Source organism: Actinoallomurus vinaceus (assembly GCF_039542055.1).
Classification (GTDB): Bacteria; Actinomycetota; Actinomycetes; order Streptosporangiales; family Streptosporangiaceae; genus Actinoallomurus; species Actinoallomurus vinaceus.
In genome coordinates, this window is the sequence record NZ_BAABHK010000010.1 from 344,125 (window position 1) to 391,563 (window position 47,439).

The following is a 47,439-nucleotide window of genomic DNA, read 5'->3' on the forward strand; positions in this document are numbered from 1 at the left end:
GCATAGAGACGCTCATGAACCTCAGCAGCTTCGCGGTCATCGGACGGCCTAGGCCCCTCCCATACCGCAACATCGTAACTCATACCTGAGTGCTTTCTTTTCGATCTCGTGAGGCGCAAGCCATGCGCCGACTACACTTACCTCTTACCATACCTTAGCGCCGCCATACAGCATGAACCGCACGTCTCCGCCGATCTGGTCGCCTTCTCGCAGTCCCCACGACTCCATCTGATTAGTTCGGAGAGTCACCGTGCCCTCGCTCATCTCGCGGTAGACGATTCGCTGTTGAGGGCTCATCTTGGCCGTAGGGCCGTTTTTCACCTCGAAATAAGTGGGGGCGCCCAAGCCCTCGCCTTGCCTGGTTGCGACGATATCGATGTAAGAAACAGTCCCGTCGCCGGCCTCGGTCTTAACATGTGTTCCCATGATCGTGTAGCCCCGGTCAGTCAACTCCTGATGAGCACGAGCCTCACCCGAATTCCCCTTAGCGGTGCTGCAGGCATCGTTATGGACAAGGACGGGCGTGCTGCCAGCTTCTACGTAGTAGGTGTGGAGGCCGTCAATGGTGAGGTTGTAGGTGACCATCGTGGCCGTGTAGGTGTGCAGGGCTGTGATGTGGGCTTGTTTGCCGTCGCTGGTTTGGACGTGATCGCCGGGGTGTAGATCGTCGGCGCGAGTCCAGGCATGAGTGGTTGCGTCCCAGTACAGGTGGTGACTGGTGCCGACGATCGTTGCTGGACCGACAGGGGTGGCGATGGTGACGTCGGTGTAGTCGCGGTCGGTGCGGGTGACATGGATCGCGGTGACGGTATGCGCCTGGTCACGTGTGCCGGGGGCGACGTCAGGAACGGCGTTGGCGATCTTTTCACCGACTTTGATCTTTTCGATCGCCTTGTGCTCGCCGTTGGCGAGGAGGACCTGAGTTCGTCCGTTGAAGCTGTCACAGGATGACGGCCGGTCCCCCGAGTTACCGGCATCTGCTTCTTCTGACGATCGCGGAGAAACGTCACCTGGCGCTGAGGATTCTGGTGCCGGGTCCTCTGCCACTGGGCTTTCTGGTGCCGGGTCCTCTGGCGCTTCGCCCCCTTCGCCCCCGTTTCCTTCGCGTGTTCCGAAGATGAAGCCGCCGGAGTGCTGGATTGCGAACTGGAATCCGCCGGTGAAGGGTCCGCTGCAGGTGATGCCTGCCTGTTTGCAGACGGCGTTAGCGAAGTTCACCGTCTCCATCATGATGGCGCCGCCGCAGTTGCTGACTGATACGTCCTGTGTGCAGGCCCATATCTGGCCGAGGATGTTGCTGTACTGGCGTTTTTGTTCGGCGATGCGGATGGCGCGTTCGATGTCGTCCCAGCTGGGGGCGTGGACGACGTGGGGTCCAATATTCACATGGGGACGGGGGTCCGGGGTCCCGCAGCCTTTACAGCCGGAGGGGCCGCTGATTACGTGGGTCCCGTTGTGGACGTTCCCGCTTGGGTCGGTCCAGTGGCAACCCGGCCCATCGCTGACGGTGCACCCGTTTTTGCCGGTCGGGTCGGACTTCGTGATGGGGTTCGAGCCGGCGTAGGAGTATCCGTTTTGTTGTTGCGGGTCGGTCGCCTGGAAGAGGGGGTCCAGGGAGGCGAAGGTTCCTGTGGCGGGGTCGTACCAGCGGGCTCCGACGTCGGTGAGACCGATGGTGGTGTCTTGTGGCTTCCCCAGGAAGCCGTGGTTGTCCGGCCAGGTGGCGGGGGTTTGGCCGCGGGGTGCGCCGTAGGGGGTTTGCTGGCGCCAGGTGGGGTTGGTGAGGGCGGCGTCGAGGGTGAGGGTGGCGGTGCCTTGTTGGTCGCCGATTTCGAAGGCGTAGGCGGTTCCGCTGCCGGTCCGGAGGGCTTCGCCACCGCCGGGCAGAGGGTAGAAGCGGGTTCCGGTGATCGCGCCGGTGTTTGTGTCAAGGGCGATCTGCTCGTTGGGCAGGTACAGGGTGGTGGTGCCGGGGTCTTTTTGCAGGAGCAGGTTGCCTTGGGCGTCGTAGATGTAGCTGGTGCCGCCGGAGCTGGTGGTGACGGCGGTGAGTTTTCCGTTGTCGTCCCAGGTGAGGGCCTGTTGGTCGTGGTCGGGTGTGGTGCGCTGGGTGGTGTTGCCGGCCTTGTCGTAGCTGAAGGCCGAGGTGCTGTTGCCGGATACGCCGCCGGTGGAGGTGCTGGTGGCGGTGAGGGTGTCGGGCTGGTCGGCGTTGTTGCCGTCGTAGGTGTAGCTGGTGACGGTGTCGGGAGCGCCGGACAGTCCATGTTCGGTCTGGGTCTTGCGCTTTCCGAGGGGGTTGAACGTCCAGCTGGCCCAGTAGGCGCCGCCGATTCCGGATCCGACGGTGGAGCCGTTGTTGCTGCTGGGGTCGGCGGCGCAGGCGTCGTTGCCGGTCCAGGCTTGTTTGAGCCGGTCGAGGGTGTCGTAGGTGTAGCACTGGGTCTCGGCGTTGGTGCCCTGCCGGTTCTCGGTCTGGGTGAGAGGGTTGCCGGCCGGGTCGTAGGTGTAGGAGGTGTCGTCGATCGGGGTGGAGGAGACGGCGCCGTTGGTGACTTGGGAGTCGGTCAACGCGCCGGTGTGCAAGTCGAAGGTGTTCTTAATGAAGGCGTGGGCGGCCTGGTTGCTGCCGATCTCTTCCTGATCGATCTGGCCGAAAGGGGTGGGGGTCAGGTTGAAGGTGTAGGAGGCCAGGCCGCCGAGGCTGACGGGGAAGTCCATGGCGCCGGCGTAGCCATGAGTGACGGTCTCTCCCGGCAGCGATCCCCCTCCGGGAGAGGCGGGATAAATGTCCGCGTCGGGAAGACCGATTCCGGTGGTGTACTGGTGGGTGAAGGTGTAGGAGGTGCCGAGGGTGCCTTCGCTGTCCGGAAGCTTGATCGTTTCGCCGGTTGATTCCCCGTAGACGTTGAATCCGCCATCTTGTTCGATGTAGGCGTTGCCACCGGCGTAGGAGGTCGCGGTGGTCAGATGCCCGATCGGCCTCGCCATTCCGGAGATCGCGTTGTTGCTGTTGTCATAGACCCAGGAGGCGAGCTGGTTCGACGAGTTCTGCCCGGACATAGGAGCGGCGTATTCGCCGGTCTTGCGGTTGAGCGGGTCGTAGGTGAAGGAGAGGGTCTTGCCGCGAGCGTCGGTGGTCTCGGCCAGGTTGCCGACGGCGTCGTACTTCATGGTGGCGGTGCCGGCATCCGGGTCTTTCTTGGCGGTCACCTGGCCGAGCAGGTTGTAGGTGGTGTTCCAGTCCTGACCGGTGGAGACGTCCTTCACGTCGGTCTGCGCACCGACGGCGTTGAACTTGTATTGGGTGGCTTGGCTGGTGCCACCTGTGATGGAGACGCTGGTGATCGGCGCCGTGCCCTGGGTGGCGATCGTCACGTCCGGGGACTGGGTGTAGGAGTCCAGTTCGGTGGTGCGATCCAGGGCGTCGGTGACCGTGGCTTTGGCCGTCGCACCGGTGTACGGCTGGCCAGTGGCGTTCAGCGGGACCGTGATCGTCTTATCGCCCTGATAGGCGGTGGCGGTCTGGGATTTGACGTGCGAGTCGTCGTAGGAGGTATCCAGGACCGGTCGGCCGGCGCCGTCGAAGGCGATGACGTCCTGGTTGTGAACCAGGGAATCGGCGACCTTGACCAGGCTGGTGCCGGGAGTGGAGTCGGGGTCCCACCAGGCGGTGTTCTTCTTCCACGCCCATCCGCGGGTGTCATAGAAGGTTTCGGTGACGAGCCGGCCGCCTTCGGGCGTGGGGGTCTGGGTCTGGCGGGGCCGCAGAAGCGCGTCGTACAAGGTGGTGGAGGCGACGTAGTTCTGCTTGTTGTTCATGGTCTGAGTGGTGACCACGGTTGGCGCTGTGGCTGAGACCTGATAGGTGAACGTCGCGTTGGCCGGCAGCGTGGTGGCCCGGCTATACCCCCATACCGCCGTGGTGCGGCCAAGACCGTCGTAATGCGTGGTGGTGGTGACGCCGTTGGCGTCGGTGGCGGCGGTCATCAGGCCACGCAACGGATCGAGGGTCTGGGTGGCGGCCTGGCCAAGGGCGTTGGTGGTCTTGATGCCGGTGGTGACCCCGTTGCTGCTCATCGTGTAATCGACGTGGGTCTTGTGGCCGAGCGGATCGTAGGTGTCGACCGGTCGGCCGTAGGAGTCATAGACGACGGCGGTCTTGACCTGGTAGGTGAACGCGCCGCCGGTGTAGCCGCTGGCGGTCTGAACCTCGGAGGGCTCGCCCTTGGTCGGTGCGGGCTGGGGCCAGGTCGGCGAGGACGGTTGCGGCCACGTTGATGCCAGCGATGCGTTGTCGTAGAAGGTCCGCGTGTCGGACACCACCTCGTCGGGCCGGCTCACTGAACTAGCAGCAGTGAGCGCGTTCGTCTGGCCCGAGGTGGGTACGGTCGCGCCATCGGGGTTGTTACCGCCGCATGGATCGGCGTCGGTCTCGATCTCCGCGGGGAGGCCGGCCAGGTTCTTGCTGGTGTTCGCGGGTGCGTAGGTGGTGACCGTGCAGCGCTGCTGGCTGGGGTCGGACAGGTCACCGTGAGCGAAGCTCACCAGCGCGAGCCCGAAGGTGGACGAAGAGGCGTCGGTGTCGTAACTGGTGTCGGTTTCGCTCTTACGCCACGTCGTCGACCCGCTGCTCGTGATCGCCTCACGCGTCCAGGACTCCACGCGGCCGGTGGCATTCGCGGTGAGCGCCTGCATGCCGGTACGGCTGCGGGAGGCGATGGACGGGGATACCCAATACGAGTCGATCGTTGAGCCGGTGACCGGTCCACCGGCGTAGTTGTAGTTGGTGGTCTCCAGCGTCTGCCCGGCGAGCTGGTCGAGATCCTCGTGGCTGCCGCCTTGGGAATCAGTCAGGGCGACAGCAGTGGTGTTATTGTTCTTCGACATTCCCCGGTAATAAGTCGTCTCCGTTTCCGTCGGTGCGTCAGTTCCTTGACCGGTGAACGTCTGCACGCGCCCGAATCCGCGCCACTGCCCGTAGGTGCGGTATTTGGCTTTGACGACTTCGTTGTCATCGAAATGCCATGCCCCTCCATCAAGATACTTGTAGGAGGTGGACATGATCGGGTTGCCGCCTGTGGGGTCAGCGTCAGTGACCGAGGCGACTTCCCACTTGTTGAACCAGTCCTCGATCTGCTTGGTGTAACCGGCTGGGGTCCAATACACCGGATAACACGAGGAGGTATTCGACGACGGTGTGATGCTGACCGGCCAGGAGCACGGATTGACCTGCTCGTAATCAACGCTGATCACCTCACCGGTCTCGGTCGTGATCGCGTTGATTCGGTTACGGGTCAGAATCGGCAGTCCGTCATGGGTGGCGACCCGGTTCTGCAGCGGCTTCGCGGCGAACGACGTCACGGGCAGTGCAACCGCCGAGCCGCCTGCTGTGGTGTCGGAACCGGTGTGGGCGATCGAGGACAGCCACAGGGTGGGTGCAGTGCCGTCCCCGGTCGCTGGCAGGGCCTCGGTCAACTCCCACGAGTCCACCGGCGCGTACCCTGAACCGGCCCACTGCTGAGTCTTGATCCACATCAGCCGGACAGTGGACCAGAACGTCGGCCCCTTGTACTGGCAAGAAGATTTGGCGGTGCAGTTCAGGTCGTAGGGGACGTCGGGCCAGTTCTTGGCGTTGGTGGAGTTCAGCGGGTCGCAGGTGCCGGACAGGCAACGGTCGCCGGTGGTGAAGGTGACCTGGTCGGGGGCGTGGCCGCTGTTGACGGTGTAGGCGTTGCCGTCGGTGAATCCGTAGTCGATGTGGTCAAGGTGGGAGTCGCGGACGTAGGCGACGGCGCTGGAGGTGTTGCCGTTTTGCGCGTAGGCGTTGGTGTCCTGCTTGTAGTAGTACGCCATCGCGTTGTCGTGCGTGTCTTTGACGTAGTCCAGGTTCCAGCGGTATGCCATCGTGCACACCGAGGAGGAGAAGCCCGCGGAGTCGTAGCACGGGTCGCCGGAGTGCGCGGAAAAGACCGGTTCGCTGTCGACGGAGTTGGTGGGGAGGTTCCCTGACGTCCAGCCGGGCAGGTGGTTGCGGCCGAACATGTAGACGGTGCCGGACCGGTCGGTGACCTGCCAGTAGTCGGTGTTGTAGGTGCCGCTTCCGTTACCGGAGTTGGTGACGTGGGTGACCACGTCGCCGTTGGCGTTGGCGGGCGTGTAGGTCTTCTTGCTCGAGTCCCATACCAGTGCCGTCGACGTGCCGTTCAGCGACAGGGTCAGAATCTCGCCGTCATAGCACTCATCCAGGGTCGAGCTTGGGGACGCCGATCCTTCAGGTGAGTTCGAACACCGCGTGAACGACTGCTCAACGAACGAACGGGGCGTGCTCCAGCCGTCACCGGCCCAGTTTGCCTGAGCCTGGTCAGCGGCCGTCTGCCCATCGACTCTGCCCGAGTCATAGGACAACCCGATTTCCGGCACGAGCGAGGAGGCAGCCGGTGGCGCACTGATCGGGTAGGTGTAGGTGAACGACCCGCTCGACCCACCGGCCGACCATGTCCCCGACGCTTTCAGGTCGGTGGCGCTGTAGGTTCCCGCCGAACCACCCCCGTCGCCGTCGGAGCCGGAGGTGGCAGCGAGCACCATCGGCCCAGAGGTGGTCACCGGCAGCGCGGCGGAGACGTTTTGCGTCCGGTCGTCGTTGGTCTCGCCTGCCAGTGGGGTCTGGGTGCGGCAGCCGGACGTCTGCGGGTTGGTCAACGCGCAGGCCGGCAGGGAGACGAGACGCAGCCGGGATCCGAAGTTTCCGCCGTAGGCGCGGGCGAACCCGCGGTAGTCGACTCCGACCCGTACTTGATTGCTCGCTTGTGTGAATCCGCCGCTGGCGGTCGCGGTGAACACCATCCCGGTCACGCCGACCTTGGTCGCCGCTTGATGGTCGGCGACGCGGACCGACAGCCGCGATGGACCGCTATAGGTGCCGTGGGTCGGCGGGACCGCCTGTGCTGAGACCGGTGTGCCGGACAAGCGGGTCGTATGTCCGGCGGTGAGGGTGGCCGAGCTGGAGTGAGCGCTCGGCCAGGCGACCTTGCCCGGCCGGTACCGGTGCGCGGCAGCGTCCTGCGGTTTAACCGGTTTGCGAGGCTTGACAGTACGCACCCCGTGAACGGCTTGGTACTTGACCACGGCAGGAGCGTCGTCACCGCCGCTCATCGCCAGGTAGAGCACCGGGACCAGGTCGGCCAGCAGCGCGAATGCGATCAGCCCGACGACCAAGTGCGAGCGGCGTATCCGCCCGACCCAGCCCTGACGTATCCAGCCACCGCGCATGCGCCCACCTTCATGACAGTGAGGCCACCGGTCGCGGTGACCTCACATCAACGGCGTCTCCGCCGCCAGCGCACGCTGCAGCACGGCGAGCCTTAGTCAAGGCGCGTCGAACGCAGAGGGATGGAGCGAAGATCGATCGGCCGAACTGTGCCATAGATCATCAAGGCTCCGATAGATGCCACATCCGGCCATCAACCCCCACAAGCACAACTACGTGCACAAACAAGGCTCTTTACGCATTCTTGACCAAAGGGCATGTGTCTTGACGCGGGCTTGGCGTGCGATGCTCCACCGCGGCCCGGTTGATCATGACCGGCTGTGCTCCTGTGGCCAGTGAAGGGACCCCACCGCGTGCGTATCAGGTCAGCTCGAAGCAGGCGACCGGGCCCCCGGCCTCGCATGCTCCTGCCGGTCATGGCGTTCAACTCGATCGCCTCGCGGCATCGCCGTCTCTTTGTCGCCTTGGTCGTCACCGTGGCGTTGGCGGTCATCCCGAGTGCGATCACTCATCCCGCCGTCGCCGGCCGGTCCGGTGCGCGGCAGACAGCGAGCGCGGGCAGGGCGGTGACACCGGACGAGCAGGCCCGGCGCGCCTCGGTACGGGCGAAGGCGACCGGGAAACCGGTGCCGGTGGAGGCGTTGACGACGGCGACGTCGACGACGACGGCATCGCCGCGGGGAACGTTCGTGCTTACACAGACGCTGCAGCCCACTCGGGTCAAGCAGGGCGGGCGCTGGGTCGGCCTGGACGCCACGCTGCACCGAAACGGTGACGGGACAGTGTCTCCGAACGCGACCACCAGCAGGCTGGTTATCTCAGGCGGCGGTTCCGGGCCGCTGGCCACCATGAGTGACGGCGGTGTCCGCCTGTCCTTGAGCTGGCCGACCGCTCTCCCGAAGCCGACGCTGCACGGGGCTGTCGCCAGCTATGCCGGTGTGTTGCCTGGAGTGGATCTGGTGGTGACCGCCACACCGCAGGGCGGCTTCAGCCATATCCTGGTCGTCAAGACCAAGGCCGCCGCCGCCAACCCCGCACTCTCACATCTGGCCCTGCGTGCGCACGGCGATGGGCTGAGCGTGTCGGCGGATTCGCGCGGTGCCCTCACCGCGTCCACCGGCGCGCGCGGCATGCCGATATTCGCCGCCAAGCCGGCGATCATGTGGGACTCGGCGACGAACGCGCCCGCAACCAAGACCCCAACCGCCCCGGCACCGGACCTTCCGGAAGCCGCTGGTGTTCCCGAGCCTGGCGAAGCCGCGCACACCATGGCGGTCAAGACGACCGTTCAGCCGATCGCTCGCACCACGCCCAAGACGGCGACGCGGTCGGCGCAGCGAATGAGCGGCACCGACACGACCATCAGCCTGACGCCGGATGCCGGACTGCTTACCGCAGCATCGACGAAGTTCCCGCTCTACATCGACCCGACTTGGAACCCGCTGCCTGCGGGCGGGTCCCGCCAGGCGTGGGCGTCGGTGTCCAACGCACTGGACGACACCGAATACGACAACTCCTACGACCCCAACGCCAACGTGCTGCAGGTCGGATACGTCGACGGTTTCAAAGCCCGCTCGTTCATCCGCTTCAGTGTCTCCTCAAAGCTCAAGGACGCCACGATCTACTCCTCAGATGTGAAGTTCACCGTCGACAACGACGGGGACGAGTTCTGCCATGCCTCCACTGAAACCGATCTGTGGTGGACCGACGGGATCTCCAAATCCATCTCCTGGAGTAACCAGCCGTCATGGAAGAGCAAGATCGATAGCGCGTCAGCAGACAACTGCCCTAACCATAGCATTCGTTTCGATGCCACTTCCTTTATGCAGGCGCACGGCACCTCAGGAATCGGCAGCGTCACGTTCGGTCTGCGCGCCCCGGACGAGACCACCGCATCGCAATGGGAGGAGTTCTACAGCGGCAAGGACGAGGCGACCATGTCCACCGAGTACGACCACGCGCCTGGCCTAGGGCGCATCCCCTCCACCTCACCGGGCGGCCTCTGTCAGACCGGCAAACCCTCGGCGATGACGATCGGTAATGACGACATTAACTTCTCCGTCGTCCCCAACGACCCCGATGGCCAAAACCTCGGCACCGAATTCGTCATCAAGAACTATGGCGGATCGGTGGTCTATGACTCCGGCAACCCCGACACCATGGACGGCACCTATTCCAATACCCCGGTGACCGTTCCGATCTACCGCGATACCATCCAGAAAAAGTGGCACAGCGACGGCGCCACGAAGGCTTATGCCTATTCCTGGTATGTCGTGACCAGCGACGGGAAACTCCACAGCCCCGGCAGCGGGCCCGGCACCAGCGCCAACCCGTGTAACTTCACCTACGACCCGACAGCACCGGCTTCACCCGGCGTGATGGCACCCACCGGCACCCTCACCCTCGGCCAGCAGGCCACCGTGACCGTGGCGCCCTGTAAAGATGCCCTCGCCGACCCGCCGGCGGCCTGCACCGGCACTGCACCGACCCGGTACGTCTACCAGGTCAACGAAACCACTCCCCAATCGGTGACCGCCACCGGCAGCACACAGACCTTGACAATCACGCTGCACCACGTTGGCCCGAACGTGATCACCGTCTCCGGGTTGTCCTCTGGCGGGAATCCCAGCCTCGTCGTCGGCTCGGCAACCTTCTGGGTCGATCCCCCTTCCACGCCCTATGTTGACGGCGATATCGACGGCGATAAAGCTCCCGACTTCTTCACCAACAGCACCGGTGACGCAGGCCTGTGGCTAGCCACCAGCAACGGTCAAGGCACCCTAAACACCCCAACCAACATCGGCGCGCTAGGCACCGGCCTCAGCGGCGCCGGCTCTCCCACCGATTGGAACGGCGCGCAGATTCTGCATGGCGACTTCACCGGCAACCACGTTCAAGATCTCGTCGCCTACTACCCCTCGGGCGCCAGCGCCGGAAACGCCATGCTGTTGTTCGGCACCGGCGACACCACACCGCTAAGCCCGTATGTCGACGGTCAGCAGGAGATTGCGGCACCGCATCTTGCCGATACCAGTATTAATAGTGACGGCGACAACCCCACACAGCTCGTAGCCGCCGGTAACGCAAGCCTTCAGAACAATCCCGCTCCCGACATGATCGCCATCGCCGGGAACAGTACGGACGGCTACGAACTCGACGTGGATACCAGTACCAATGGCGTGTTCGGAGACTACAGATTTGCCGCGCCTCTGGCTGGCAAGAAGCAAACCCCTGATGGCAGCGGATGGGACAATTACACGCTCGCCACCGCCCAGCCCAACGGCCAGACCGTCCTATTCGCCCTCAACAAGGGCACCGGGGTGCTGTATGAATCCACCAACCCTAATCAGGACCCCGCAGCACCGATCGGCAGCCCGGCCTCTACCTGGACCACGCTCAGCGTCCCGTGGACGCCCACCAGCGTCCCGCAACTGACGTCCGCCGACGTCAACCCTTCTGGACAACTCGAGCTTTGGACCCAGACCGGCTCGGGCTCCTCAGCCACGGCTGCCGCCTACACCCTCTCCAGCACAAGCCTCACTGAAGAGGCCAGCACGGGACTATTCGGCTCCACCCACCAATGGCCGCTCACCGACGGCAATAACGCCACCTCCGCAGTCGATATCAGCGGCGGGACCCCGGCCCAACTCTCGGCGACCGGCACCTCGTGGGATACCGACCCGTTCCTCAAGCGGCCCATCATCGGCCTCGACGGTTCCAGCGGCTACCTGCGCCTGCCCGACGGACTGATCCAAGCCTCCACGACACTCGCCGTGACGCTGTCCTTCCAAGCACAGCCCCACACAACCGGAATCTTGTTCTCTACCGGACACGACGTACCCTCCGCGCTGAACACCGGCACGATGCCGGTCATGTACATCGGCACCGACGAACGGCTGTACGCCCAGTTCTGGAACGGTTACGTCCGCCCAATGATCTCCCCCGAGCGCGTCGACGACGGCCAATGGCACACCGTCACCCTCACCGCCGACGGAAATGCCCAAAGCCTCTTCCTCGACGACAATCTGCGCATCGGCATGGCCGGTAGCCCCACCGTCAATAACGAGGACCCCGAAAACTTCGTCGGCGCAGGTGTCTTCCCCGCCAACAACTCGTCCAAGACCTGGGTCAACGCACCAGGCACCACCACGAAGGACCGCGCCAGCTACTTCACGGGGGAGATCGCGAACGTCTTGTACTACACCAAGTATCTCAAACCTCACGACATGCCATACAACAAGCCGAAAGCCATAACCGGCACGATCACCTCGCAGCTATCCAGCGGTCTATGCATCGACAATAAAAATAGCGGCACCACCGACGGCAACGCTATTCAGATCTACACCTGCAACGGTAGTGGCGCTCAACAGTGGACCATCACTCCCGACACCGATGATGAGCTCAACAGCACCATCGTCGATGGGAAATGCCTCGCCGCCTCAGGTACATCGACCAGCAACGGAACACCGATCATCCTCTGGAAGTGCATCCCGACAGATCCTGCCCAGAAATGGCACATCGAGTCTGACGGGCAACTATGGAATCCAAACTCAGGGAAGTGTCTCGCCATTCCTGGATCATCTACGACACCTGGGACACAGCTTGTCCTGTGGACCTGCGACTACGGCGATGAGCAGAACTGGCATACCCCCTGAGTAATAAGCCGAGGAACTGTCGACCCTGCCCGGGAGTCATCGACTCCCGGGCAGTCGCTATCACCTCAACGCTGCCTGCAAACGCCGCACCTCGGCTTGGTTCTGGTGCCTAGACGGACTCCTGTAGCTGTTACCTCAACCGTTCAGTCGTTCGTGGTCGATTCCGGCCAGGAGGTGCTGGATGTCGGCGGTGGAGTTCACGTGCGCGTCGAAGGTGGCGGTCGCGTGGAGCTCGTTTCCGTGGGATTGTGCGCGGTACCACGATGACCATGCCGTGCTGGTGGCCCGGCAGGTGATCGTCACCTTCTGGTATTTCTCCGCCGAGCCCGTCCCGACGCATGTCGGCGTCGCTGGCCCGCCAGCGCCGAAGCTGACGTTCATCGTGATGTCAGAGCGCTTGGTGCTTGAGAAAGGGTCCTTGTCCGCGGTCGGCGTGACCGTGCCGCGCACCATACATCCCGACTGCCCGCAGGCACTGAATTGGATCTTTCCGTCCTGGAGCGGTGTGATCCCCGGATCGAATGCGCCCTGGAGTTCTTGGACGTCGCCGCGCAAGCGGGCAAAGACCGATCTCGTATCGCCGGGTTGCAGTGGTGTCACGCCGAGGGAGAACCGGTCGTCGCCCGCAGTTCCTTTGATCCGCAGGAGTCGGCGGGGCTTGTTCCGGGCGATGTCGTAGGTGATGCTGCCGCTCGTCAACTCGATGGCCGGTCTCCCGCCGACCGAGACGGTCCTCGCATGCGGGTCGTTCCCCACCTGTTCGAGCGTCTTCGCCAGATAGGGCGCTGACAGGTACGCCACCCGCATACCGATGACACCGTCCATGGCCTTGGCCCACCTACCGCCCACCCGCCCGGCGGAATCGGCGGGCAGGCCGTGCGCAGCCCAGAAGGCCGCGTCCGTCTTCAGGTAGACGGTCCCGGCGACCTCGACCTGACGTACCGGCGAACCACCGGTCGCGAAAGAGCCGTAGGCGCTACCGGCCCTGGTCACACCGAAGATCGCCGGCTTCGCGCCGTAGGTGCCTGAGTAGGAGACCCCGGCCGCCTGATCGAGATCCTGACCGGCCTCGACCGCCGCCTGCTCAACACTCACCTTCGGCGCGGCCTCGGACCGGCGTACGACGACCCCGGCGACGACCAGTCCGCCGATTAGCACCAGGCCACCGCCTACGGTGGCGAACATCCGCCCTTTGCGCCTTTGCGGACCCGAAGGAGCCATGAGACCGTCTGGCGTACCGTGCCCCGGCGACAGCGAAGCCCCATCCGACGACGGTCGTCCAGTGCCGGCCTTCCGGTCCCGCGACGGCCCGCCTCCGGGAGGCGCCCACGGCTCCGCGGATGGCCCTGTGTTCTTCTCCGCTTTCTCGCTCACAGCTCTCCGGTCCTCGTCACCCATGCCATCGGATCCCCAGGCGGCATCCACCCGGATGCCGCCACCACCTCGCCGCCCCACAGGCAGCACGAACGACTCCGAACTCCAGCGATGCGACAAAACCAGCGAGGAAACCCCTGCGCAAAGGCAGCAATCGACGCATCGATGCCTTCGTCCACCGCCGCCCGGTCATAAGACGATCAACACCTGATCTCAGTTGTCATCCACGACAAGGGAACAAGCGATACGACCTCGGCCTCGGGACAAGCCAGCTTGCGGGGCGCGGCGTCATGACAGGACATACGGCAGTCGTCGTCAACAGCGCGATTCCGGGCCAGCGCGACCGAGGCCGAACGCCGGTCCGGGCTCAGCCGCCGGAGCCGATGCAGCAGCGCGTTGGTCGACGACCGCATCTGCGAGTAACCAAAGATCAAGCGACGTTCCCCACACCACGGTTGCTCGGTGGTTGCTCGGATGCCGCGAAACAGGCCGTCACGTGGCGACACGATCCGGCAGCGGAACCGGTGGAGTCGCGGACGAACCGGCATGGACTGACAGTGAGAGCACCGATCTGACACGAGAGCAGCGGACTCTTAATCCGCGGGTTCGGGGTTCAAGTCCCTGACGGCGCACCGGCAGTGATCGGCGGCGATGCCCACCACGGGCATCGCCGCCGATCTTGTATGGGGCTGTACTGAGGCACCTATGGGACCCGAATCCCGGCGACCTGTTCAGGTCATTTCAGACGTCCGTTCCCTCGGTGAATACGGACAGACCAAGCCTCGCGTCGAACGTTTCGTATTCGACGCATCCCAGGGTGTTCAGTCGAATCGACCGGCTCCTTCCGCATCCCCACCCGGTTCCAGGGCGACGCACTGGCGACGATGGAGGCCAAGTACGGTGACGGCACCAACGCCGGCCCGTACACCTGGAGCTCGTACCAGCAGTTCGGTAACTCCTTCGCCCCGAAGTACGGCGACAACCTCATCACCCTCACCCCCGAGTTCTTCAACGCGATCCACGACGGCGCTCGCGTGACGCTCACCTTCCGCTTCTGGAGCGGCGCCGCCGTGACGTACCACGTGACCAAGTCGGGAAACTCGGTGACCGGCACCGCCTCGTGAACGAAGGGCATCCCCGTGGGGATGCCCTCTTTGGTGAGACGGGCGTCTCTCGGCCGTGTCGAGCGCTGGCCATACATCGTATGGTACGATTCCATACGATGTATGGCTGGCCTCTGGACACACAGATCGACGACGAGAAGGGGGCCGACCGTGGCCGAGACACCGGCCGGCGTCGAAACGCCGACCGATGCCGAATCGCTGCTCAGCGCTGAGCTGACGGCCGTACGAGGCGAGCTCGCGCGCGTCGACGCCAAGTGCGCGACCCTGACCACGCTCACGATGGCGGGCCTCGCGTTCATCGCGACCAAGGTCGGTCATGGCCCTGGCCTGGCCCGCATCCTGCTGAGCGTGGCCGGATTGATGCTCGCAGCCGCCACCCTCACGCTGCTCACCGTCATCTGTCCGCACATCGGCTACATCCGGCTGTACGCCCGGCTCAGCCCGGCGGGCGTCCGGGAGGTGCTCGCCGATCGGACCGCCGCCGTGAAGCACCACGAGAACAGCCTGATCAGCTTGTCCCAGATCGTCAGCCGCAAATACCTGGGGCTGCTCATCGCGGTCACGGAGACCGGCGCCGCAGTCGCCCTGATGGCGGTGGCCACCCTCCTCACCGGGGTGCTGTTCTGACCGAAGCCGGCGGCCGGCCCGCCGGCTTCAGCCGGGCACCTCTTCGGTCCTGGCGCAGGCCCGTGCGATGTGGCTCTCCACGCCGGCGATCGCGGCGTCGAGCGCACAGCCGAACATAGCGTCCACCACGGCCTCCGGCGGCCCGGGTGCCTCTTCCGCGTCAGGGCCGGCGGGCGCCGGGGGCAGGGTGGTCCATCGCTGTAGTGCTCCGGTCAGTTCGCTGACCAGCAACCCGGTGAACACTGCGGACACGACGGCACCCACCTGCGCGATCTGCAAGACCGGAACTTCGGCGGCGGCCAGGATGTCGGTCAGTCCCCGCCAGAACGGGTCGTCCGGCTGGATGTAGTCGGGACGCGCGAAGGAGTACCTCATCAGCTTGGGATGGTGGTGCGCCAACGCGCGGAAGTCCAGCGCCAGTTGACGCAGCCGGCCCTGCCAGGGGAGGTCCTCCTGCTCCGGCGTGCGGAACTGCGACCCGACATGCTCGGCGACGCCGCGCAGCAGGGCGTCCTTGTTCTTCACGTGGTGGTACAGCGACATCGGGTTCGCGTCCAGCACGGCGGCGAGCTTGCGCATGGTGAGCGCCTCGACTCCGTCGGCGTCGATGAGCCGGAGCGCCGCGGCGTAGATGCCCTCCTTGGTGAGAGGCACATCCCTCTTCCTCGTCCCCCGGGGAGCCTTTCTTGGACTTTCCATACATTGTATGGTAGCACTGAAGTCGTTCCATACAGCGTATGGAAGCTGGGGCGCCATCACCCCGGCGGCCTTCCTCCCGTCCGTCGGCACAGCGGAGGCGGACCGAACGCATCAGGACTCGCCATCGAGGAGTGACCCATGACCGACATTCGCCCCATACGGAGCCCACGCGGCGCGCCGGTCGTCGGCAACACGCTGCAGATCCCCGCGGACGGCCCCGTCCAGTACTTCGCCGAGGTGGCCCGCCGGTACCCGGAGGGCATCTTCAGCATGGACATCGCCGGCCGGGAGCAGGTCTTCGTCTACGACCCGGACCTGGTCGCCGAGGTCTGTGACGAGACCCGCTTCGGCAAGTTCATCCGCCCGCCGCTGTCCCAGATCCGGGACTTCACCGGTGCCGGGCTGTTCACCGCCAACGACGACGAGCCGGTGTGGGGCGAGGCGCACCGGATCCTGATGCCGGCGTTCAGCCAGCGGGCCATGAAGTCGTACTTCTCGCAGATGCTGGAGATCGCCCAGGAGCTGGGGGGCAAATGGCAGCGCGCCGATGGACGGCCCGTCACGGTGGCCGACGACTTCACCCGGCTGACGCTGGACACGATCTCCCTGTCGGGGTTCGGCTACCGGTTCAACTCCTTCCGCAGCGAGGAACTGCACCCGTTCCTGACGGCGATGCAGAACGCGCTGACCGAGGCGATGCGGCGCTCGCAGGAGGTGTCGCTGGTCACCCGGCTGCGGCACACCGACGACAGGGCCTACCGGGAGAGCATCGCGACGATGCGGGACCTGGTCGACGGCGTGATCAAGGAGCGCCGCCAGGGGGCCACCAGCGGTGAGCGGGACCTGCTCAGCCTGATGGTGGAGGCCTCCGACCCGGTCACCGGCAACCGGCTGGACGACGGCAATATCCGCGACCAGACGCTGACGTTCCTCATCGCCGGTCACGAGACCACCAGCGGCCTGTTGTCGTTCGCCCTGTACTCGCTGCTGCGCAACCCGCACGTGCTCGCCCAGGCGTACGCCGAGGTGGACCGGATGCTGCCGGGAGACAGCGTCCCGGACTACGAGACGATCACGAAGCTGGACGTCATCCCGCGCATCCTGGATGAGACACTGCGCCTGTGGTCGCCCATCCCGCTGATCAGCAAGGTGCCGCTCGAGGACACCGTCATCGGCGGCCGCTACCCGGTGAAGAAGGGACAGAAGGTCAACCTGCTGTTCCGGCGGCTGCACGTCCACCCCAATGCATGGGAACGGCCGGACGAGTTCGACATCGACCGCTGGCTGCCGGAGAACAAGGCCGGGCATCACCCGTACGCCTACTTCCCGTTCGGCACCGGTGCCCGCGCCTGTATCGGCCGGCAGTTCGCGCTCACCGAGGCCCGCCTGGCCCTCGCGCTACTCCTGCAGAAGTTCACGTTCGCCGACCACACCGACTATCGGATGGACGTCAAGGAGGCCCTGACGTTCAAGCCGAAGGACTTCACCGTCCGGGTCCGCCCGCGCCGGGAACACGAGCGCCACGTCGTCCCGGACACCCCGGCCGAGCTGATCGACGGCGAGCGGCAGGAGGCCGCGGTCAGCGGCGTCGGGGTGGGGCTCACCGTCGCGTACGGTTCCAATTTGGGCAGCTCCGAGGACCTGGCGCACACGATCGCCGACCGCGCGGGCCGCTCCGGCTTCCACACCACGCTGACGACCTTGAACGACCTGGCTGGCGCCCTGCCCACCGAGGGCCTGCTCATCGCCGTCACCGCCAGCTACAACGGCAGGGCCCCGGACAACGCGCAGCGCTTCGATGACCTGATCGCCGCCGGGCTGCCCGAGGACTCGCTGTCCGGCGTGCGGTTCGCGGTCCTGGGGGTGGGCAACACCCAGTGGGCGGCGACCTACCAGGCCTTCCCCCGCCGGGTCGAGGAGGGGCTGCGGGCCGCCGGGGCCACTCCTTTGATCGACCGCGGCGAGGTCGACGCGTCGGGCGACTTCGACGGCATGGCCTCCGCCTGGATGAGCACCCTGTGGGCGACCCTGGCCGAGGAGTACGCGGCCGACACCACGGACGACGGCGCCCCGCGCTACCAGGTCCGGCTCCTCACCGAGGCGGACGTGCGTCCCGCGATCGTCTCCGAGCAGGCCTGCCCGCTGACCGTGGTGGCCAACGAGGAGCTCGTCGGCGACCCGACCGGACTGTGGGACTTCCGGATCGAGCCGCCGCGCCCGTCCGCGAGGTCCATCACCGTCGAACTGCCCGACGGCGTCGGCTACACCACCGGCAACCACCTGGCCGTCTTCGCCAAGAACGACCCAGCGCTCGTGGCCCGCGCTCTCGACCGGCTCGGCGTCGACCGCGACCAGGTGCTCCGCGTGGACCAGCCGGGCGCGGGCGGCAGGACGCACCTGCCGGTGGGCGTGCCCGTCACCGCCGGACTGTTGCTGACCGAGTTCCTGGAACTGCAGGACGTGGCCACCCGGTCCCAGATGGGCATCCTGGCGGAGCACACCGCATGCCCACGGACCCGATCGCGGCTGGAGGCGTATACGGCCGACGCCGGGGAGGCCGAGCAGCGATACCGGACGGAGATCCTCGGCAAGCGGGTCTCGGTGCTCACCCTGCTGGAGCGCTTCCCCGCCGTCGAGCTGCCACTGGCGGTCTTCCTGGAGATGATGGGGCCCATCCGCCCGCGCTTCTACTCCATCTCCTCCTCCTCGCTGGCCCATCCTCGCCAGGTGCGGCTGACCGTCGGCGTCGTCGAAGGGCCCGCGCTGTCCGGCGACGGTCGATACCGCGGGCTGTGCTCGCGGTACCTGGGGCGGCTCGAGCCCGGAGACGTGTTCTACGGCTACGTGCGCGTCCCCTCTCCGGCCTTCGCCCTGCCCGCCGACCCCGCCACGCCGCTCATCCTCATCGGTCCCGGCACGGGCATCGCGCCGCTGCGCGGTTTCCTGGAGGAGCGCGCCTGGCAGCAGGCGAACGGCACACAGGTCGGGCCGTCCCAGGTCTTCGTCGGCTGCCGCCACCCGGAGCACGACTGGTTCTACCGGGCGGAGATGCGGGAGTGGGAACAGGCCGGGATCGCCCAGGTGCACACCGCCTTCTCCGCGGTCCTCGACCACCCGGCCCGTTTCGTCCAGGACGCCATCACCGCCGCCTCCGACACCGTGTGGCAGGCCATCGAGGACGGCGCGTTCATCTACGTCTGCGGGGACGGCCGCCACATGGCGCCGGCCGTCCGCGAAGCCCTCGCCGCCATCTACCGCGGCCACACCGGCAGCGACGACGAGGCCGCCCGGCAGTGGCTCGCCCGACTCGAGTCGGCCGGCCGCTACCAGCAGGACGTCTTCGCCTGACAGACGTTCATCGGCCGTACGGCGCGCATCGGCCGCCGTACGGCCCCGGCCCCGGTCACGCACTCCGGGGACTGCCTGGCGCCCATCGCCTCGAACCGCCAAGGATCACTACTCACAGAAAGCAGATCACCGTGGACACCATGCTCGCCGGACGTTTCCACCTCGCCGCGAAGAAATTCGTCGTGGAGGAGGTCCCGATCCCAGTGCCCGGCCCGGGCGAGGTGCTCATCGAGGTGAGGGCCGCCGGCGTATGCCTGTCGGACCTCCACCTCATCGACGGCACCCTCTCCCCGCTGTTCGCGACCTCTGACGCGGTGACCATCGGCCACGAGGTCTCCGGCGTGATCCACACGCTCGGCCCCGGCCTCAGGCGGGGCCTGACCACGGGCGCCCGCGTCGCCCTGGAAGCCGGGCAGAGCTGTGAACAGTGCGCCGACTGCGCGCGCCGCCGCCCCTGCGCCCAGGTCCGTACCCGCGGCATCGACTACGACGGCGGCTGGGCCCAGTACGCCATCGCCCGCGAGGACACCGTCGTCCCCATCCCCGACGACCTTCCCTTCGACCAAGCGTCGATCATCCCCGACGCGGTCTCCACCCCCTACGCCGCCATCGTGTCCACCGCGGGAGTGCGGCCCGCCCAGTCCGTGGGCGTCTGGGGCGTGGGCGGAGTGGGCGCGCACAGTGTACGCGTCGCACGCCTGGCCGGCGCCGCCCCGATCATCGCCGTCGATCCGCTGCCCGGCGCACGGGAGCGGGCCGTGGCCTTCGGTGCGGACCTCGCTCTGGACCCGGCCGCCGACGACTTCGCCGAGCAGGTCCTCGCGGCCACGGCCGGGCGGGGCCTGGACTACGCGTTCGACTGCGCCGGTGCACCCGTCGTGCGCGAGCAGGCCGCCGCGGTGCTGGGGCAGCAGGGCGCCCTGGTCCTGGTGGGCATCACTCCCCACCCGCTCACCGTCAGCGAAGGCCTGCAGTTCAACTACCTGAAGAAGCGGGTTTTCGGCCACTATGGTTCGCTGCCCGAGCACATCTACGAACTCGTGCGGCTGGCCTCCAACGGCCGCCTCGATCTGGCTCCCTCCATCACCGGCCACATCCCACTGGCCGACGCCACCGACGCGATCCACCGGCTAGAGAACAAGACGGGCAACCCGATCCGTCTCATCCTCGTTCCCTGATGGCTCCTCGAAGGGTCTTTTCAGCCGCTCGGGCAGGACGTCGACTTCCACGTCTGCCGCGATCGAATGGAGCACGTGACATGCCAGCCCGGGTTTTCGTCATCAGCCGTCACCTCGGTATGGCACGGACGGTGACCCTGTGGATGCAACAGGCGGGCGGCACCGTCGCGGTGGTCGGCCGGGAAAAGCAGACCCTCGCGGCGGCCTATGACGATCCCGACACCACTGTCGACCAGGTCGACGACATCACCGCGAACGAGGGTATCCGTGCTTTGAGGCAACGTATCCGGCAAGTGGACCACATCGTGTACGTGCTCTGACGAAAGGTCGTCAGCCGCTCAGGTGGGCCGTCACACGTCGGCACCTACGCGCTGTGTTGTTCGGCGAGGAGGCGGGCGAGTTCGACTCGGGAGGCGATGCCCAGCTTGCGGAAGACCTGCCTGAGGTGGAACTTCACGGTGTCCCGTGCGATGAACATCCGGGCGGCGATCTCGGGGTTGGTCAATGCCTGGGCGGCGAGGATGGCCACGTCGCGTTCGGTGTCGGTGAGGCTCTCCCATCCAGAGGCCGGGCGTTCGGCCTGGGTCCAGTGGCGGCGTCGTACGCCGATTCCGCGCAGGCGAGCGCGGACGCGCGCCGCATCACGTAGCGCACCGACCTCCTGGTAGGTCTCATGCGCCTGGCCGAGACGGTTGACCGCCGCCTCTCGGTCCGAACCACCGGAAGCACGGGCGTGCAGGACGCCGAGGTCCTCGGCGGCCGAGGCACGGCTCCAGGCGCTTACGTGATCGGCGGCGGCGTGGGCCAGCGCCGCGGCGTTCTCATGGAAGAGACCGTGCGCGTGCGCGGCGGACGCGGCCAGGGTGGGGAAGCCGGGATTGTCACGGGCGAGGCGTTCGGCTGTCGCGGTGACGGCCTCGGCGCCGGTGTGGTCGCCGATGGCGAGCGCGGTCCTGGTCAGCCACGCCGCGGCATCGGCTTCGACCATGAGCAGGCAGCACCGTTCGGCCGGATCGGTGTACGGGGTGCGGAGGATGTCGATCGCCCGTTCGGGACCGCCCTGTGCCTCGGCGACCAGTGCCGGACCCCAACCGGCCCACCACCAGGCCGACATGGCGTCGAGGCCCGGCACGTCATGCGATCGGCAGCGGTCGGCATATGCCGCCGCGGTCTCCAGGTCGCCTCGGCGTAGGGCCACGGTCGCGAGCACGGTCGTGGCGATCGGGTCGTACAGGTGAGCGCCCAGTTCCTCGGCCGTGGCCAGGGCGGCCCGAGCCTCGGTGGCGGCGTCGTCGAGGTGGCCTTCGATGAGCCGTAGCCGGGCGCGCAGCAGCGTCGGGACGGCGGCATGGGCGGTGGCCCCCAGCGCCGTGATCTGGCCGGCGACGATCTCGACTGCGCTCCTTGCCTCGGTGAGGCGCCGCATGTCCATGAGCGTGCAGGCGTGCAGGGCCTGCGGGCTGAAGTACCGGACCGGTTCATCGCCGGCAAGGCGTGCGGCCTCGCTGCTGTGGTCCAGGCCGTCGGCGGCTCGTCCCTCGCTCCACGCGATGTCGGTGAGCATCATGTGCGCCGCGATCACCGCGTGCTCGCTGTGGCTCCGGGGGTCGGCCAGAACGGTCTCGGCACGGTGCCGCGCCCGCCGGTGGGCGCGGGTTCCCAGGGGTCCTTGGAACAGCACATGATCGATGAGGACACTGAGTTGATCGGGAAGGTCGCCTTGGTCGAGCGCCTGTTCGGCCTCGGCCACCGCCTCGGCCACCCGGCCTGACATGAGCAGTGCGTACGCCAGTTCGTAGCGCAGCCACCCGGCGTTGCCCGGTGAGGTGGCCGCGTGCAGTGCGTCACGAGCCAGCTCAACCGCCTGCTGCAGCCGCCCGGCGGCCGTCAGCGCGCGGACGGCGGCCAGCGCCCGGTCGGATCGGGCGTCGTCGCCGGGAGCGGTGAGTTCCAGCGCTCGTACGGCCAGGTCGGCCGCTGTCTCCGGAGAGGTCGGCAGCACTTCTCGCACGGCCCGGTCAAGGCCCGCCAACGCGATCGCGTCCCCTGTGGCGGCGCTGTCCATCAGGTGCCCGGCGGCGACGACGGCCGACCCACCGCGTTCGAAAAGCATCCGGCCGGCCTGGCCGTGCAGGCCCTTGCGCACCGACGGCGCCATGGTCGCCCTGACCGCCTGCCACAGCAGGTCATGCCGGAAACTCAGCCCGTCCGGATCGATCACCACGACGCCGGCCGCCTCCGCCTCCTCCAGCGCCGGCAGCAGCCGGGCGGGCGGCTCCCCGAGCATGTCCGCGACATCGTTCACCTCGAAAGAGCTGCCCAAGATCGCCGCCACCTGCAGCAGGTGGCGGGTAGCGGGCGACAGGCCGCGCAACCGACCATGAACGATCTTTCGGATTCGCCCCGGCAGCCGGGATGTGACCGGCCGCGCCTGACCCTCGACGACCTCGATGGCGCGCTCGTCGCGCAGCCCGTCGAGCAACTCGACCAGCAGGAACGGGTTGCCGCCCGCCCCGTCGACCAGGGTCAGCAGTTCCGGGCTCGGCGGCGCGCCGAGGACGTCGGTGACGATCTCGGCCACCGCCCCCTGCTCGAGCGCTCCCAGCACAGTCCGCGTGGCACCATCACGTTCCAGGACCTCGTACAAGCTCTCGACCTGATGGTCGTCCTGTCCGGTGGTACGCGACAGGATCCACACCATCGGGTAGGAGGCCAGTTCCGGGATCAGCGCGCGGAGGGCCAAGAGGGTGGTGGGGTCCGCCCAGTGAAGGTCGTCGAGCGTGAGCAGGAAGGAGCAACGCCCGGCGCGCTCCTCCAGCCGGGCCTGCAACCCCTCCACCAGCCGCAGCCGCAGATCCACGCCGTCGGCGGGCCTGTTGGACCCCAGGAGCGTCTGCGGGGTCTCCCCCAGCGCCGACATCAGCGGCGCCAACGGCACCACCCGACGCCATTCCTCCGCCGCACCGCGGGCGATCATGAACCCCATCGCCGCCGCGGCCTCGACCGCCTCCTCGATAAGGCGACTCTTGCCTATCCCGTGCCCGCCCTCGACCAGCAGCACCCCGCCACGGCCGTCACACGTCGCCTGCAACAGGCGCGCGACAGCCTGCCAATCACGGTCCCGGCCACGCCAGCCACGCCGTGAACACCTCCCGAAGTCGACGCCGGCCGCACCACCCGAAGGTGCGGACATGCCCAGCGTGCGGCCCCTCGACGTCCTCTCGGACACGGTTCATAACATACCTTCCACCTCCCGGGCCGAATGGAGGCTCTGTTCACCACCCCGGCTCCGGCTGCACGCTGAGACAGGCCACCTTCCATCCGGAGGAGCGAGGAAGTACCCGGATGGGTGATATGCGCCGCCGATTCATCGCGAATTATGGAGTTGTCGCCGCCAGGAGCTCGCGGTGACGGTGACCGACCGGACCGGACTGAAGGGGTACAGTCTGCGTGCGGGAAGGTTCGGCCGCTGACCGGCCGTCGTCACCGCTCCGAGCCCGCGGCACGGCGGTCCGACCGGGTCTCAGCGCAGTCATGGGGAAGCTGAGCCCCGGTCGGACCCGGCACAGTCCCGGCCGGCACCCCGGCTCGCCGGATTGCGTCCACGGACGTGGTATACGAGCTATCGCTGGCGAGAGGCATCGCGCCGCGAAGTAAAACGCCACCACGTAGATCTCTTTGAAGTCGACCAGACACGAAGGGAGTGATTACGCGATGGCCGTGGGCGACAGTGCGGGCCCCGCGAGCTGGTCTGCCGAGCCGATCGGGCTGTGAGCCGGGTCTGCTGCGGTCGATGGCCGAGGTCATGACCGAACGCTGATTTGAGTCCGAACCGCACTCCGCAGCAACAGGTCCCGAACGGGGCGGCGTGGGCCCGTGGTTGCTCGCTGGTTGCTCGGATGCCACGAAACAGCCCGGCACGCGGCGGCAGGATCCGACATCGGAACCGGTGAAGTCGCGGACGAACCGGCATAGGCTGGCAGTGAGAGCACTGATCTGACACGAGAGCAGCGGACTCTTAATTCGCGGGTTCGGGGTTCAAGTCCCTGACGGCGCACCCGTCCTGACCTGGGCGTTCTCGGTTCTACCGAGAACGCCCAGTGTCCGTTTTGGGGTAGTGGTTGCTCCACGGTTGCTCGGATGCCACGATCTTGCCAAAATGCAGCCCCGGCTGACGCCCTACAGCCCCATACGAAGCTGGCCGCAGCCGCGGTTAAACGCCCCAGTGGCCAGCGATCTATCCCGGCGAACACCTCTAGGGTGCCAAAATTGCGTCTACGGCCTCTGAACTGCAGTTTTCTGGGTCAGCCGGTGATCTTCATGCCGCCCGGTCGTACTCGTGGATCAGTCCGCCGAGGACCTTGCGACGTCGTATCCGGCCCGGCGCCAGGTCTGTGACCGGGGCTGTGATGCCGTCGCCGCCGTCCGGTGGCCGCAGGTTCCTGCCCTGATGCGGGCGATGCCGGTTATAGTGCGCGACGTACTGCTCCAGGACCGCCCGCAAGTGCCGCGGCCCGGTGATCAGCATCCGGTCGGTGACCTCGGACCGGACGGTACGCACCCAGCGTTCGGCACAGGCGTTCGACTGCGGGCTGCGCGACGGCCATGCCGAGATGCCGGATGCCCCCAGCGCGTTCACCACGGCCGTGATGACACGCCGCCGCTCAGCCGCCCGCTCGTTCACCGCATCAGTCTGCCCGAGGGGGCAGCCAAGATAAGCCGGAAAACGGGCTGGTCAGCCGATGGCGGTGGGCAGGGCGCCGAGTTTCTGCTCCCAGCCTGCGCGGTGGCCTTGGAGGCGGGCGGGTGGCAGGCCGCGGTGGGTGAGGACGACCAGGGTGTCGTCGCCGTCGGGGGTGAGTACGACCTCGACGGTCGAGCCGCCGGGCGGCAGCGCGTTGTCGCTGGGGACGCCCCAGGTGAACACGGCGCGGTGCGGCGGGTCGAGGGTGATGTAGGCGCCGCGGACGAGGCTTTGGCCCATGTCGAGGGAGAACACGCCGCCGGGCTGCGGGTCGAGTTCGGCCCGGTCGCCGAGCCAGGCGGTGATGAGCTGGGGGTCGGTGAAGTAGGGGAACACGACCTCGGGCGGCGCCTTGATGTGCTCGGTGGCGACGATGATGTCGTCGCGGATCTCGGCGGTCACGGCTGCCCTTCCTTCGGCGGTCGCGGGTGGGCCGTCTCGACGGCCTTCTTCAGGCGGCCGAGAGCGTCGGGCCAGAACTCGGCGAGCAGTTCGCGCACGGGTTCGAGCGCCTGGTGGCGCAGCCCGTAGAGGCGGCGGGTGCCCTCGCGGCGTTCGGTGAGCAGGCCGGCCTGTTTGAGCACGCCGATGTGCTGGCTGACCGCCTGCTGGGTGAGGGTGAAGGACGCCGCGATGCGGCCTGCGGGCAGCTCGGTGTGCTGGACCAGGCGCAGGATCTGCCTGCGATGCGGATCGGCGAGCGCCCGCAGCACCGCGTCGGGGGCCGCGGGCACTGCGGGCGTCGTGAGCGCGGTGGGCGTCGCCTGCTTCCGTTCGGACATCGGGTCAGGATTTCACGTGCCGAACGGGGTGCCGGTGCCGGTCTCGGCGAGGGTCTGGATGCTGGCCATGAAGTGCGTCCAGGCGTCGACGCAGGCGTCCCAGCAGCCCAGTCGCGGGGTCAGGCCGGCGTGCCGGAAGCGCAGCTCGGTGCCGCCGCCGGCGGGGGCGATGTCGAACTCCATCGTGGTGCCGAGCCATTCGTGGGTGTGGCCGGTGGGCGCGGCGCCGTCGGGCGCGATGGCCTCCCAGACCACGCGGTCGGGGTCGGCCGCCAGGACGCGCATCGCGTTGGCGCCGTGCTTGCCGAAGCGGGTGATGAGCGTGCCCCCGACCGCGCCGTCGCCCTCGGTCGGGGCCCACCAGCGGCCGACGCCGGCGGCGGAGGTGAACAGCGCCGCCACATCGGCGGGCGAGATGGGCAGGTTCAATACCGCGGTGAAGTCCTCGGTCCGCGTGCTGGTGGTGTCGGTCATGACGATCCCTTCGCCAATACACAAGTGACTACTTGTACAACCTGATGCTTGTAAATTAGGTGGGATGCCGCCGCTTGTCAACGGCCGGGGAGACGGGCGCCAGCCGTCGCCGGGCCTCGACCTCCCCGCTGCACCCCGCCGCTGCATTCCAGTGCTGCGTCTTGTGATGCGCGGCGGGCGGCGTCATCCTCGTCAAGATCGCTATGAAGCAGAAGGTTGCCTCGTCGCGGCCACTGCAGGGCTCACGGCGACGAACCATCCCAACCGCCGCCGCGCGCCCTCTGGTACCGCTCCGAGCGCTGCACCCTGACCGGACTTGCGAGAACGCTGTCGGTGGCCGTACGCGGGTCGCGGGTTGGTCGGTCAGGCGCGCGCGGCGACCGTGTACTCGAACGCGGTGATCACACCGCTCTGGGCGGCCGCGATGAGGGTGCTGCCGTGCGCCCCCTCCACTGTGGAGAAGGCGCGGAGGGTCGCGGCCTGGTCGTCCGGGTCGTCCAGGTCGTCCGGGTCGTCCAGGTCGTCGAAAGGCCGCACTTCGGTGATCAGGGTGTGCGTCTCCATGTCCCAGAACTTCAGCCCGCCGTTGGAGGCGGCGTCCAGCAGCAGCGGCCGTCCGCCGGCCGATGCGGCTTGGACGAGGGTGGGATTGTCCCGGTAATCGTCCATCAGGCCCAGGCTCCGCCGTCCGGCCAGATCCCACAGGTGTCGCCACCCGCCGGCGACGACCGCCACGGGACCTGAGCGGGTGGTGACCAACGCGGCCGACTCGGCTGCATTGTCGCCGGTTCCGAATGCGGCGATCCGGGCGCCGTCCAGCAGTCCCCACAGGCTCAGCAGGCCGCTGCGGTCGCAGGCCATGACCACCGGGCGGCCGTCGAGCCGGACGATCTCCACCGAATGCACGTCCCGCACGGCGAACGTGGCGACCTGGCGGCGGGTGGTGAGGTCCCAGACGCGGCCGATGTCATCGGCCCCGCCGACGGCGGCCAGAATGTGGCCGTCGACGGTCGTGCAGGCGAGCGAGAGCGCCTTGTGCCGCTGGCAGCTCAGCGGCGGCAGTTGCCCTCCGTCGATCCCCCATACCCCCACCCTCCCGGTGTGGTCGGCGGCGGCCACACCGGGCCTGCCGGCGAAGGAGACGCAGCGGACGAGGTCGGGTGAGAACTCCTCGCTTCTGACGAGCGTGGTCAGCGGTGTTCGGGCAGCGATGTCCAGCACATGCAGCCCGCCTTGCATGGCGATGGCGGCCAGGGGACGGCCGTCGACGACGGCGCAGTCGACGCTGTCCGTATAGTCGTTCTGTGCGGTGAGGACTCGCCGGTCGCCGAAGCGGACGACCAGCTCCGGCGACCGTTCCGGCGCTCGGCGCCCGCCGGAGGGGCGGCGAGGCGGCGGGGCGGGCTGGGTCACCGGCGGCCAGGCAGGCGAGGACGGCAGGCCGGTCAGGTCGACGACCTTGACCTCGCGCTCGCGGCTCCCGAGCCCGTACGAGACAACGGTGATCAGCCGGTCTGCGATCCACCGGCACACCATCCGGTCGGTCCGCTTGCCGGTCTTGTGCAGCTCAGTCTTCGCCACGTAGCTGAGCGTGCCCAGATCCCAGGTCCACAGGTGTCGGTCACCGGCCGCGATGGCGACGGGGCGTCCATCGATGACGGTGCGGCTGAGGGCGTCGACGTCCCAGCCGGTCGGCGTGGCCAGGAACACCGGCGTCTCCGGGTCGCCGAGATCCCAGACCACGAGCCTCCCTCCCTCGGCCGCTGCCAGCACCAGGGACCGGCCGTCGGCCTCGGCGCACATCATCGCCGAAAAGATGTCGGGTCCCTCCGCGCCCGTCGACAGCTCGTGGAGCGGAGACCGCGTCTCCAGATCGGAGATGACGAGCGTGCCGCGCTCGGCGGCGAGCACGACGGGACGACCGTCCAGGACGTCCATGGCCGTGCTGTAGGCGGAGGAGATGGCGATCTCATCGCCCGCACGCTCGATCTCGGCATTGTCCTGCAGGTCGAAGACACGCAGGAAGCCCTCGTTGTGGATGGCGGCGGCCACGACCGGGCGGTCCCCGATATGGGCGCATTGGACCCACAAGACCTGGTAAGGGCCGGAGGTCTCGATGGTGTGCAGCGGCGCGTAGTCCAACAGGTCCCAGACGCGCAGCGTGCCGTCGGCGCCGCCGGTGACCGCACAGGGACGCCCGCCCAAGGTGGTGCAGGACACCGACATGACCCAGGGATCGCTCTCAACCAGGCCGGGGCCGTGTCCGTCGAGGGTGCCCAGTTTGGTCCGGGTGGTGAGGTTCCACACGGCGGTCTGGTTCTCCTCGGCGGCCAGCACGGCCAGCATCATGCCGTCGTGAACCACGCAGTCCATCGCGCCACCGCCGACCGCCAACGTCTGCGGCTGGGGTGCGGGCACCACCGACTCGGGCGTAGGCACCACCGACTCGGGCGTAGGCACCACCGACTCGGGCGTAGGCACCACCGACTCGGGTGCGGGTCGGCCCGACGAGACCGGGGCAGGGGTCGGGGCGGGGTGGGCGGGCGCCGCGGTTCCGGGGCCGGGCGGGCGGTGGCGGCCTGTGCCGAACCGGCGGCCGAACCAGCCGGTCGATGCCTTGCGGGTGGGCGTGCGGGTGGACGCAGGCAGCCCTCCCTGGAGGAGCGTGGCCGCCAGCGCCGGCGGCAGCCACGTCCCGCCGCTGAACCCCTCGCCGATCCCGCCACCGGTGTCCAGCTCCGCGAGCAGGTCGGCGACGCCGGGCCGCCGCGCCGGGTCCTTGGCGAAGGCACCGGTGAGCACGCGGCGCAGCCCCTCATCCAGGCCGGTGAGATCGGGCTCCTCGTGCACGATCCGGTACATCACCGCCTGCACGGGCCCCTGGCCGAAGGCGCCCGTCCCCGTCGCGACATGCACCAGCACCGCCGCCAGCGAGAACACGTCGCTGGCCGGCCCGACCCGTTCACCGCGCAACTGCTCGGGTGACATGTACGCAGGCGTCCCCATCACCGCACCGGCGCTGGTGAGGACACTGCTGTCGGTGGCGGCGGCGATGCCGAAGTCGATGACCCGCGGGCCGTCGGCGGCCAGCAGCACATTGCCCGGCTTGAGGTCGCGATGCACGATCCCGGCCCGATGCACCGCCTCCAGAGCCTCCAGCACGGCCGCACCGAGGGCCTGAACCGAGCCTGACGGCCATGGACCGTGCACGGCGATCGCCTCGGCGAGCGAGGGACCGGGAACAAAGAGGGTGGCCAGCCAGGGACGGGGTCCCTCGGTGTCGGCCGCCACCACCGGAGCGGTGAACGCCCCACTCACCCGCTGGGCGGCGGCGACCTCACGGGCGAACCGCCGACGGAACTCCTGGTCGAAGGCCAGCTCGTCGCGGATCACCTTGATCGCGACATCGCGCCCGCCACGCGAACACCCTAGGAAGACCTGCCCCATGCCGCCGGCGCCGAGCCGCCGCACGATCCGGTAAGGGCCGATCTGTCGCGGCGGCTCCGGGAAAGTCATCTCGGCCCTTCATCGTCGAGTAGGCCCATAATTGTTGTGAAAAGCACCCTTCGCCGCCACCGGCCGGGGCCGGGGTCCGCTGAGATCAGGGAGCCGTGGATTGGTGCCACGGCAACTTCGAGCTCGCGTTGTCCCGCCAGTACTCGCCCCGGGCACCGTTGGGTTGCTGCGCTATCACGTCGAAGTTTCCGGGGCCGTTCCAGCCATGGCTCTGGATCATGCTGATGTTCTGGTAAGTCGTTCCGTTACCGAACTCGACCGTGTTGTCGCGAAGGTTGCCAGGGCTCCACGGGTACCCCGAGGCATCATTGTTGCGATACCAGATGCCGACGCCGCCGCCGACATATGGCGCAGCCACCTCGAAGTTACCGCGCTTACCGAAGGTGCTCTGGACCAAGGCGGGAGTGCCTATGCGCACAAAACCCGACTTGGTGAGCATCGTCGGCCCGTGCCAACCGTGGCCGTCCCGGTAGAAATGCGCCAGGTCGGCGCCGATCACTCGTCCATTACGGGTCGTCGCGACAACGTCGAGGTTGCCACCGAAGTTACCGCTCTGGATGAGAGCAACCCCGCTGAAGTCCTGCTTTCCGGAAGGCTGGATGAAGGTCGGCGCACTCCAGGGATTCCCGGCGGCGTGGTTGTTCCTCCACCAGTGCATGAGCCCATGCCCGAATGAGGCCGCGACGACTTCGAAGTTGCCGGACGCGCTTTGGATAAGTGCACCATTACCGTACATGCTCGTTGCACCCGGCAGGGTCACGCCGACATGCCAGCCGTTCTTGTCGCGGTAGAAGTGCCGCAGCTCCGTATGCGGAGCCCTACCGACCGGCGCGATGCCTTCGAGGTTGCCGTTCTGGCGGTTCTGGATGATCGAGATCGGCCGCTGAACACCGGTCAGGCTCTTCAGGACGTGTTCCGGGCCGCGCCAGGGGTTGCCTGGAGCGTCGTTGTCGCGCCACCAGTGCAACAGGCCGACGCCCGTGTTGTCCGCGGTGACGTACTCGAAGTTACCGCGCTTGCCGAAAGTGCTTTGGATAAGTGAGCCGCTCGACGTTGCCGGGAGTGGTCGCGGTGCCGCATTCGCCGTGGCAGGCGTTACGGCCAGCGCGGTCAGGATCAGACCGAGCACCGCTAGTGCGGATTGCCACCCTCTCTTGTGCATGCATGTCCTCTCAGCGGGGCCTGCGAAGGCGTTCTGCCTGCGCCAGATACTCCTCCTTTCCGCCAACCGACGCATGTCCCCTATTTGCTCTACAACGCCCGAAGGTGTTTCAATCCTCACTTTGGAGCGAGCGACCGCGCCCCGAGGGACTGGGGCGAGCTGCAGCCGGAGCAAAATCCGGCATAACGCCTGAATGTCGCCGACGGGCGCGGGCCCTTGTTCTGCGGTATGCCCCAGGCGGAAAAGTTGAGTTCTGGCTCAAGTCCGGTGATCGGTCGTGGGTCTTCTTCCCCGGCGTTGCCACCGCTCGGCCTCCTTGGTGCGGCCGGCTTGCGCGAGTGGGTTGTCGGTGCCGCGCGGCAGGATGTGGGCATGACTGAGGCTCTGGGGCTTCCCACCGCGCTGGGTGATGAGGCGGCTTACCGGCAGGCGGTCGCCGAGGCGGTCGCCGCCGCGGCGGCCTACTACGGCGATGGCTCGACCGCGTTGGACGATGATGCCTACGACCGGCTCGTGCGGCGTATCGCGGCGTACGAAGAGGCGCACCCGGACCAGGTGGCGCCTGACTCACCGACCGGAAAGGTCGCCGGCGGGGCGGTCACCGGCGATGTGCCGCACACGGTCCCGATGCTGAGCCTGGACAACGTCTTCTCCCCCGAGGAGCTCACCGCGTGGGCCGCCGGGCTGGAGCGGCGGCTCGGCCGGCCCGTACAGGCCTGGAGCGTGGAGCCGAAGCTCGACGGCCTGGCGGTCGCCGCTCGTTACCGGGAGGGACGGCTGGTCCAGCTCGTCACCCGCGGTGACGGCGTCGCGGGCGAAGATGTCTCGCACGCGATCGGCACGATCGTCGGTCTGCCGGACCGGCTGGCCGAGCCGGTGAGCGTGGAGGTGCGCGGTGAGGTGATGATGACCGCCGCTCAGTTCGAGGCCGCGAACCTCGTCCGCGTCGAGCATGAGGGGACGCCCTTCTCCAACCCGCGCAGTGGCGCGGCCGGCACACTGCGGGCCAAGGACCGGCCGTACACGGTCGAGCTGACCTTCTTCGGCTACGGTGCGCTCGGCCTGCAACGCGACGGCGACCTCGCCCGGCGGCTGGAGGAGTCCGCGCACAGCGAGGTGATGGAGTTCGTCGCCGGACTGGGCGTACGGACCAGCACCGCGACCGGCGCCGGCACGACCACCGCCACCGGTCTGGAGGACGTGCAGCGGCGCGTGGAGAAGATCGCCGGCCTGCGGGCCGGACTGGGTCTGGGCATCGACGGCATCGTCATCAAGGCCGACACCGCCGCCGACCAGACCGAGGCCGGGTTCAGCTCGCGCGCGCCGCGCTGGGCGATCGCCTACAAGCTCCCGGCCGTCGAGAAGATCACCCGGCTGGTCGAGGTCGAATGGAACGTGGGACGCACCGGTGTCATCGCGCCGCGGGCGGTCCTGGAGCCCGTCCAGATCGACGGCACCACCGTCACGTACGCGACGCTGCACAACGCCGCGGACATCGCCCGCCGGGGCCTGCTGCTCGGCGACCACGTGACGGTGTACAAGGCCGGTGATGTGATCCCGCGCGTCGAGGCACCCGTCGTGCATCTGCGCACCGGCGCGGAGACCCCCATCGCGATCCCGGAGACCTGCCCGCGCTGCGGCGGTGACATCGACACCTCCCAGCAGCGGTGGCGGTGCCGCCAGGGGCGGCTGTGCCACGCCCTCGCGTCGATCTCCTACGCGGTGTCCCGTGACGCCCTGGACATCGAGACCCTCGGCCACACCCGTATCGAGGCGATGCTGCAGGTCGGACTCATCGCCGACTTCGCCGACCTGTTCACCCTCACCCATGAGGCCGTTCTGGGCCTGGAGCGGATGGGCCAGACCAGCACGACGAACCTGCTGGCGGCGATCGAGGCCGCCAAGGCCAAGCCGTTGAACAAGGTGTTCTGCGCCCTCGGCGTCCAGGGCACCGGACGCAGCATGTCCCGCCGGATCGCCCGTCACTTCGCCACGATGGACGCGATCCGCGCCGCCGACATCGACGCGCTGCAGCAGGTCGAGGGCATCGGGCCCGAGCGTGCCGCCCTCATCGTCGCCGAACTGCGCAGTCTGGCCCCCGTCATCGACAAGCTCGTCGCCGCCGGGGTGTCGATGACCGAACCCGGCGCCACCACCGGCGCGGGCACTGATGGACCGGCGCCCTCGGCCGACGCGGACCTGCCGCTGGCCGGCATGACCGTGGTCGTCACCGGCTCGATGACCGGCCCGCTGGCCGCACTGTCCCGCAACGAGATGAACGAATTGATCGAACGCGCCGGCGGCAAGGCGTCCTCAAGCGTCTCCGCCAGGACATCCCTGCTGGTCGCCGGCGACAAGGCCGGCTCGAAGAAGGACAAGGCCGCCACGCTGGGCGTCACGGTCGCCACACCGGAAGAGTTCGCCGAAAGGGTCAAGGCACTTCTGTGAAGCGTCCCAGGCAGGGAGTGGCAGCGATCCACCCACACCGCCGTTGATCACGACTCAATACGCGGCCTAGGCGATAGGCGCGGTCCAGAAGTCAGGGTCTTCAGTAAGAGTGGTCGTGCGGCTGCGCTCGGAGCGGTTACCGGAGGACGCTCCAGCCATCGGCATCAAGGGCATGCCCTCCTCCGCGGCCGCCGCTTCGCTCGCCTGGATGACGCCCGCTTCCTCGGCCGCCCCGATCACACCGGCCTCGGAGACACCAATGATCCCGCCGACTCCGGTCGCGAAAGGGCTGAGGGCTGGAATGCCGTTACTCGGTCCGGACAGCATCGCGCTGGTGAGGGCCGGATTGCCCGTGAGGCCACTAAGGATATGCGCGGGATCCAGCAAACCGGCCAGGTTCGTGCCATTGCCCGCAGTGGTGCTGTGTGCCGAGGTGGCGGACTTGGTCGAGGTGCCGTGCTTGGCCGGTGAGCTCGCCCCTTTTTTGGCGACCGGCATCATCTTGAGTACGGCCGCGCCGATCTCGAGGGCCGCAGCGGCAGAGGCGGTCCCGGTGATCACCAGGTCCGCAGCCGCCTCGGGATCGCGCGACCCCGGCACAGGAGTGGGATACACCTTTCCCTGGAAGGGCTTCAGCGCCGCACCGTACGTGACGAGAGTGTCGCCGATGGTGCTGAGTGCACTCTGAATACTGCTGCTGGACACCGTCAGATCGGTCATGGTGCTCTTGGCGTTGCTCGCCGCAGCCCCACTCCACGTCTTGTCACCCGCGAACAACTGCTGGTGGGCGGTGTCGATGGTGGAGCCCAGGGTTCCGTACAGGCTTGATATTTCTTTGATGGCGCTACCACACCCGATGATCGCGTCCGAGTTGATCGCCGCGAACAGCGACTCCGCTACTTCCGCGATTGGCACGAGCGAACCCCCCTTGGAATCGTTCGTCTCACAGGTTGGGGATAATCGACTTCAGATGCGATATCATGGCGTAATTCTCAGCCTCGGTCGCATGGTACCGTTTCCCGCTCTCGGAAATATTGTCGACGGCGGCCTGAACGCTTTGGGTGTGATTCTCATGCGCCGCAGCCGCAACGCCAAGCGCCATTCCAATAGCGGCCGCGAGCTCTATTCCAGTGGGCCACATGCCGACGAGAGCCTCGGAAATTCCGAGACCTGCCAGCTGATTCGAAGTGTCGGCAAGCGGTTCGAGGCCGTTTGACACGGTGCTCGCCGCGCCGTCGAAGACCGACCGATCCGGAAACTGTAGTTTTTCGCCTTCACTCATCGCGTCATCCTCGGGTGATCATCAGCTCCCGCTGGGACTGCGCCTGTGTTCCAGGGGCCATCGTAGTCTCTAATAGACAGTCTCGTCTATAAGACGGTGGCCGACATGGGCCTTCGCGTGGTGCTCCTCGCCACACTCGGGCAGTCCCCCTGCGGCTCGCGCCCTCGAGTCACCTGCAGGAAATGGGAACGGTCAAGGCGATCTTGCCCTGCCGTGGTCCTTGTGCGGCGGATGCGTGCGCTCGGGCCGCCTGTGCCATGGAGAACACCTCCTGCAGCGGAAGGCGGAAGCGTCCTTCTTCGAAGAGCGCGGCTTCGCCGAACGGCAAGTGCGTGACCGTGGCCTGAACGAAGCACTGCTCGGTTCGCACGCAGCGGGAGCAGCGCTCGCTGAACAGCGCCGGGCGCACGCCGAGGCATTCGCGCAGCTGGTGGAACGCGCACGACATGACGGCGCCGTCCGCCAACAGGGGCGGCCGACGGGGTCGAGGTGGCACGTTTCCGGCGGGAGGCCGAGATCGCCGCGACCTTGAACCACCCGGGGATCACCACGGTGTTCGACATCGACGAGCACACCGACGGGGGCCTGCGCGTCCTGTTCCTGGTGATGGAACTGATGCGGGGGCGTGACCTGGCCTCGGTACTGCGCGAGCATCCGGACGGGTTGCCCATCGCGCAGGTCGTGGACTGGGCGGTGCAGATCCTCGATGCCCTTTCGGTCGCCCACCGGCACGGGGTGGTGCACCGCGACATCAAGCCGGCCAACCTCTTCCTGACCGACGACGGGCGGGTGAAGGTCTGTGACTTCGGGATCGCCCGCCTCGCCGACGCCACCAAGATCACCGCTACCGGGTCGTCGGCGGGCACTCCGCTCTACATGGCACCCGAGCAGATCGAGGGCCACACCGTCGACGAACGCACCGACCTGTACGCCTTCGGCTGCGTGCTCTACCAGCTGTTGACCGGGACCACCTGGATGGACACCGGCTCAAGCGTCGGCGCCATCCTCTACCAGCACCTCAACCGAACCCCGGCATCCCCGCAATCCGTACGGCCTGACATCGACGACCACTTGAGCACCCTGACACTGAACCTGCTGGCCAAACAACCAGACGGCCGGCCCAAGGACGCATCCACCGCCGCCGAACGGCTGCGCCAGTTCCCTAACGAGCCTCATCAGGTACGGGGGAACCGGCGTCCTCCAGTAGAGGTGATCGACACCCCGGGCACGCCTACGGCAGACCGGACACCGTCCCTGCGTGTACGGCCGGTTGCGCCGCGACCAGCGCGGACCGCCCCTGCGCCGACGATGACGTCCCCGCCCGCTCCGGGCCGGATCCGGCGCCGCACCGTTCTCTTCGGTGGTCTCGGGGCGGCCGCCCTCGCCGGCTCTCACCGGCCACACCGACTGGGTCAGTTCGGTGGCGTTCAGCCGGGACGGCAAGACGCTCGCCACCGGCAGTAAGGACAGCACCGCCCGGTTGTGGGATGTGGCCACCGGCCGTACCACCGCCGCCCTCACCGGCCACACCGACTGGGTCACTTCAGTGGCGTTCAGCCCGGACGGCAAAACCCTCGCCACCGGCAGCTGGGACAACACCGCCCGGCTGTGGAAGATCAGAAGTCGATGAGCTCGACGGTTACCGTCGCGATGTCACCTGCGTCGAGGGCTTCGGCTGTGCGGACAGCGCGTTTGATGGGCAGTACGTAGCTCCCACGCTTGCTGTCCGGGAAGATCGAGGTCTTCCAGGTGCTCCCGCCGACCGTGACCCGCACCCGCAGCGAACCGAAGCCGCGACGGGCTCCGCCGGTCAGGTCACGGATCTCCTCGGAAGCCTCGGTAGGCAGGCTCACGAAGGTCCAACTGTCGGCGCGCCGGGCGTCCCATATCCACAACTCGGCTTCAAAATCGACCACCACGAGTTCATCATGACGCTGGGGTCCGACAGTCCCTGCGCACAGCCTGTGGTGCGCGCTGGTGTGAGGTCCGCAAGCAAGGCCGTTGCAGCGCCGGGTCGGGGAGGCACCCCAGTGCTCGCGTCGCGGGGGAAGACTAAACTGAAGACCTCAAAAAGATCAGAGTGCCAGTCCTGGTGATGCACGGTGACGACGATCAGATCGTCCGCTACGCCGCCGCGAACGGTCGAACTGGTACAGAACGGACGCTGAAGACGTACGAGGGCTTCCCACACGGCATGCCGACCACTCAGGCCGACACGATCAACGCTGGCCTGTTGGCCTTCGTCCGGTCCTGATCAATCGTCGGGGCCTGCACCGTCAGATCAGCGGCCTGTTCCGACACCTCGGCGCCGGTCCCCGCACCGCCAACCGCTGATTCCGGCGTCAGGCGTCACCCTCGAAAATGGTCAAGACGTCGCTCGGCGGCTCGCACTCCAGGCGATCTAACGTCGCCGCACCGCGGCCACGTACAGCAGGGGAGGGAGAGCGCAGTGAGGAAGGTGCTGATCACCGGATCGGGTACGGGCTTCGGACACGAAGCGGCGATGCGTCTCGCGGAGAAGGGATTCGAGGTCATCGCATCAGTCGAGATCTGGGCCCAGGTACAAACGCTCAAGCGCCAGGCGGCTGAGCGAGGAGTGAACCTGCAGGTGGAAAAGCTCGACGTCACCGACGACGGGGACCGGAAGAAAGCCCTCGCATGGGACGTCGAGATCCTGGTGAACAACGCCGGCGTGGGCGAGGGCGGCTCGACCCTCGACATCCCGGCTCAGAACATCCGTAGGCAGTTCGAGGTCAACGTCATCGGCCCGCTCCTGCTGACGCAAGGCATCGCCAAGCAGATGGTCAAGCGGGGCACGGGACGCATTGTGTGGGTCTCATCCCGGGAAGGCCTCAACGTCAACCCCTTCACCGGCATCTACTCCGCCTCCAAGCACGCCATCGAGGCCATCGCCGAGACCATGGCCTACGAGCTGCAGGAATTCGGCATCGAGGTCGCCACCGTCAACCCCGGGCCGTTCCTGACCGGTTTCAACGACCGGATGTTCCAGACCTGGCAGAGCTGGGAGGACGACGCGTCCGACAGACTGTTCGACTACTCGAAACTCGCTTTTCCTCGAGCACAGTTCGATCCCGAGCCGGTGTACGCCACGCTGACCGCGGTCGCCGCGGGAGAGGTCGACGCCTACCGCAACCTCGAACCGAAGTCGATGATCGAGGAGACCAAGAGCCTCCAGCAGATTCCGTGGGATCGAAAGGTCACAGACGATCTCAAGGCTCGACCCAGGCAGATCCAGGCCTCGTACGACATGGAACCTGAGACCCCGGTCTCCGAGTGAGTCGAGCCCGACCAGCACCACGATCAGGCACAAGCCGACCAGACCCCGCGTGCGCGGGGAGCAACGCGGGAATCTGTTTCAGCGCCCGTAGCGCTCGCAACGCAGGTATGTGACCGGGGGCGTCTTGGCGCCATCGTCGAGGCAGACCCGCACGATCGCGGGTCCGCCGGGAGCGTACGTCGTCACGGTGAAGCTGAATTTTGCACTGGTGCCGCAAACGTTGTCGTCGCTGTAGCCGCGCGCCAGTTCCTCGCCGTTAGCGGCAAGAGCGAAAGCACTTGTCCCTCGGCAATAATTCTGGTCAACCGACTTGTGCTCACCCGCCACGACGACCGATCGGTTGTACCAGGTAATCGTGCCCCTCGTGTAGGTGTTCCCGACGGTTACGTCGAACGTGCTGACCGGGTAGTCAGCGGCGCCGGCCGCAGGAGCGGCCAAGAGCGTGCCTGCGGACAGTATGACGGTGCCGAGGGCAGTGGCGAGCTGGATGCGCAAGTCGTCTCCGGAGTTGAGGCCCGTACGGCTGTCGGCAGCGGACGCTTCAGTATCCATGCGTACATTAATCACGTCCATGAAAGAGGGAAAATGACGCCACAAGCCGGGCGGCCGTGTCCTTGTCCCGGACCCGGACCTCCGCGTGGCGGTCCAGCAGGTCCCGCAGGTCAGCTCGGCCCGGACCTGGCGCGGCTGTTTACGTGGCTGAAGCCGGCGCTGCTCCGACGTCATGACACCCACGTCGCTTGGGATGCCGTAGCATCGACCATGATCATCTCGGCCGACCGGGCGGTGTGTCGCCTGGGAATCGGCGGCGTCCCGGACGGTCGCGGCTACGCGGCGCTCACCAGGGCGATCGAGTGTGACGCCACGCTTGCCGCGGCGTGGGTCAACCGCGCCATCCTCGCCTTCGGGAACGGCGAAGTCGACGCTGCCATCTCCGATCTGACCGAGGCGCTGAACCTGGGTGATGACCCCGTGATCCGATACAACCGGGCAGTGGCCCACCAGCACGGCCGGCGCTGGCAGCAGGCCATCGACGACTTCACCCAGGCTCTCCTCCTGGACCCCGGCGGCGCCGAGGAGATCCTCATCCGCCGCGCCGCCTGCCACCGCGAACCGGGCCAGACCGAAGAGGCCCGGCGTGACCTGGACGAGCACACCAGCCTGCGCACCGCATAGGAGGGGTTCGATCCAGCGCCCCAGAGCCGGCGCCGACATATGCTCGGCTACAGAGCGTCAGCATCTTCCAACCAGGTGAGATCGCCTGACGACATGGGGCGCATGCGGCCGACGTGGGCCGGGTTCGTGCGCGGACGTGCCGGCTCGGGACGAGCGGGCCGGCGAATGCGAAGGGGGTGCCCGTGCCCGACTTTCCGAGAATGATCGCGCCGGTCGATCACATCGAGCCGGTGCCACGCCGGATCCGTGCCATGCTGGGCGGCCGTGTCGTGCTGGACACGACCCGCGCGGTGTACCTGTGGGAGTGGCCCTACTACCCCCAGTACTACATCCCGATCGGCGACGTCGACCCGTCCGTGCTCGTCGACGAGCAGCGTCCGCACAAGCTGAGCCGCGGCACCGCCCGCAGTCTGGGCCTGCAGGTCGACGACATCAGCCGCCCGGCCGCCGGTCGGGTCTACACCGACGACTCCTTGGAGGGCCTGTCGGGGATGGTCCGCTTCGAATGGGACAAGCTGGACGCCTGGTTCGAGGAGGACGAGGAGGTCTTCGTCCACCCGCGTAACCCCTACGTCCGGGTGGACGCGCTGCGCTCGACCCGGCCGGTACGGGTCGAACTCGACGGGACGGTCCTGGCGGAGTCCACCGCACCGGTGATGGTGTTCGAGACGGGCCTGCCGACCCGCTACTACCTCAACCGCACCGAGATCGACTTCGAGTACCTGCGGCCGACGAACACGGTGACCGCCTGCCCGTACAAGGGCAGGACAACCGGCTACTGGTCGGTCGAGGTGGGCGGGACCACCCATCCGGATCTGGCCTGGTCCTATGATTTCCCGACCCGTAGCCTGCTGCCGATCGCCGGGCTGGTCGGCTTCTACAACGAGAAGGTCGATATCCATCTCGACGGCCGGCTGCTCGAGCGGCCGGTCACGCACTTCTTCCCGTCCTCGGACCGGACGGAAGCCCGTCTCACCAGGTGAGGCAGCCCCGGGCGGCGGCCACGTCCGGACCGTGGTAGACGTCAGGGCTCGAGGTCTGTCACTCCCTTGCCGCTCGATATATCGAACGGCACAGATACCTGGTCGTGCACGATCAGCCAATTGCCGTCGATCTTCCGGAAGCAGAACGTGGCCCGGACCCACATACCGCTCGTCGCCGTCCCGTTCTTCAGCGTGCCGCTGAGCCGGCCGAAGCAGTGCCCGAATGCCACATCATCACCCACCGTGAGCGTCAGGTCGCGAACCTCATAGGTCACAGCCTGGAAGAACGTGAACGCGTTCGTCCAGTTCTTCAATTTCGCCGCTATTCCTTCATGCTGCAGCGGTGGTTCGACGTCGAAGGACACGACGTCCGTTGCGTAGAGCTGCTTCAGGCCCTCGAGATCATTGGCTCGGATTCCTTCGACTATCTTGTCGACGTGCTGCCTGAGCGTGGCTTCGTCTACCTCACGTTGCGTAGGCACCGCCAACCATCCCTTCCATTCGGTGTGGAGTCTTGGCTTCTCACTAGTACGACGACACAGCACCCCGGAATGTCAGGCCCGGGACGGGCGTGCGGGGGTTCAGCCGGCGGTGACCGGGGAAGCGGCGCGCAGCGGCGCGAGCGCGGTGCTCCAGGCGACGACCTGGTCCAGCAGCGTGTCCAGGGCGGTGAGGTTGTGGTCGCCCGGCTTGAAGATGGTGAAATTCTCGAACTCGGTCAGCAGGGACAGCGTGACCTGCGGGGCCACATCGGCCATCTGCAGCGCCCCGCAGACCAGCCGCAGCTGCTCGACCGCGCGGGCGCCGCCCACGCTGCCGTAGGAGACGAACCCGACCGCCTTGTTGTTCCACTCCGCGTACAGGTAGTCGATGGCGTTCTTGAGCGCCCCGGGGAGGGAGTGGTTGTACTCGGCAGTGACCATCACGAACCCGTCGAACGAGGCGATGGTGTCCGCCCAGGCCCTGGTGTGCTCGTGCTGATACCGGCCCGGTGACATCGCCGCCGGCGCCGGCTCGTCCAGGTGTGGCAACGGGTGGTCGAGCAGGTCGATCACCTCGAACTCGGCGTCCGTGCGGTGCGCCGCCCTCTCGTAGACCCACTGGGCGACCTGTTCGCCCTTGCGGCCGGGGCGGGTGCTGCCGAGGATGATTCCGATCTTGATCATCGTTCTCCTGTTCTGATGCTGATGCCGGTGCGCTGAACCTGCCGCTGCCGGGCCTTGCCCGGAGCGCGGCGGCACAGCTGTGGGGGCGGTGAAACCGCTCTGCGGGACCCTCCGACCACTACGACGACACGACCCGGCGGAATGTCAGGCGGCGCGGCAACCTGACAATTCGGTGTGCTATCTCGTCGTACCGGTGAGGGCAGATCCGACCCAGGGAGCCTCCGGAACCATGACCGACCACTCGGGGCCAGGACACGACCGGTCCGACGCGAGCCTGAGCGCGATCATCAGCGAGCGGCGTCAGCTGATCAATCTCGCCTACCGTCTCCTCGGCTCTCTGGCCGAGGCCGAGGACGCCGTCCAGGAGACCTACGCCCGCTGGTATGCGATGTCCCGGCAGCAGCAGGACGCCATCGAGTCGCCCGGCGCCTGGCTGACCAGAGTCGCGAGCCGTATCTGCCTGGACCTGCTCGGCTCGGCACGGGCCCGGCGCGAGCGCTACGTGGGCGAATGGATCCCCGAGCCGCTGCCCGACCGAACCGAGTGGATCAGCGGACGACCGGGCACCGCCACCGTTGACCCGGCCGACCGGGTCACCCTGGACGAGTCGGTCAGCATGGCCTTCCTCGTCGCACTCGAATCGATGACCCCGGCCCAACGCGTCGCACTCATCCTGCACGACGTCTTCCGCTACTCCTTCGCCGAAATCGCCGAGATCACCGGCCGCACCCCGGCGGCATGCCGCGAGCTGGCCTCCTCCGCCCGCCGTCGCATCCGCGCCGCGCAGGCTCCCGCGACGCCGGCATCCCGGCAGGCCCGGGTCGTCAGGGACTTCAAGCAGGCCTGGGAGGCCAAGGACATCGACGCCCTCATCGGCCTCCTCGACCCCGACGCCACGGCGATCGCCGACGGCGGCGGCATCGCCGGCGCCGCGCTTCGCCCGATCGAAGGCGCCGAGCAGATCGTCCGCTACCTGGCCAAACTCGAGAGCAAGCTCCGCAACCTGACGATCCTGGAGCGTACGGTCAACGGCCAGCCCGGCCTGATCGCTCAGCAGGACGGCGTCACTGTATCGGTGTACGCGTTCGAGGTCGCAGGCGACCGGATCAAGCGCATCTGGACCGTACGCAACCCTGACAAGCTCCGCCCGTGGACGACAGGCTGACTCGTACTGCTCACCCTCAATGGCCAAGTGCCGACGCGAGCTGCCCAACCGGGATGGTCAACGCCCGAGGTATTCCGGCCACCGCTGCCGGTTCTCACGGGTCACCGACCTGGTTCAGTCCGCTTCCCTGGGTTCCCAGATAACGGCGTACAGGCGGACCTCGGCCGGGCGGCCGGAGGCGTCTCGCGTGACGGCGGTGGTCCGGCAGAGCACATAGCGGCGGGTGTCCGTGATGAGGCAGAAGAGAGTGCCGGGCCGGTCCAAGGCCGGTGTGACCGGTTCGCTGTAGTTCTGCTGGGCTCCGCACTCCGACCGTGTGCCATGACTGCCGGGCGGGAGGACGGTGATGTCGTCGCTACCGATGCTGTCGAGCGAACGGTCCTGGGAGGTGAACTCAAGGTCGTACGGATTTCCTTTCGACGCCTCGGTGATCGGCCATGACGGATCGTCGAAGTCGATGACCTGATTCGCGCGCAGCGTCACGGGACCCTCGTGGAGGACAGGGCGCAGGCGGCCCTTGTAGTCGGTATCCCGTGAGTCGGCGGCCGATGCCTTCCGGATGGCTCGCGGGGCCGGGTGCGCCGTGGTCGGGCTGGCCGGCAGCAGGGCGGCGGCGACACCGGCCGCCCCGGCGAGCCCGATCACGACGGCGACCGCGACCCCCAGCCGCCGCCTGCCGCGAACACGGTCGAGGGCGGCCACCCACGCCGAGCCGGGGGCGGAACCAGAGGCGGGCGCCGCCGACGAGTCTGAGGCGGAACCGGGGTCAAGCGCCGTCAACGGGCCGGGGACGGAGCCAGGGGCAGGTGCCGCCGACGAGTCGGGGACGGCCCCGGAGGATGAAGCGGTATCGGGATCGGCGGCGGACATCGGCGGCTCTGCGATCGCCCCCTGATGCGCTCCGGCCGGCTTCGCGATTTCGTCCTTCAACGCAGCATGCACAGCGTGCCAGCGTGTCTCCCACTCGCGGGTGTCCCCGCCGCACGCGGCCACGAAGGCGAGGGTGACCCCCAGTGACGGCAGCACGTCTCCGGAGGCCGCTCGGGAGAGTGCGGTGGCGGAGAAGTGGGCCTCGGCGGCCAGCCGACGGTAGCTGGGAGTCCCCGCCTTGTGCCGGAGAGCGCGTAGATCGTGGGCGAAAGAGGCCAGCGGTCCCTGCATCGGGTCCAGCGGCCGCTCGGGCCTTCCCATGGGGGAGATAACCCTCCAAACCGACACGAACGATGATGCCGTGCGTCCCGGGTTGATTATTCACCGGAGGCGTTACTGGTCATCAACCCTAGGGTCACCTTCTCCGGAGCCGCAAGGTGTCACCGTGCGATCGACACGGCGGTGATGCGAAGTCTCCGGCGGCTCCGGTCCCCCTCCGGACGTCTTGGGCCGCCCTTCACACCCGAGGAGTCATCCCGTGGTGCCCGAGCGGCTCGCCCGCAGCCATCCCCTACCGGTCGTGGGTGGCCGAACCTCTGGCCTGCCCCTCCCCCGGCCCGCTCCGTACGGGCGGGCCGGCGCGGGCCGGCGTACGGTCCGAAAGCCGCGGACACCGACCCTCCCGAAACGACCCCTCGCGGGAACGAGGCGGTCGTCGTCAAGGGGTTGTCGGGACCGCGCACGCGTGTTATCTCTTAATCCGACGTGTTGGTGAGTGTGCCCTGACACGTCGTTCATGGTCCGTCGCTGACATTGCCGCGACGGCGCTGGAGCGGTCGCCGCTGTCCTTGCGCGGCGAGCTGCTGATGTCCGGGTGTTCGCTGTTCAGCGCGCCCGTCTGCACTCCGTACGGCCCCGGTAGGGGCATCCAGCGTCGGTACAAGGAGTTCCTGGCATGTGGCGTCGATTGATTCGCGCCTGGCGGTGGATTCTGCTCGCCGTGTTCACGGTGGCAGCCGCAGGCGCACTGTCGATGACGTTGGCCGGGACGGCTTCCGCGGAGAGCGGCTCCTCGCAGCCTCCGCCTTCGCCGTCCTCGTCTTCGTCCCAATCCTCAACCCCCCTCCACAACACCGCAGACCACGCGTGTCGCGACCGCCGACACAGCACGAGACCGCGCGGCTGCGCCGACTGCAAGAGGAGGCCGCCCGAGCGAAGGCTCGCGCCGAGCGCCTGAGACGGTTCTCCGATGGCCTCGCCAAGGTGCGGCGTCACGTTGGCACGTGGCACGACGAGCACGCCGATCTGCGGCGGCGTCACGACGCTCTCCAGCGATTGATCGCGGAGGGCAAGAACGCCAAGGCGCGCAAGCACTTCACCGAACTGCGCCGCGACGTCGACACCGCGCTGCTGCGCCGTGAGCTGATCGCGCAGACCCGCGGTCAGCGACTGCCCGCCGATCTGCGGCAGGCGATCGAAGAGGAACTGCTGCGCGGCAAGGACAAGCTGCCGCGTTCCACGGCCAACGCCGCGGGTCGCGCCGTCACAATCGGCGATCTGGTCACCGACGTCCTCGACGGCGTCTCCGCTCCCGAACGGGATCGGTCGGCCGTCAAGGGCTTCATGACCGACCCGGCGAATGATCCGATCGCCCGGGACATCGCCCGGCTGAGCGGGCTGCGGCCGGATCACGTGCTCGGCAAGGACGCGTCCCTCCGCAAGACCACGGACGCGATCGACAAGCGGCACAACACCGCCAAGACCGCCGCCGCCGCGAAGGCGGCCGAGGCGTGGGACCTGTACTACCAGCTCCACCCGGAGGTGGCGCCCTACGCCCAGGGAAACCCGAAGAACTGGGACGGGGTGATCAGTGTCACCGAGCCGGAGACGGTCGGCCCACCTCCGGCGTTCAACAAGACCGATCGGACCTCGTCCAGGGCCCGTGACGACGTCGGCCACACCGGCAACGTGTCCAAGGCGAACGCTGCTCTCGGCGGATACCACCGCTCGACGGAGGTCGGGCCACGGATCCGCTACCGGGTGACGCTGACCAACGGAGATGTCTACGAGGTCGAGGGCCACACCACCAAGGCGACGTCGAGCGCCAAGCTCCCCGGCACCGCGGACATCTCCTCCGATTCCGCACTACAACCGATCATTGATGCGCTGAAGAAGGTCTCGCCGGTGACGCCGTTCTACACGCGTTCCACCAGCGGGGAAAGCATCAGCGTTGTCACGAGCACCTTCAATGGAACCGCGAAGAAGGTGAGCAGCCCGAACGACACTTTGTTCCGCGATGAGATTCCCATCATCGCCGAGCCCGACGGCGAGGATACGGTGACCGTAAGCCCGGGGAGCACGACCCAGAAATGGGGCTTGCAGTTCGCGGTCCCCGGCCTCTCGGGGGTGACCCTCCAACATGCGACGACGAACAAGCACGACGGAGGGGATCCCACAAAGACCATCAGCGCCATGGGCAATATCGGCGTCGGCCCCCTCTTCAAGGTGGGTGGGACTCTGGAGCATACGAGCGCGAAGGACGACAAGGGCGATCCGAAGAAGACCATCGCGGTCACGGGCAACGCCAGCGGCTCCATTCCGCTCATCAAACCGCTGTCCGTGCAGGCCTCTACACAGGCGACCGGCGAACACACCCAGGAAGAGTGGCTGCAGATTCTCAGGGAGGAACTCTCCAAGCTCCTTCCCGGTCTGCGCCTTCCCGCTTCGTCCGAGCCCGCCGTACTGCCGGACCCCGGCAGCACGCCACAGGACCAGCAGGACAACGGCGACAAGCCCGTCGGCGATCAGCATCAGACCGGCAACGCGTACGAGGTTCCCGACATCCCCATTCCGTGCAACGACGCGATGACGACCAAGGATCGGCAGAACTGCGAGCCGGTCCATGAGCCTCGACCCGTCTGCAACGACACCATGACAACGCAGGACCGGCAGAACTGCGAGCCCGTCCACGAACCCCGACCCGTCTGCAACGACACCATGACGACCCAGGACCGGCAGAACTGCGAGCCCGTCCACGAACCCCGACCCGTCTGCAACGACACCATGACAACGCAGGACCGGCAGAACTGCGAACCGCTGCCGGACTGGGCGGCCTGCGTGATGAGCGGGAAGATCAAGACGGAATGCCCGATGCCACGGATTCCAGCACCGGCTGACAACGACGGCGGCTGTCCCGCGCCGAACGTCGGGGTGCCCGAGCCGGGCCCCGACAACACACCGGACGAGTGCAAGGACGGCGAGACCACCAAGATCAATCCACCGGTCGTGAACCAACCGGACACCCCGGTGGTCAAGCAGCCGGACGTGCCGGTCGTGAACCAACCGGACACTCCGATCGTCAAGCAGCCGGACGTGCCGGTGGTCGACCAACCGGAGGTGCCGGTGGTCAAGCAGCCCGACGTGCCGGTCGTGAACCAACCTGACACCCCGGTCGTCAAGCAACCCGACGTGCCGGTCGTGAACCAACCTGACACCCCGGTCGTCAAGCAACCCGACGTGCCGGTGGTCAACCAACCCCCGGTCGTCAAGCAACCCGATGTCCCCGTCGTCAATCAACCCAGCGTGCCGGTCATCAACCAGCCGGACACCTCGGTGATCAAGCAGCCTGACGCCCCGACAACTCAGCCGACCCCGCAGCTACCGCAAATCTCGCTTCCCCAAATCTCGCTACCGCAGATCACGCCTCCACAGATCTCGCTTCCTCAGGTCTCGCTGCCCCAGATCACCCCGCCCGCTCCGCCGGCTGCCGCGCCTGACCCCCAGCCCACGCCGCAACCGAATCTGATCACACCGATCAACCCGATTTCGCAGCCCGAACCCGCCCCGAAGCCGAACCCGATCGTCCAACCGAACCCGATCAATCAGCCGAACCCGATCTCAACGCCGATCAGCAATCCGGCCACTTCGCCGACCAATCTCAACCTGATTCCCTGAGCCCGTACGCCAGGTGAGGGACTGTCTGAAAGATCGTGGGCGGGCTGGTGATCCGGCAGGCTGGAGCTGACGCTCTGGCCGGAAAGGATCACTGTGACCGACGCTGAAGAAACCAACGAGCAGGTGCCGGCGGCCGGCCTGGAT

35 protein-coding genes and 1 tRNA gene are annotated in these 47,439 nt (G+C 67.3%); 17 read left to right on the plus strand and 19 right to left on the minus strand.

Translation table 11 applies throughout. The features are described 5' to 3' along the window. Positions 1-144: 144 nt before the first annotated feature. Complete coding sequence (locus ABEA24_RS32545; RefSeq protein WP_345435429.1) at positions 145-7,272, minus strand: RHS repeat-associated core domain-containing protein; 7,128 nt, start codon at positions 7,270-7,272, stop codon at positions 145-147. Positions 7,273-7,686: 414 nt separating this feature from the next. Between ABEA24_RS32545 and ABEA24_RS32550 the strand changes: the two genes are divergently transcribed. After that, positions 7,687-11,925, plus strand: a complete 4,239-nt coding sequence (locus ABEA24_RS32550) for a ricin-type beta-trefoil lectin domain protein (RefSeq protein ID WP_345435431.1) — start codon at positions 7,687-7,689, stop codon at positions 11,923-11,925. Positions 11,926-12,060: 135 nt separating this feature from the next. Here ABEA24_RS32550 and ABEA24_RS32555 read toward each other — a convergent pair whose 3' ends face one another. Then, a complete protein-coding gene (locus ABEA24_RS32555; RefSeq protein ID WP_345435433.1) occupies positions 12,061-13,020 on the minus strand; it encodes a hypothetical protein in 960 nt (319 codons plus the stop codon). A 794-nt stretch (positions 13,021-13,814) separates the two neighbouring features. Here ABEA24_RS32555 and ABEA24_RS32560 point away from each other — a divergent pair. The 3 genes from ABEA24_RS32560 to ABEA24_RS32570 all read left to right on the plus strand — a co-directional run bounded on the left by ABEA24_RS32560 (position 13,815) and on the right by ABEA24_RS32570 (position 15,050). After that, a tRNA-Leu gene (locus ABEA24_RS32560) sits at positions 13,815-13,931 on the plus strand. A gap of 177 nt (positions 13,932-14,108) precedes the next feature. Next, entirely contained in the window at positions 14,109-14,423 is a 315-nt protein-coding gene (locus ABEA24_RS32565) for a hypothetical protein (RefSeq protein ID WP_345435513.1), read from the plus strand. A 150-nt stretch (positions 14,424-14,573) separates the two neighbouring features. Continuing rightward, the gene (locus tag ABEA24_RS32570; RefSeq protein WP_345435435.1) at positions 14,574-15,050 is read left to right on the plus strand and encodes a Pycsar system effector family protein; all 477 of its coding nucleotides are present in this window, start codon (positions 14,574-14,576) and stop codon (positions 15,048-15,050) included. A gap of 27 nt (positions 15,051-15,077) precedes the next feature. Here the strand turns inward: ABEA24_RS32570 and ABEA24_RS32575 are convergent, their stop codons facing one another. Then, positions 15,078-15,704, minus strand: coding sequence for a TetR/AcrR family transcriptional regulator (locus tag ABEA24_RS32575; RefSeq protein WP_345435437.1), 627 nt, complete (start codon positions 15,702-15,704; stop codon positions 15,078-15,080). A gap of 183 nt (positions 15,705-15,887) precedes the next feature. Between ABEA24_RS32575 and ABEA24_RS32580 the strand changes: the two genes are divergently transcribed. From ABEA24_RS32580 to ABEA24_RS32590, 3 genes are all read left to right on the plus strand, one after another. Further along, positions 15,888-19,097, plus strand: a complete 3,210-nt coding sequence (locus ABEA24_RS32580) for a bifunctional cytochrome P450/NADPH--P450 reductase (RefSeq protein WP_345435439.1) — start codon at positions 15,888-15,890, stop codon at positions 19,095-19,097. A gap of 140 nt (positions 19,098-19,237) precedes the next feature. Continuing rightward, positions 19,238-20,275 carry a zinc-binding dehydrogenase gene (locus tag ABEA24_RS32585; protein ID WP_345435440.1) on the plus strand — a complete coding sequence of 346 codons (1,038 nt, stop codon included), beginning with the start codon at positions 19,238-19,240 and terminating at the stop codon, positions 20,273-20,275. A gap of 80 nt (positions 20,276-20,355) precedes the next feature. Beyond that, positions 20,356-20,595, plus strand: a complete 240-nt coding sequence (locus tag ABEA24_RS32590; protein ID WP_345435441.1) for a hypothetical protein — start codon at positions 20,356-20,358, stop codon at positions 20,593-20,595. A gap of 44 nt (positions 20,596-20,639) precedes the next feature. Here the strand turns inward: ABEA24_RS32590 and ABEA24_RS32595 are convergent, their stop codons facing one another. From ABEA24_RS32595 to ABEA24_RS32625, 7 genes are all read right to left on the minus strand, one after another. Beyond that, positions 20,640-23,468, minus strand: a complete 2,829-nt coding sequence (locus tag ABEA24_RS32595) for a helix-turn-helix transcriptional regulator (protein ID WP_345435515.1) — start codon at positions 23,466-23,468, stop codon at positions 20,640-20,642. Between the two features lie 1,125 nt (positions 23,469-24,593). Further along, positions 24,594-24,959: an integrase core domain-containing protein gene (locus ABEA24_RS32600; RefSeq protein WP_345435443.1), complete on the minus strand. Its 366-nt coding sequence runs from the start codon at positions 24,957-24,959 to the stop codon at positions 24,594-24,596. A 51-nt stretch (positions 24,960-25,010) separates the two neighbouring features. Continuing rightward, positions 25,011-25,421: an SRPBCC family protein gene (locus tag ABEA24_RS32605; protein ID WP_345435446.1), complete on the minus strand. Its 411-nt coding sequence runs from the start codon at positions 25,419-25,421 to the stop codon at positions 25,011-25,013. Further along, positions 25,418-25,801, minus strand: coding sequence for an ArsR/SmtB family transcription factor (locus tag ABEA24_RS32610; protein WP_345435448.1), 384 nt, complete (start codon positions 25,799-25,801; stop codon positions 25,418-25,420). Before ABEA24_RS32610 ends, ABEA24_RS32605 begins: the two co-directional genes overlap by 4 nt. Positions 25,802-25,813: 12 nt before the next feature. Next, positions 25,814-26,275 (minus strand): SRPBCC family protein, encoded by a 462-nt coding sequence (locus ABEA24_RS32615; RefSeq protein ID WP_345435450.1) that lies wholly within the window; start codon positions 26,273-26,275, stop codon positions 25,814-25,816. 363 nt (positions 26,276-26,638) lie between these two features. Next, positions 26,639-29,791 carry a WD40 repeat domain-containing serine/threonine protein kinase gene (locus ABEA24_RS32620; RefSeq protein WP_345435452.1) on the minus strand — a complete coding sequence of 1,051 codons (3,153 nt, stop codon included), beginning with the start codon at positions 29,789-29,791 and terminating at the stop codon, positions 26,639-26,641. A gap of 85 nt (positions 29,792-29,876) precedes the next feature. Beyond that, positions 29,877-30,953 carry a hypothetical protein gene (locus tag ABEA24_RS32625; protein WP_345435454.1) on the minus strand — a complete coding sequence of 359 codons (1,077 nt, stop codon included), beginning with the start codon at positions 30,951-30,953 and terminating at the stop codon, positions 29,877-29,879. A gap of 372 nt (positions 30,954-31,325) precedes the next feature. Here ABEA24_RS32625 and ligA point away from each other — a divergent pair, with 372 nt between their 5' ends. Continuing rightward, positions 31,326-33,401, plus strand: a complete 2,076-nt coding sequence (ligA, locus tag ABEA24_RS32630) for an NAD-dependent DNA ligase LigA (RefSeq protein ID WP_345435457.1) — start codon at positions 31,326-31,328, stop codon at positions 33,399-33,401. Positions 33,402-33,467: 66 nt separating this feature from the next. Here the strand turns inward: ligA and ABEA24_RS32635 are convergent, their stop codons facing one another. The 3 genes from ABEA24_RS32635 to ABEA24_RS32645 all read right to left on the minus strand — a co-directional run bounded on the left by ABEA24_RS32635 (position 33,468) and on the right by ABEA24_RS32645 (position 35,092). After that, the gene (locus tag ABEA24_RS32635) at positions 33,468-34,316 is read right to left on the minus strand and encodes a hypothetical protein (RefSeq protein ID WP_345435459.1); all 849 of its coding nucleotides are present in this window, start codon (positions 34,314-34,316) and stop codon (positions 33,468-33,470) included. Positions 34,317-34,344: 28 nt separating this feature from the next. Then, positions 34,345-34,683, minus strand: coding sequence for a hypothetical protein (locus ABEA24_RS32640; RefSeq protein ID WP_345435461.1), 339 nt, complete (start codon positions 34,681-34,683; stop codon positions 34,345-34,347). A gap of 169 nt (positions 34,684-34,852) precedes the next feature. After that, the gene (locus ABEA24_RS32645; protein WP_425551260.1) at positions 34,853-35,092 is read right to left on the minus strand and encodes a zinc-binding dehydrogenase; all 240 of its coding nucleotides are present in this window, start codon (positions 35,090-35,092) and stop codon (positions 34,853-34,855) included. On the opposite strand from ABEA24_RS32645, the gene ABEA24_RS53755 reads away from it, so the two are divergent. The 3 genes from ABEA24_RS53755 to ABEA24_RS32655 are packed head-to-tail and all read left to right on the plus strand — an operon-like array spanning position 35,012 to position 36,313. Then, complete coding sequence (locus ABEA24_RS53755) at positions 35,012-35,215, plus strand: hypothetical protein (RefSeq protein ID WP_425551261.1); 204 nt, start codon at positions 35,012-35,014, stop codon at positions 35,213-35,215. The two genes, ABEA24_RS32645 and ABEA24_RS53755, sit on opposite strands and share 81 nt — an antisense overlap. Next, positions 35,173-36,147, plus strand: coding sequence for a serine/threonine-protein kinase (locus tag ABEA24_RS32650; protein ID WP_345435465.1), 975 nt, complete (start codon positions 35,173-35,175; stop codon positions 36,145-36,147). The genes ABEA24_RS53755 and ABEA24_RS32650 overlap by 43 nt, the downstream gene beginning before the upstream one ends. After that, on the plus strand, positions 36,104-36,313 hold the full coding sequence (locus ABEA24_RS32655) for a WD40 repeat domain-containing protein (RefSeq protein WP_345435467.1): 210 nt from the start codon (positions 36,104-36,106) through the stop codon (positions 36,311-36,313). The genes ABEA24_RS32650 and ABEA24_RS32655 overlap by 44 nt, the downstream gene beginning before the upstream one ends. Here the strand turns inward: ABEA24_RS32655 and ABEA24_RS32660 are convergent. Further along, on the minus strand, positions 36,300-36,602 hold the full coding sequence (locus ABEA24_RS32660; protein ID WP_345435469.1) for a DUF1905 domain-containing protein: 303 nt from the start codon (positions 36,600-36,602) through the stop codon (positions 36,300-36,302). The two genes, ABEA24_RS32655 and ABEA24_RS32660, sit on opposite strands and share 14 nt — an antisense overlap. Before the next feature lie 176 nt (positions 36,603-36,778). Here ABEA24_RS32660 and ABEA24_RS32665 point away from each other — a divergent pair, with 176 nt between their 5' ends. Both ABEA24_RS32665 and ABEA24_RS32670 read left to right on the plus strand, forming a co-directional pair. Continuing rightward, positions 36,779-36,937, plus strand: coding sequence for a hypothetical protein (locus ABEA24_RS32665; RefSeq protein WP_345435471.1), 159 nt, complete (start codon positions 36,779-36,781; stop codon positions 36,935-36,937). A 195-nt stretch (positions 36,938-37,132) separates the two neighbouring features. Next, the gene (locus ABEA24_RS32670) at positions 37,133-37,981 is read left to right on the plus strand and encodes an SDR family oxidoreductase (RefSeq protein ID WP_345435473.1); all 849 of its coding nucleotides are present in this window, start codon (positions 37,133-37,135) and stop codon (positions 37,979-37,981) included. Between the two features lie 78 nt (positions 37,982-38,059). On the opposite strand, the gene ABEA24_RS32675 is transcribed toward ABEA24_RS32670, so the two are convergent. Continuing rightward, entirely contained in the window at positions 38,060-38,554 is a 495-nt protein-coding gene (locus tag ABEA24_RS32675; RefSeq protein ID WP_345435475.1) for a hypothetical protein, read from the minus strand. Positions 38,555-38,743: 189 nt separating this feature from the next. Between ABEA24_RS32675 and ABEA24_RS32680 the strand changes: the two genes are divergently transcribed. Continuing rightward, positions 38,744-39,157, plus strand: a complete 414-nt coding sequence (locus ABEA24_RS32680) for a tetratricopeptide repeat protein (protein WP_345435477.1) — start codon at positions 38,744-38,746, stop codon at positions 39,155-39,157. A gap of 182 nt (positions 39,158-39,339) precedes the next feature. Beyond that, positions 39,340-40,140, plus strand: coding sequence for a DUF427 domain-containing protein (locus ABEA24_RS32685; protein ID WP_345435479.1), 801 nt, complete (start codon positions 39,340-39,342; stop codon positions 40,138-40,140). Positions 40,141-40,181: 41 nt separating this feature from the next. Here ABEA24_RS32685 and ABEA24_RS32690 read toward each other — a convergent pair whose 3' ends face one another. After that, positions 40,182-40,622, minus strand: coding sequence for a YybH family protein (locus tag ABEA24_RS32690; RefSeq protein WP_345435481.1), 441 nt, complete (start codon positions 40,620-40,622; stop codon positions 40,182-40,184). 99 nt (positions 40,623-40,721) lie between these two features. After that, a complete protein-coding gene (locus ABEA24_RS32695) occupies positions 40,722-41,306 on the minus strand; it encodes an NADPH-dependent FMN reductase (RefSeq protein WP_345435483.1) in 585 nt (194 codons plus the stop codon). 229 nt (positions 41,307-41,535) lie between these two features. On the opposite strand from ABEA24_RS32695, the gene sigJ reads away from it, so the two are divergent. Continuing rightward, a complete protein-coding gene (gene sigJ, locus ABEA24_RS32700; protein ID WP_345435485.1) occupies positions 41,536-42,471 on the plus strand; it encodes an RNA polymerase sigma factor SigJ in 936 nt (311 codons plus the stop codon). Positions 42,472-42,585: 114 nt separating this feature from the next. Here sigJ and ABEA24_RS32705 read toward each other — a convergent pair whose 3' ends face one another. After that, positions 42,586-43,662, minus strand: a complete 1,077-nt coding sequence (locus ABEA24_RS32705) for a helix-turn-helix domain-containing protein (protein WP_345435487.1) — start codon at positions 43,660-43,662, stop codon at positions 42,586-42,588. A 564-nt stretch (positions 43,663-44,226) separates the two neighbouring features. Next, complete coding sequence (locus ABEA24_RS32710) at positions 44,227-45,033, minus strand: hypothetical protein (protein ID WP_345435489.1); 807 nt, start codon at positions 45,031-45,033, stop codon at positions 44,227-44,229. Between ABEA24_RS32710 and ABEA24_RS32715 the strand changes: the two genes are divergently transcribed. Continuing rightward, positions 44,965-47,295 carry a hypothetical protein gene (locus tag ABEA24_RS32715; protein ID WP_345435491.1) on the plus strand — a complete coding sequence of 777 codons (2,331 nt, stop codon included), beginning with the start codon at positions 44,965-44,967 and terminating at the stop codon, positions 47,293-47,295. The genes ABEA24_RS32710 and ABEA24_RS32715 overlap by 69 nt on opposite strands. The last annotated feature ends 144 nt before the right edge of the window (positions 47,296-47,439 follow it).

Excerpts from the sequence above, each read along its gene's own strand:
- ABEA24_RS32680 (WP_345435477.1), top strand. The coding sequence starts at position 38,744 with ATGATCATCTCGGCCGACCGGGCGGTGTGTCGCCTGGGAATCGGCGGC.
- ABEA24_RS32625 (WP_345435454.1), bottom strand. The coding sequence starts at position 30,953 with ATGCACAAGAGAGGGTGGCAATCCGCACTAGCGGTGCTCGGTCTGATC.
- ABEA24_RS32620 (WP_345435452.1), bottom strand. The coding sequence starts at position 29,791 with ATGACTTTCCCGGAGCCGCCGCGACAGATCGGCCCTTACCGGATCGTG.
- ABEA24_RS32665 (WP_345435471.1), top strand. The coding sequence starts at position 36,779 with ATGCACGGTGACGACGATCAGATCGTCCGCTACGCCGCCGCGAACGGT.
- ABEA24_RS32640 (WP_345435461.1), bottom strand. The coding sequence starts at position 34,683 with ATGAGTGAAGGCGAAAAACTACAGTTTCCGGATCGGTCGGTCTTCGAC.
- ABEA24_RS32615 (WP_345435450.1), bottom strand. The coding sequence starts at position 26,275 with ATGACCGACACCACCAGCACGCGGACCGAGGACTTCACCGCGGTATTG.
- ABEA24_RS32705 (WP_345435487.1), bottom strand. The coding sequence starts at position 43,662 with ATGGGAAGGCCCGAGCGGCCGCTGGACCCGATGCAGGGACCGCTGGCC.
- ABEA24_RS32675 (WP_345435475.1), bottom strand. The coding sequence starts at position 38,554 with ATGGACGTGATTAATGTACGCATGGATACTGAAGCGTCCGCTGCCGAC.
- ABEA24_RS32610 (WP_345435448.1), bottom strand. The coding sequence starts at position 25,801 with ATGTCCGAACGGAAGCAGGCGACGCCCACCGCGCTCACGACGCCCGCA.
- ABEA24_RS32585 (WP_345435440.1), top strand. The coding sequence starts at position 19,238 with ATGCTCGCCGGACGTTTCCACCTCGCCGCGAAGAAATTCGTCGTGGAG.
- sigJ (WP_345435485.1), top strand. The coding sequence starts at position 41,536 with ATGACCGACCACTCGGGGCCAGGACACGACCGGTCCGACGCGAGCCTG.
- ABEA24_RS32595 (WP_345435515.1), bottom strand. The coding sequence starts at position 23,468 with ATGTCCGCACCTTCGGGTGGTGCGGCCGGCGTCGACTTCGGGAGGTGT.
- ABEA24_RS32695 (WP_345435483.1), bottom strand. The coding sequence starts at position 41,306 with ATGATCAAGATCGGAATCATCCTCGGCAGCACCCGCCCCGGCCGCAAG.
- ABEA24_RS32545 (WP_345435429.1), bottom strand. The coding sequence starts at position 7,272 with ATGCGCGGTGGCTGGATACGTCAGGGCTGGGTCGGGCGGATACGCCGC.
- ligA (WP_345435457.1), top strand. The coding sequence starts at position 31,326 with ATGACTGAGGCTCTGGGGCTTCCCACCGCGCTGGGTGATGAGGCGGCT.
- ABEA24_RS32715 (WP_345435491.1), top strand. The coding sequence starts at position 44,965 with ATGACCGACCCGGCGAATGATCCGATCGCCCGGGACATCGCCCGGCTG.
- ABEA24_RS32580 (WP_345435439.1), top strand. The coding sequence starts at position 15,888 with ATGACCGACATTCGCCCCATACGGAGCCCACGCGGCGCGCCGGTCGTC.
- ABEA24_RS32550 (WP_345435431.1), top strand. The coding sequence starts at position 7,687 with ATGGCGTTCAACTCGATCGCCTCGCGGCATCGCCGTCTCTTTGTCGCC.
- ABEA24_RS32590 (WP_345435441.1), top strand. The coding sequence starts at position 20,356 with ATGCCAGCCCGGGTTTTCGTCATCAGCCGTCACCTCGGTATGGCACGG.